The organism is Plantactinospora sonchi (assembly GCF_036422035.1).
Classification (GTDB): Bacteria; Actinomycetota; Actinomycetes; order Mycobacteriales; family Micromonosporaceae; genus Plantactinospora; species Plantactinospora sonchi.
The window spans coordinates 1-40,437 of the sequence record NZ_JAZGQK010000048.1 but is presented as its reverse complement, the minus strand read 5'-3'; the positions used below and the strand labels follow the sequence as shown (position 1 = coordinate 40,437).

At 73.0% G+C, this 40,437-nt stretch carries 28 protein-coding genes; 12 read left to right on the top strand and 16 right to left on the bottom strand.

Annotation, left to right across the window (positions count from 1 at the left end):
• From V1633_RS36630 to V1633_RS36600, 7 genes are all read right to left on the bottom strand, one after another.
• The coding region (locus V1633_RS36630; RefSeq protein ID WP_331218782.1) for a non-ribosomal peptide synthetase at positions 1–2,644 on the bottom strand (2,644 nt) is incomplete at its 3' end.
• 197 nt (positions 2,645–2,841) lie between these two features.
• Positions 2,842–7,872 carry an amino acid adenylation domain-containing protein gene (locus V1633_RS36625; RefSeq protein ID WP_331218781.1) on the bottom strand — a complete coding sequence of 1,677 codons (5,031 nt, stop codon included), beginning with the start codon at positions 7,870–7,872 and terminating at the stop codon, positions 2,842–2,844.
• 276 nt (positions 7,873–8,148) lie between these two features.
• Positions 8,149–10,644, bottom strand: a complete 2,496-nt coding sequence (locus V1633_RS36620; RefSeq protein ID WP_331218780.1) for an ABC transporter permease — start codon at positions 10,642–10,644, stop codon at positions 8,149–8,151.
• Between the two features lie 163 nt (positions 10,645–10,807).
• Entirely contained in the window at positions 10,808–11,539 is a 732-nt protein-coding gene (locus V1633_RS36615; protein WP_331218779.1) for an ABC transporter ATP-binding protein, read from the bottom strand.
• Positions 11,540–11,553: 14 nt separating this feature from the next.
• Positions 11,554–12,939, bottom strand: a complete 1,386-nt coding sequence (locus V1633_RS36610) for a condensation domain-containing protein (RefSeq protein WP_331218778.1) — start codon at positions 12,937–12,939, stop codon at positions 11,554–11,556.
• Positions 12,940–13,041: 102 nt separating this feature from the next.
• Positions 13,042–14,034, bottom strand: a complete 993-nt coding sequence (locus V1633_RS36605; protein ID WP_331218777.1) for a LysR family transcriptional regulator — start codon at positions 14,032–14,034, stop codon at positions 13,042–13,044.
• Positions 14,035–14,118: 84 nt separating this feature from the next.
• Positions 14,119–14,652 carry a DUF6817 domain-containing protein gene (locus V1633_RS36600; RefSeq protein WP_331218776.1) on the bottom strand — a complete coding sequence of 178 codons (534 nt, stop codon included), beginning with the start codon at positions 14,650–14,652 and terminating at the stop codon, positions 14,119–14,121.
• 217 nt (positions 14,653–14,869) lie between these two features.
• Here V1633_RS36600 and V1633_RS36595 point away from each other — a divergent pair, with 217 nt between their 5' ends.
• Complete coding sequence (locus V1633_RS36595; RefSeq protein WP_331218775.1) at positions 14,870–15,592, top strand: lytic polysaccharide monooxygenase auxiliary activity family 9 protein; 723 nt, start codon at positions 14,870–14,872, stop codon at positions 15,590–15,592.
• A 71-nt stretch (positions 15,593–15,663) separates the two neighbouring features.
• Here the strand turns inward: V1633_RS36595 and V1633_RS36590 are convergent, their stop codons facing one another.
• Complete coding sequence (locus tag V1633_RS36590; RefSeq protein ID WP_331218774.1) at positions 15,664–16,767, bottom strand: low temperature requirement protein A; 1,104 nt, start codon at positions 16,765–16,767, stop codon at positions 15,664–15,666.
• A gap of 126 nt (positions 16,768–16,893) precedes the next feature.
• Between V1633_RS36590 and V1633_RS36585 the strand changes: the two genes are divergently transcribed.
• Positions 16,894–17,295 (top strand): NUDIX hydrolase, encoded by a 402-nt coding sequence (locus V1633_RS36585; protein WP_331218773.1) that lies wholly within the window; start codon positions 16,894–16,896, stop codon positions 17,293–17,295.
• A 10-nt stretch (positions 17,296–17,305) separates the two neighbouring features.
• Here V1633_RS36585 and V1633_RS36580 read toward each other — a convergent pair whose 3' ends face one another.
• On the bottom strand, positions 17,306–18,376 hold the full coding sequence (locus V1633_RS36580; RefSeq protein WP_331218772.1) for a PIN domain-containing protein: 1,071 nt from the start codon (positions 18,374–18,376) through the stop codon (positions 17,306–17,308).
• 89 nt (positions 18,377–18,465) lie between these two features.
• Positions 18,466–19,377, bottom strand: coding sequence for a PDDEXK family nuclease (locus V1633_RS36575; RefSeq protein ID WP_331218771.1), 912 nt, complete (start codon positions 19,375–19,377; stop codon positions 18,466–18,468).
• A gap of 188 nt (positions 19,378–19,565) precedes the next feature.
• Between V1633_RS36575 and V1633_RS36570 the strand changes: the two genes are divergently transcribed.
• Complete coding sequence (locus tag V1633_RS36570) at positions 19,566–22,928, top strand: hypothetical protein (protein WP_331218770.1); 3,363 nt, start codon at positions 19,566–19,568, stop codon at positions 22,926–22,928.
• 70 nt (positions 22,929–22,998) lie between these two features.
• On the opposite strand, the gene V1633_RS36565 is transcribed toward V1633_RS36570, so the two are convergent.
• Positions 22,999–24,189, bottom strand: a complete 1,191-nt coding sequence (locus V1633_RS36565) for a monooxygenase (RefSeq protein ID WP_331218769.1) — start codon at positions 24,187–24,189, stop codon at positions 22,999–23,001.
• Between the two features lie 197 nt (positions 24,190–24,386).
• On the opposite strand from V1633_RS36565, the gene V1633_RS36560 reads away from it, so the two are divergent.
• The gene (locus tag V1633_RS36560; protein ID WP_331218768.1) at positions 24,387–25,313 is read left to right on the top strand and encodes a YcnI family copper-binding membrane protein; all 927 of its coding nucleotides are present in this window, start codon (positions 24,387–24,389) and stop codon (positions 25,311–25,313) included.
• 62 nt (positions 25,314–25,375) lie between these two features.
• Here V1633_RS36560 and V1633_RS36555 read toward each other — a convergent pair whose 3' ends face one another.
• Positions 25,376–25,873, bottom strand: coding sequence for a hypothetical protein (locus V1633_RS36555; protein ID WP_331218767.1), 498 nt, complete (start codon positions 25,871–25,873; stop codon positions 25,376–25,378).
• A 403-nt stretch (positions 25,874–26,276) separates the two neighbouring features.
• On the opposite strand from V1633_RS36555, the gene V1633_RS36550 reads away from it, so the two are divergent.
• Positions 26,277–27,854 (top strand): restriction endonuclease, encoded by a 1,578-nt coding sequence (locus V1633_RS36550; protein WP_331218766.1) that lies wholly within the window; start codon positions 26,277–26,279, stop codon positions 27,852–27,854.
• 81 nt (positions 27,855–27,935) lie between these two features.
• Here the strand turns inward: V1633_RS36550 and V1633_RS36545 are convergent, their stop codons facing one another.
• Complete coding sequence (locus V1633_RS36545; RefSeq protein ID WP_331218765.1) at positions 27,936–28,337, bottom strand: winged helix-turn-helix transcriptional regulator; 402 nt, start codon at positions 28,335–28,337, stop codon at positions 27,936–27,938.
• 184 nt (positions 28,338–28,521) lie between these two features.
• Here V1633_RS36545 and V1633_RS36540 point away from each other — a divergent pair, with 184 nt between their 5' ends.
• Positions 28,522–29,655 (top strand): acetate/propionate family kinase, encoded by a 1,134-nt coding sequence (locus V1633_RS36540; RefSeq protein ID WP_331218764.1) that lies wholly within the window; start codon positions 28,522–28,524, stop codon positions 29,653–29,655.
• 152 nt (positions 29,656–29,807) lie between these two features.
• On the opposite strand, the gene V1633_RS36535 is transcribed toward V1633_RS36540, so the two are convergent.
• On the bottom strand, positions 29,808–29,975 hold the full coding sequence (locus V1633_RS36535) for a hypothetical protein (RefSeq protein WP_331218763.1): 168 nt from the start codon (positions 29,973–29,975) through the stop codon (positions 29,808–29,810).
• A gap of 254 nt (positions 29,976–30,229) precedes the next feature.
• Between V1633_RS36535 and V1633_RS36530 the strand changes: the two genes are divergently transcribed.
• A complete protein-coding gene (locus V1633_RS36530) occupies positions 30,230–31,477 on the top strand; it encodes a low temperature requirement protein A (protein ID WP_331218762.1) in 1,248 nt (415 codons plus the stop codon).
• A gap of 108 nt (positions 31,478–31,585) precedes the next feature.
• Here the strand turns inward: V1633_RS36530 and V1633_RS36525 are convergent, their stop codons facing one another.
• Positions 31,586–32,632: a LacI family DNA-binding transcriptional regulator gene (locus tag V1633_RS36525; RefSeq protein ID WP_331218761.1), complete on the bottom strand. Its 1,047-nt coding sequence runs from the start codon at positions 32,630–32,632 to the stop codon at positions 31,586–31,588.
• Positions 32,633–32,830: 198 nt separating this feature from the next.
• Here V1633_RS36525 and V1633_RS36520 point away from each other — a divergent pair, with 198 nt between their 5' ends.
• From V1633_RS36520 to V1633_RS36500, 5 genes are all read left to right on the top strand, one after another.
• Positions 32,831–33,829, top strand: a complete 999-nt coding sequence (locus V1633_RS36520) for an LLM class flavin-dependent oxidoreductase (protein WP_331218760.1) — start codon at positions 32,831–32,833, stop codon at positions 33,827–33,829.
• A 49-nt stretch (positions 33,830–33,878) separates the two neighbouring features.
• Entirely contained in the window at positions 33,879–34,229 is a 351-nt protein-coding gene (locus V1633_RS36515) for a hypothetical protein (RefSeq protein WP_331218759.1), read from the top strand.
• A 202-nt stretch (positions 34,230–34,431) separates the two neighbouring features.
• Complete coding sequence (locus tag V1633_RS36510) at positions 34,432–35,877, top strand: M20/M25/M40 family metallo-hydrolase (RefSeq protein WP_331218758.1); 1,446 nt, start codon at positions 34,432–34,434, stop codon at positions 35,875–35,877.
• A 182-nt stretch (positions 35,878–36,059) separates the two neighbouring features.
• Positions 36,060–37,754, top strand: coding sequence for an ABC transporter ATP-binding protein (locus V1633_RS36505; RefSeq protein WP_331218757.1), 1,695 nt, complete (start codon positions 36,060–36,062; stop codon positions 37,752–37,754).
• Complete coding sequence (locus tag V1633_RS36500; protein ID WP_331218756.1) at positions 37,751–39,610, top strand: ABC transporter ATP-binding protein; 1,860 nt, start codon at positions 37,751–37,753, stop codon at positions 39,608–39,610. Before V1633_RS36505 ends, V1633_RS36500 begins: the two co-directional genes overlap by 4 nt.
• Before the next feature lie 14 nt (positions 39,611–39,624).
• Here V1633_RS36500 and V1633_RS36495 read toward each other — a convergent pair.
• Positions 39,625–40,437: IS5 family transposase (locus V1633_RS36495; RefSeq protein ID WP_331213790.1), on the bottom strand; the 813-nt coding region annotated here is incomplete at its 5' end.

Sequence of the window (40,437 nt, the reverse complement as noted above, 5' to 3'; positions counted from 1 at the left end):
CGTCGCGGAGGATGACGACGGCGTCCCGGACCCCCGGATGCCCCGCCAACACCGCCCCGATCTCCCCCAACTCCACCCGATAACCACGAATCTTCACCTGATCATCAGCACGACCCAAAAACTCCAACCCACCATCAGCCCGCCACCGCGCCACATCCCCCGACCGATACAACCGACCCGAACCACCAAACGGATCCGGCACAAACCGCTCCGCCGTCAACCCCGCACGATTCAAATAACCCCGAGCAACCCCCGCACCACCAACAAAAATCTCACCCGGAACCCCCACCGGCACCGGATGCCCCCAACCATCCAACAAATAAACAGCCAAATCATCCAACGGCACACCCACACGATTCGGCGCACCAGAAACAAAATCCTCCGCCGACAACTCGTAAAACGTCGAATGAACCGTCGTCTCAGTAATCCCATACATATTCACCAAACGAGGCCGACCAAGCCCGAACCGCTCCACCCACGGAACCAGCTCACCAACCTCCAACCGCTCACCCGCAAACACCACCACCCGCAGACACAACCCATCCAAACGCCGATCACCATCAGCCGCCAACCCCACCAACGACCGAAACGCCGACGGCGTCTGATTCAACACCGTCACCCGATGCTCAACCAACAAATCAACAAACTCATCAGGAGAACGCGCCACCGAACCCGGCACCACCACCAACCGGCCCCCATGCAACAACGCACCCCACAACTCCCACACCGACACATCAAACGCATACGAATGAAACAACGGCCACACATCATCAGCCGAAAACCCGTAATACCTGTCCGCCACCGACAACAACCGCACCACATTCGCGTGCGACAGACACACACCCTTCGGCCGACCCGTCGAACCAGACGTATAAATCACATAAATCAAATCACCAGACCCACCCGCAACCACCGGATTCGACACCGGCAACCCAGCCAACACCGACACATCCCGATCCACCACCAACGACGGACCCGACCACACCGAACCCAACACCGACACCAACAACGACGACGTCACCACCACCGACACCGACGCATCAGCCACCATGAAACCCAAACGCTCCACAGGCTGCGCCGGATCCAACGGCAAATAACCCGCCCCCGACTTCAACACACCCAACAACACCGGAACCAGATCAACACCACGCTCCAAACACACCCCCACCACAGACTCCGGCCCCACACCCACACCACGCAACCAATGAGCAACCCGATTCGCCCGCTCATTCACCTCCCCATACGACAACTCCACACCACCACACACCACCGCCACCGCACCCGGCGACCGCACCACCTGCGCCTCAAACAACTCATGCACCCGCGCCGTGACGGGTACGGTGCGGACCGGCGGGCGGGTCAGCAGCGCCAGCTCGTCCTCGCCCAGCAGCGCCAGCTCGGAGACCGGCGTCTCCGGACGCTCCGCCACCCCGGTCAGCAGCCGCGTCAGATGCCCGGCCAGTCGGGAGACGGTCGCCGGGTCGAACAGCGCGGTCGCGTACTCGAGGTGGCCGCGCAACGCTCCGCCGGGCAGCTCGTCGAAGAGCGCGGTGAGGTCGAACCGGGACACCGTCGAGGCCGCCGACAGCGGCTCCACCGCCAGCCCCGACAGCTCGAACGCCTGCGCCCGGGCCTCCTGCACGGTCAGCGCGACCTGGAACAGCGGCGTCCGGGACATGTCCCGCTCCGGCTGCAACTCGTCCACCAGCCGGGCGAACGGCACCTCCTGGTGGTCGAACGCGCCGAGCACCGCCTCCCGGGTCCGGCCGAGCAGGTCGACGAAGGTCGGGTCACCCGACCACGCGGTCCGCACCACCAGACTGTTGATCCCGTACCCGACCAGGTCCCGCAGTTCGGGGCGGGACCGACCGGAGACCATGGTGCCGACCGGCACGTCGGTCTGCCCGGTGTACCGGGACAGCAGCGCCTGGAAGGCGGTCATCAGCACCATGAACAGGGTGGCGTCATGCCGGGACGCCAGCTCGCGCAGCCGCCCGGCGAGACCCTCCGGCAGGTCGAACGAGTGCACCGCGCCACGCCAGTCCCGGACCGCCGGCCGGGCCCGGTCGGCCGGCACCTCCAGCGGAGTCAGCCCGGACAGCCGGGTACGCCAGTAGTCCAGGTGCCGGTCGTCCCGGGCCCGTTCCCAGGCCGCGTAGTCGGCGTACTGGATGGGCAGCGGCGGCAGCGACCCGCCGGCGTACAGCTGGGCCAGCTCCCGACCGACGACCCCGAGCGACCAGGCGTCGCAGGCGATGTGGTGGAAGACGAGGACCAGCACGTGGTCGTCGTCGGCCAGCCGCAGCAGACTGGCCCGCACCGGCCACTCGACGGCCAGGTCGAAGGCGGTGCCGCAGTCCCGCTCGACGAGCCGGTACGCCGCCTCCTCCCGCTGCTCGGCGGTGTCGCCCGGCACCTCGACCACCTCGAGGTCGACCGGCCGGAACTCGTCGATCACCTGGACCGGCGTCTCGTCGGCACCCCGGCCGCTGAGCGTGTACCGGGTACGCAGGATCTCGTGCCGGGCCAGCAGCGCCTGCCAGGCCGTGTCGAGCCGGTCGACAGCGAGCGGACCACGCAGCCGGAGGGCGAGCGGAACCAGGTACTCCGGGCTGCCCGTCTCCAGCCGGTTGAGGAACCACATCTGCTGCTGCCCGTACGACAGCGGCAGCGCGCCCGACCGGTCCGCCCGGCCGATCGTCGCCCGCCGGCCGCCGCCGGACCGACCGGCGAGTCGGGCCCTGAGCAGTTCCTCCCGGGCCGCCGCGAGTCCCGGGCCGTCCCCGGTGCGTGCGGCATCCGGCTCGTTCGCCGTGGTCACCGCGTCGATGTCCCCTGTGGTCATGCCTGCTTCCCCTCCTGCCGCGACGGGTGCTGCGCGGCCGACACCTCGGCGTCCGACAGCTCCGCGATCTGCGCTCTGATCAGCTCTTCGACCGCCGTGCCGAGCTGCGCCACGCTCGGCCGCTCGAACACCGTCCGCACGGTCAGCTCCACGTCGAACTCCTCCTGCAGCCAGGAGGCCAGCCGGACGGCGAGGATGGAGTCCCCGCCGCGGGCAAAGAAGTTGTCGTGCACACCCACCCCGGTGACCCGGAGCAGCTCGGTCCAGCCGGCGGCGATCCGCTCCTCCACCGGGTTGCGCGGTGGCACGTGGTCGGCGTCGGCGCCGACCGCGGCCCCGTCCGGGTCGGGCAACGCCCGCCGGTCGAGTTTGCCGTTCACGGTCAGCGGGATCCGGTCCAGCGGCACGAACGCCGCCGGCACCATGTAGTCCGGGAGTGCGGCGGCGAGCCGCTCACGCAACCCGCTCAGGGTCGGCAGGTCGCCGTCCGGGACGAAGTAGCCGACCAGTCGGGTGTCGTCGGTCAGCACCACGACCGCCTCGCGGACCGCCGGGTGCTCGGCGAGCGCCGCCTCGATCTCGCCCAGCTCCACCCGGTAGCCCCGGATCTTGACCTGGTGGTCGGCCCGGCCGACGAAGTCCAGCGTGCCGTCCGGGCGGCGTCGGGCCAGGTCGCCGCTGCGGTACAGCCGGCCCGCCCCGACCGGGTCCGGCGCGTCACCCGGGTAGGGATCCGCGACGAACCGTTGCGCGGTCAGCTCCGGGCGGCGCAGGTAGCCCCGGGCCACCCCCGCGCCGCCGACGTGGATCTCGCCGGGAACACCGACCGGGACCGGCCGGCCGGACTCGTCCAGCAGCACCACCCGCAGGTCGGGCAGCGGCACCCCGATCGGGCTGACCAGGGGCGTCTCCAGGTCCGCCGGGGTGAGCCGGTGGTAGGTGACGTGCACCGTGGTCTCCGTGATGCCGTACATGTTGACCAGTTCGGGGCGGTCCAGCCCGAACCGCCGCGCCCAGGGCAGCAGGTCGCCGACCTCCAGCCGCTCACCGCCGAAGACCACCGTCCGCACCGCCAGACGGTCCAACCGGGGGTCACCGTCGCGGGCCAGTCCGACCAGCGCCCGGAACGCCGACGGGGTCTGGTTCAACACCGTCACCCGCTGGTCCACGAGCAGGTCGACGAAGGCGGCCGGGTCGCGGGTCACCTCCCGGGGTACGACCACCAGCCGACCGCCGTAGATCAGCGCGCCCCAGAGCTCCCAGACCGAGAAGTCGAAGGCGTACGAGTGGAACAGCGTCCAGACGTCCCGGTGGTCGAAGCCGAACGCCGGCTCGGTCACGGTGAAGAGCCGCAGCACGTTGGCGTGGCTGAGACAGACGCCCTTCGGCCGGCCGGTCGAGCCGGAGGTGTAGATGACGTAGACCAGGTTGTCCGGGGTGACCCCGGTGTCGGGGTTCTGCTCCGAACAGCGGGCCAGCACCTCGGCGTCCCGGTCCAGCAGCACCAGCGTGTCCGGGGCCGCCACGGCCAACCGGTCCAGCTGGTCGCCGCGGCTGACCACCACCCGGGCCCCGGCGTCCTGGACCAGGTAGCCGGTCCGGTCCGCCGGTTGGGCCGGATCCAGCGGCAGGTAGCCGGCGCCCGCCTTGAGCACACCCAACAGGGTCGGCACCAGGTCGGGTCCCCGCTCCAGGCAGACCCCGACCAGGCTCTCCGGGCCCACCCCGAGCGACCGCAGGTGGTGGGCGAGGCGGTTGGCCCGGGCGTTCAGTTCGGCGTACGTCAGCGACTCCCCGTCGGCGACCACCGCGACCGCGTCCGGGGTCCGCGCCGCCCGCTCCGCGAACACCTCGTGCAGGCAGCGCTCCGGGGTCGTGGCGGGCCGCACCGGTGGGGCGAGCAGCACGGCCCGCTCCGCGTCGGTCAGCAGGTCCAGTTCGGTCAGCGGAGTGCCGGGGGCGGCGGTCACCCGTTCCAGCAGCCGGACGAAGTGGTCCGCGATCCGCTCGACCGTGGACCGGTCGAACAGCGCCTGCGAGTACTCGAACGCCCCGGTGAGCGAGTCGTCCGGGTGCCGCTTCAGGTACAGCGCGAGGTCGGTCTTGGCGATCCGCCAGGACGTCAGGAACGCGTCCAGGTCGCCGTCGGCGGTCCGGGTCGTGGTCAGCTCGTCGTCGTGCAGGTCGAAGGCGACCTGGTACAGCGGGGTGCGGGACAGGTCCCGGTCCGGCTGCAGCTCGTCGACCAGCCGCTCGAACGGCGCCTCCTGGTGCGCGAAGGCCGACCGGGCGGTCTGGCGTACCCGGGCCAGCGCCTCAAGGTACGTCGGGTCGCCCGCCAGCCGGCAGCGCAGCACCAGGTTGTTGAGGAAGAAGCCGACCACCTCGGCGACCTCCGGCCGGGTCCGGCCCGCCACCGGCGAGCCGACCGCGATGTCGTGCTGCCCGGTGTACCGCCGCAGCAGCGCGGCGAACGCGGTGAGCAGCGTGACGAACCGGGTCGCCCCGTGCGCCCGGCCCAGTTCGGTCAGTGCCTTCGCCAGTCGCGCCGGCACGGTGAACGGCACGAACGCGCCGGCCGGGTCGCGCCGGGACGGACGGGGCCGGTCGGTGGGCAGCTCCAGCGGCACGATGCCGGCCAGCTCGGTACGCCAGTACGCCAGCTCGTCGGCGAGTACCGGCCCGCTGAGCCGGGCGCGCTGCCAGGCCGCGAAGTCGGCGTACTGCACCGGCAGGTCGGGCAGTTCCGGTGGCCGGCCGGCGCGCAGTGCGTCGACGACCTCGCGCAGCTCCCGGTCCAGGATCACCGAGGACCAGCCGTCGCAGGCGATGTGGTGGATGGTGACCAACAGCGCCTGTTCGGTGTCGGACACCTTCGCCAGCAGTGCCCGCCACAGCGGCCCCCGGGCCAGGTCGAAGCCACGGCCGAACTGTCGGCCGAACCACTCGGCCAGGTCGCCGCCGGTCGCGTCGACCACGGTCAACTCGATCGGCGTCGGCTCGGCCACCACCTGGCGGGGTTGACCGCCCTCGTCCGGGTAGCGGGTGCGCAGCGCCTCGTGCCGGGCGCCGAGCACGTCCAGGGCGCGGCCGACCAGTTCCGGGTCCAGGTCCGCCGGCAGTCGGACGAAGAGCGGCGTCACCCACTCCGGGCTGCCCGGTTGCAGACGGTCCAGGAACCACTGCCGGTGCTGGCCGAACGAGAGCGGCAGTTCGCCGTCGCGGGACACCGGCACGACCGGTGGCCCGGCCGGCTCGGACCGGGTCAGCAGCAGTGCCTGTCGGTCCACCGTGGAGGCGGTGAACAGCTCCGGCAGCGGCAGGTCCAGCCCGGTGGCGGCGCGGAGCCGGGCCAGTAGCCGGGTCAGCAGCAGTGACGAGCCGCCGAGCTGGAAGAAGTCGTCGTGTGCGCCGATCCGGTCCACGTCCAGCAGCGACGACCAGGCCGCCGCCACGGTCCGTTCGGCGTCGTCCCGGGGCGCCAGGTACGGCGGACGCACGTCGGTGTCCCCGAGCACCGGGGGAAGCGCCGCCCGGTCCACCTTGCCGCTGGTGGTCAGCGGGAACTCGGCCAGCGGGACGAGGACACCCGGGATCATCGCCTCCGGCAGCCGCTCCCGCAGGAAGTCACGCAACCCCGCCGGTACGTCGCCGAGCAGGTAGCCGACGAGGCGGTAACCGCCGGAGGCGTCCGGCACGGCGGTGACCACCGCGCCCCGGACCGACGGGTGGCTGGCCAGTGCCGCCTCCACCTCGCCCGGCTCGACCCGTACCCCGTTGACCTTGATCTGGTGGTCGCGCCGGCCGACGTACTCCACGGTGCCGTCGGCACGCCAGCGGACCAGGTCGCCGGTGCGGTAGAGCCGGGATCCGGGCGGCCCGTACGGGTCGGGCACGAACCGTTCGGCGGTCAGGTCCGGCCGGCCGAGGTAACCGTGCCCGAGGCCGACGCCGCCGGCGTACAGCTCGCCGATCACCCCGATCGGCACCGGCTCACCGGCCTCGTCCAGCACCAGCACCCGCAGGTTGTCGATGGGGCGGCCGATCGGTACCGGACCGGTGGACTGTGCCGGGTCGAACTGCTGCGCGGTCACGTCGATCGCACACTCGGTCGGCCCGTAGGTGTTCCACACCTCCGGTTTGATCCGTTCCAGCAGCCGCTGGCAGAGCTCGGCGTGCAGCGGCTCGCCGGCCGAGAAGAGCAGCCGCAGTGCCCGGCAGCCGGCCAGCGCCGGCTCCTGCACCAGCAGCCGCAGCACCGACGGCACCACCTGCAGCACGGTCACCTCGCCGTCGGCGGCGGCCCGGGCGAGCAGCGCCGGATCACGTTCGGCCCCGGGCGGAGCCAGCACCACGGTGCCGCCGCTGACCAGCGGGGCGAAGATCTCCCAACCGGCGGCGTCGAAGCTCATCGCGGTCTTGTGCAACACCCGGTCGGCCGCGCCGAGTCCGTGCCGGCGGACCGTCCAGCCGACCCGGTTGGCGATACCGGCGTGACTGATCAGCACCCCCTTGGGGCGGCCGGTGGAGCCGGAGGTGTAGATCGCGTAGGCGACGTCGTCGCCGTGCGGATCCCTCTCCCCCGCCCCGGCCCGCGACGCGCTGTCCGCCGCCGGCCCGCCGCCCGCCGCGCTGTCGTCGACCGACCCGGCACCCACCGGCACCGGCCGTACGGTGCGTACGCCGTCGACCCCGGGACCGTCGGTGACCAGCAGCTCGGCACCGGTGTCGGCGAACACCCAGGCGGCCCGCTCGGGTGGATGCCCCGGGTCCAGCGGCACGTACGCCGCACCCGCCCGCCAGACGCCGAGGAGCGTGGTCACCAGTTCGACGCTGCGGGTGAGGCTGACGCCGACCAGTGCCCCCGGTCGGACCCCCTCGGTACGCAGCAGTTGCGCCAGCCGGTCCGCGCCCACGTCCACGTCGGCGTACGTCAGCTGGCGCGGACCGTCCACGACCGCCACGGCGTCCGGGGTGAGCCGTGCCTGGCGCGCGAACAGACGGGGAAGTGTGGCACCGGTCTGCATGGGCACAGCCTCGGCGCGCCCGCTATACCGCCCCTATATCCCCGACCCGGTGGCCGGCCGAGGCCGCCACCGGGTCGAGAGCGTCGCAACGACGGAGCGCGCGGGGTCGACGCTGCCGCACGGTCGGACGGCCGAGACGGTCGGACGGCCGAGACGGTCGGACGGCCGAGACGGTCGGACGGCCGAGACGGTCGGACCGCCGAGACGGTCGAAACGGCCCAGCGGTCGAGACGACCGAGCGGCGTGCATCGGCGCGGCGGGCAACCTCGGCCGGTGCTACTCCCGGGCGGCGACGAGTTGCACCGCCGGCCCGCGCAGCGTGTTCCGCACCGTGATCAACGCGCCGATCAGCACCAGCAGTGTGCTGGCCGCGAGCAGCGCCCCGGCCAACAGCCACGGCACCCGCGCCGGCGTCGCACCGACCAGAGTGGACAGCGCGGTGAGCAGGCCGGCCAGGTTGAGCGCGGTGGCGGCGGCGGCCAGCACCAGGCCGACCCCCACCACCAGCAACGACTCGGCGGCGACCACCCGGAGCACCTGGCGGGGCGTGGCGCCGGTCAGCCGTAGCACGGCGAACTCCCGTACCCGACCGGCCGCCGCCATGACCATGGTGTTGACGATGGCGATGCCGCTGTACAGCGCGGTGACCACCAGCATCACCGCGATACCGGCGGTGCTGCCCTGCGGTGTCCCGCCACCGCCCGCCCCGACGTAGGCACTCCGGTCGGCGACCCGGGCACCGAACTCGTCGGCGATCGCGGCGATCCGGGACCGCAGCTGTGCCGGGTCGCCGCCGGCGTCCGTCGGCACCAGCACCTCGTCGGCCAGTCCGCGGGCGGCGTGGTTCGCCGCGAGGTAGGCGTCCGGAGTGCCGATTCCGGTGGCGACCAGGCCCACCACCCGCAGCGTGGCGCGCCGCCCGTCCGGCAGCCAGAGGTCGACCGAGTCCCCGACCGGGATCTCCCAGTCGTCGGTCAACACCACCGTGCTGTCGGACAGCTCGCCGAACGTACCGTCGACCACGTCGAGCCGTACCGTGCGGGCCATCGCGGCGGGGTCGACCGCGATCGCGTCGTAGTCGCGCAGGCTCCCGCTGTCGAAGCCGTACACGGTCAGCGGCACCGGGGTGGCGGCGTCGACCCCGGTCGCCGCCGCGATCCGGTCGGCGACCACGGGACTGATCCCGGGCGTACCGTCGGGAAGCAGCACCAGGTCGGTGGCGAGCTGGCGGTCCCGCTCGCTGGTCCGGGCCTCGTCGATGGTGCCGAGCGCGCCGAGCAGCGACACCGCCAGACCGACGGTGAGCAGCACCGGCGCGGCGGTGCCGGCGGTACGGCGCACCGCGGCCAGGGTGTTCTCCCGGGCCAGCAGCCCGGTCGCGCCGGGCAGCCAGCCCAGCGGCAGGGTGACCAGCCGGGTGAACGGCGGGACGATCGCCGGGGCGAGCAACGCCACAGCGGTCACCGTGAGGATCAGGATCCAGAGGTAGATCACCGGTACCGTGGCGATCAGCGGCTGGACCCGCGCGACGAAGAGCATGCCGCCAACGGCGCAGCCGAGCAGCGCCAGCCCCCAGATCCACCGTCCCCGGGTCATCGGCCGGTCGTCCACCGCGGCCTGACGCAGCGCCTCGACCGGCGCCACCCGGCCGGCCCGACGGGACGCCGTCCACGCGGCGACGAGTGCCACCCCCAGCCCGACGACAATCGAGAAGGCCAGCGGCGCCGGCGCGGGCGAGGCCGAGAACCAGTCCGGGGCGATGCCGTCCGAGATCAGTCGGTCCGCCAGCACCGGCCCGGCCAGCGCCCCGAGCAGACAGCCGACCAGTGAACCGGCCAGACCGACCGCACCGGCCTCGGCGAGCACCATCCGGCGCACCTGGGCCGGGGTCGCACCCACGGTACGCAGCAACGCGAACTCGCCCCGCCGCTGGGCGACCACAAACGCGAACGTGGAGGCGACCACGAAGATCGCGACAAAGGCGGCGATCCCGCCGGAGACCCCCAGCAGGGTCCGGGTGTTCAGCAGCCGTTGCCGGTCCTCGGCAGCGGCCGGCTCGGCGGCCCACCGCTCGACACCGGTGAGCACCTCCGCGTCCGGCCCCACCGCACTCTCGATCGGATTCACCGGGCCGGTCGCGACGAGCGCGTCCACCGCCGGGGAGAGCCGCCGCGCCTCGGCGTCGGTGAAGAACACCGCCGACTCGAACGACACCGGTCGGGTGACCCCGGCGACCGTGTAGTCGCGGGGACCTTCGGCGGTCAGCACCCGTACCCGCTGACCGACCGTGCCGGTGCCCTCCGGAACGGCGACCTCGTCGTCGGTGCCCGGCGGGCGACCGGCGGCGAGCTGGTACGGCGCGAACGCCGCCGTCGCCCAGGGATGTCCGACCTGGTCGGCCGGGCCGCCGGCGAGCTGGGCGTAGAAGGTGCGGTCCTCGACGACCGGGCTCACCGCGGCGACCCGGGCGATCAACTCCGGCGACAGCGGGGCCGGCTCGTCCCGGCGTACCGACTGCGCGCCGCCCTCGTCGTCCTCCTCGTCGGCACCGCCGTTGCTGGCGGTGTCGCCCGACACGGTCAGCTCGGCGGGCCCGCGCACCACCACGGGAGCGGCGGCGAAACGCTGGGGTTCCCGCTGCGGCGCGGAGAGGGTGCCCGCCAGGACCAGCGCGATCGCCGAGATCATGCCGACGCCCAGGGCGATCGCGACAAAGGCACCCACCACACTGGTCCACGCGGTACGCAGCGTCGCCAGAGCCAGCCCGGTCACCGAGCCCCACCTTCCGGTCGCACGTACCGCCCACTCCCCACGCTCACCGAGCCCGTACCCGTTCGCGACTGCGGGGCTCGCAAAACCCGCTCACTCCTCGCGCTCACCGAGCCCGTACCCGTTCGCGACTGCGGGGCTCGCAAAACCCGCTCACTCCTCGCGCTCACCCGCTTCTCCCGACCTGGGACATCCGCGTCGCTATCGCCTCGGCGGTCGGCTGCGCCAACTCGCCGGCGAGCCGACCGTCGGCGAGAAAGACGACCCGGTCGGCGTACGCGGCCGCGACCGGGTCGTGGGTCACCATGATCACCGTCTGGCCGTGCCGCTGGACCGTCTCGCTGAGCAGCCGCATCACGTCCTGCCCGCTGGCGCTGTCCAACGCACCGGTCGGCTCGTCGGCGAAGACCACCGCCGGGCGGGTGATCAGCGCGCGGGCGATCGCCACCCGCTGCTGCTGCCCGCCGGAGAGTTCGGCCGGCCGGTGCCCGGCCCGCCCGTCCAGCCCCACCGCCGCCAACGCCTGCCGCACCTCGTCCCGCCCGGGTCGGCGGCCGGCGAGGCGCAGCGGCAGCGCCACGTTCTGCGCCGCGGTCAACGACGACACCAGATTGAACGACTGGAACACGAAGCCGATCAGCCGACGCCGCAGCAGTGTCAACTTCGTCTCGTCCAACCCGGTCAGGTCGGTGTCGCCGACGGTCACCCGACCGTCGGTGGGTTGGACCAGACCGGCGGCGCACTGCAGCAGGGTCGACTTGCCGGACCCGGAGGGACCCATCACGGCGGTGAAGCTTCCGCTGGGAAAGGTCCGGGTCACCCCGGCCAGGGCGACCACCTCGCTCTCCCCGCGCCCGTACGTCTTGCGCACCGCGTCCAGCCGTACCGCGTCAGCCATTGATCCGATCTCCCTCACGAATCCGCCCCGCTGGCGCCGAGTGCGAGCAGCGCGCGCAGTTCGGCGGGGTCGACAAGAGGTGCCCTGAGCACCGGTGTGTCCGGGTCGGCGGCGGCCAACCCGACAAAGCGGGTGTACGCGCCGGCGAACCGCTCGATGGTGGCCGGCTCGAACAGGTTGGCGTCGTACTTGACCACGGCGGAGAGCCCGCCGGTGCCGCTGGCGCGCAGCTCGATCAGCACGTCGAACTGGCCCTCCATCTGCGGTACGTCGAGCAGGGCGAGACGCAGGCCGGCGTACTCGATCTCGGCGCCCTCGATCTCGCCGGGCGGGACCATCGGCAGCGGTGGGTCGAGCCGGTCGGCGGCCAGCAGGGTCACCGCGACGGTGAAGACCGGTGCCGACCGGGTCGGACCGAGCAGCGCGGTGAGTGCCGGGTACGGGTAGCCGGCGTGCGCCATCCCCCGGGCGATCTCCCGGTACGCGGCCCGGGCGGTGGACCCGAAGGTGGCCTCCCGGTCGAAGCGGGCCCGCAGCACCGCCGAGTTGGCCAGGTAGCCGACGACGTCCCGCAGTTCGCGGCGGAACCGGACGCTGACCGGACAGCCGATCAGGAAGTCCGGCAGGCCGGTGTACCGGTGCAGTACCGCCTGCAGCGCCCCGAGCAGCAGCGCGAACGGGGTCACACCGCAGCCCCGGGCGGCGGCCCGCACCCGTTCGGCCAGCGCTTCGGGGAACCAGACGGTGTGCGAGGCGCCCCGGAACGCCGGCGTCGCCGGGCGGGGGTGGTCGGCGGGGAGTTCGGCGGCCGGAACGCCGGCACAGACGTCCCGCCAGTAGCGTTCCAGGACTGGTCGACGGTCGGAGTCCAGCAGGGCGCGTTCGGCGGCCACCGCCGCGTCGAAGCCGCCGCCCGGCAGCGGCGGGAGGCCGGCGTCGGATTCGTACGCCCGGAACAGGTCCCGGGCCAGCAGCCACTGTGACGTGGCGTCGCTGGCGATGTGGTGGGTGACCAGCACCAGCACCGCGTCGTCGGCCTCGGCCCGGAGCAGTACGGCGCGCAGCGGCACCTCCCGTTCCAACCGGAACGGCTCGGCGGCCACCGCGCGGGCCACGGCGACGAACTCCTCGGCCGGGGTGGACCGGACCGCCAGGCGTACCCGGTCGGCCGGGCCGATCCGCCGGACCGGCGGGCCGGCCTGGTCCACGATGGTCGAACGGAGCACGTCGTGCCGCTCGGCGACGGCGGTCAGCGCCCGGTCGAGCCGGGCCGGGTCGACGGCGGTACGGATCCGCACCGCCAGTACGACGTTGTAGGCCGCGCTCTCCGGCGCCATGCGGTAGAGGAACCAGAGCGCCTCCTGCCCCATCGACAGCCGCCGGTCACCGTCGCTGTTCATCCACTCCCCTTCGCTGGGCGCCACCGCGGCCTCGGGTGGGCGACCGTGGTCATGCGGAACCACGCGCACGGCAGGCGCGCCGGATCAGTCTGCCGGTGCCACCTATATTTCCGGTATAGGAGTGCTTTGGAGCGGTTTGTCGACAGGCGGACCCCCGACCGGTCGCTCCTGACCCGGACTGGCGGCGGCACCGGCGGTGACCAGTGCCCGCACCGCGGCGGTGACCTCCGGCCGCTGCTCCTGTCCGGCGGACCAGACCGCCCAGACCCGGCGTCGCGGCTGCTCCGGACCGGCCAGCCGGACCAGCGCCACCCCCGCCGGGCAGGGAGTGACGGCCAGCCACGGCACCGGCGCCACCCCCTGCCCGGCGGCGACCAGGGCGAGCAGCACCGAAAAATCGTCGCCGAGGTAGCGGACCCGGGCGGCGGCGCCGGAACCGACGGAGGGCATCGAGGCGTCCGGCGCGACGATCACCTCGGCCGGGTCGACGGCGGTCAGGTCGACCGCCGGCCCGGCTGCCAGCGGATGCCCGACCGGCACGGCCAGCACGACCGGCTCGTCGTAGAGCGGTGTGGCGGCCAGCTCACCGCCCATCTCCACCGGGCCGTAGCCGAAGACGACCGCGAGGTCCACGTCACCGTGCCGGAGCGCGGTCAGCGCCGGCCCGGTCTCCAACTGGGACAGCACCACCCGTACCCGGGGTGTCGCGCGGCGGAACGCGGTCAGCGCGGCCGGGACGAGCGTGCGGCAGGCGGACAGGAACGCGGCGATCCGGACCGTCCCCAGCAGGCCCTGCCGTAGGTCGACAAGGTCCTCACCGAGCCGGGCCACCCGTGCGCGCAGCGTCTGGTGGTGCGTCAGGACCAGCTGCCCGGCATCGGTGAGTGCCACCGGCCGGCGGTGCAGCAGCGGTGCGCCCGCCCACCGCTCCAGCGCGGCGACCTGCTGGGACACCGCCGACTGGGTCAGGTGCAGCCGCAGCCCGGCCTGGGTGAACGAGCCCGACTCGGCGACCACGGCGAGCGTGTCCAGCCAGGCGAGGTCGAAGGGCGCGGGCAGGGCCTGGTCGTCGCGCCAGGCGAAGGATATGGACACCCGTCGAGGTTATCCGGCCCCGCCGACGGCCCCGGACGAGCGCCCTGCCGCCGATCGCCGGAACGCCCGGCCGACCGGGGGTTCTCACCGCCCGGGCACATCTCGCACCTCGGCCGCTACCCGGGGCGAGGCGACCGGTCGCCAGGCGGCGAACAGTTCCCGGAAGTAGCCGCCGTACCGGTCGAGCAGTGACGGGTCCTGCTCCATCACGTCGAGCTCGTTGACCACGCTGAGATCGACGAAGGGACCGAGCTGGGACGGTCCCAGCACGGTGGACCGGCCGGTGAAGCGGTCGACGACCGTCGCGGTGCCGGCCAGCGTCCGCCAGGTGCGTCGGCGGTCGCAGGCGCCGTACAGGTAGACCAACGCCTCGGCGTCAGGTCCGATCAGGTCACGCAGTACGCCGCGGTCGGCCCGGTCCAGCAGGGTCGAGTCGAAACCGTCGGTGCCGTACGCGGCGTGTGTCAGGCCGGCCAACCGGAGGTCCGGGGTCGCCCCGAGCCCGGCCAGGCGGTCGCGTACCCGGCACAGGTGGGTGTAGAGGGTGCCGCCGGGATGGTCGATCGCTTCGGCACCACGCTCGCGGAGCCACGCCTGGACGTCACCGTCGCCACTCATGCGCCCGACCCTAGGCGGGGATGCCCCGGCGCGTCTCTGCCTGCTTCGTCACAGCCAGACCTTCCTGAGTCCTTTGTTGGCATACTAAACTATTGACAGCCAGGTCCGATTGATGTGAACCTCGGCGCAGGGCACCGCCGCCAGAGCCGGGCGGCCGTACGGGAGCACCGGGCAGCTCCCGCGTACTCGATCCTCAACCGACGTCTGGGGAGCACCCATGTCCGCATCCGCCCAACCCCTCAACCCCGTCCGGCGCGTCCCGACGACGCTGCTACGGATCCTCACGATCGCGGCGGCCGCGATCGTCCTGCTCGCCACCGCCCTGGTCGACACCGCCGAGGCACACGGCTCCACGATCAACCCGGCCTCCCGCAACTACGGATGTTGGAAGCGCTGGGGCAGCGACTTCCAGAACCCCCGGATGGCCACCGAGGACCCGATGTGCTGGCAGGCCTGGCAGGCCGACCCGAACGCGATGTGGAACTGGAACGGTCTCTACCGCGACGGCGTCGCCGGCAACCACCAGGCGGCGGTGCCGAACCAGCAGCTCTGCAGCGCGGGTCGGACCGGCGGCGTCCGGTACGCCGCGCTGGACAACCCGGGTGCCTGGCAGACCACCCGGGTCAGCAGCAGCTTCGGCGTCAAGGTGCACGACCAGGCCCTGCACGGCGCCGACTACTTCCGGATCTACGTCACCCGGCAGGGCTTCAACCCGCTGACCCAACGGCTGACCTGGAACGACATCGAGCTGGTCCGGGAAACCGGGCGGTACGCGCCGGGCGCCGGCACCCGGGAGAACGACCCGGTGCTCAACGGCGTCTCCAACACGATCAACGTCAGCGCGCCGGGACGGACCGGGCGGCACGTCGTCTACACGATCTGGAAGGCGAGCCACTCCGACCAGACGTACTACTGGTGCAGCGACGTGACCTTCTCCTGAGGCTCGGGCGGCAACCCGAGCCCGACCACCTCGCCGGCACCGTGGCCTGAGGTGCGGGGCAGGGGCCCTTCCTATCGGTTCCCGGACCGGAAGGACCCCTGCCCCACCTGGTCGAACACGACCATCACCGTGACCACGACGATCACCAGTCCGAGTTCGAGCACGGCGGAAACCAGGCTGCCCACCGGAACCGTGGCCAACACCACGGCGGCCGCGACCAGCGCGCTCCGGGGCGGCCGGATGCGCAGGGTATGCCGGAAGCCGGCAAGGCCGAGTAGGAAGAGCGCCACGCCGCAGGCCAGGGTGAGCGCCGCGGGCCGGCCGGCGGGTCCGCCCGGATGCCCGATCACCCCGTGGACGGCGGCCGCCGCGACGATGATGCCGAGCAGGATCGGGATGTGGGCGTAGAGGTACGCCCGCTCGGCGAGCCGGGTACGGCGGACCGGATCGGTCCCGGCCAGGGTGTGTTCGGCGGTCCTGAGTCCGGTGAAGTAGCTCCACCACAACGCGACCGGCAGCGCCAACGCCAGCACGACCATGCCGACGACCCCCGGGGTGAGGTGCGTGACCTCGACTCCCATCCCGATCGCCACGACCGACTCGCCGAGCGCCAGGATCAGCAGCAGGCCGTGCCGCTCGACGAAGTGCGGTGCCGAGATGTTGACCTGCCGGACGCCGCCGGCCCAGCTGTTCGTCGGAAAGACCTGCGACAGCACCGCCTGGACGACAAACGCCGCAGCCCAGAGCAGGTAGTTCCACGGCGGGTCGGTGAACGCGGCAGCGATGACCAACGACACCCCGCCGAGGCTGAACGGCGCCAGCCGGTAGATGGCCGCCCGGACCTCGGACCGCATGAACATCACCAGGTGCACGACGGTCGCCACCAGCAGGCCGACGGCGAAGACCAGCGAGGTGTCCCCGAAGGCACCCGGCACCCCCACCGCCGCGATCAGCGACCCGGCCATGCCGGCGAAGAGCAGCAACTTCTGGACGGTGCCGTGCGGCGGCACGTGGTTGGTCAGCCAGACGTACCCGTCGTAGAGCCACCACAGCACGCCGAAGAGCAGCAGGACCCGACCGGCGCCGTGCGGTGTCAGATCCGCCTCCAGCACCCGGGTGAGCTGGGTCAGGGTGAAGACGAAGACCAGGTCGAAGAAGATCTCCACCTGTGTCACCCGATCGGGCCTCAGGTCGCCCGAACCCTCTCGACCCCTGGCTACCATCGCAGGTCAGCCTAGTGATCCGGACACGACACAGGGGTGGAATGCTGTCTTCACGGGTACGACGGAAGGGGCGGAACCATGACCAGGGTGATCGACAAGGTGGCCTGGATCCGGATCGAGGACGGGCGGATCCTCAGCACCCGTTCCCGGGGCAAGGACGTCTACTACCTGCCCGGCGGCAAACGGGAACCGGGCGAGAGTGACGTCGAGACCCTGCTCCGTGAGGTCGAGGAGGAACTGACCGTCGCCATCGTCGCCGAGACGGCCCGGCCGGCCGGGGTCTTCGAGGCGTCGGCGCACGGTCACCCCGCCGGCGTACGGGTACGGATGACCTGCTACACCGGCGACTACCGGGGCACCCTGGCGCCGAGTTCCGAGATCGCGGAGGTGGTCTGGCTCGGGTACGCCGACCGGGACCGGGTCTCCCCCGTCGATCAGCTGATCTTCGACGAACTGCGGGCGGCCGACCGGTTGCGGTGAGCCGAGCCGGTCAGGAGGCGCGACTGGTAAGCAGGTAGTCGTCGGCCTCCGGGCTCCACTCCAACTGGACCGCGCCGCCGGTGGCGGCCGCCCGGCAGAACTGCAGGAAGCTGCGGTAGCCAAGCTTCTTCTCGCTGAACTCGGGCCGGGCCCGCCGGAGCTGGTTCTTCAACCCGGACAGGGCCACCGTGCCGTCGCCACCGGCGACGTCCAGCACCACGGTCCGCAGCAGCGCGAACGCCACCTCCCGGTCGCCGTGTTCGGGCAGGGTGACCTCGGGGTCGCCCTTGGCCGGGCCGCCCGCCAGCTCGATCACGTTGTGCTCGGCGAGATGCCGCAGAAGTTCGCCGAAGGCCCGGAAACCGTAGTCGGACTCGCTGAACGTCGGGTCCTTGCGCAGCAGGGTGCGCTTCAGGGTCGAGGCCGTCACCGCACCGCTGGAGCTGCCCTGGAGACCCGCCACGGTCTGGGCGACGAGGACGGCGAGCGCGTCGACGTCCCGGACCGGCTCCTCCGGCACCGGCTGCGGCTCCGGCTCCGCCGCCTGCCGGTCGGCACCGGCCGCCGCTCCGGCCCGGCCGCGACGGCCCCGCGCCGAGGGTACGTCCACCCCCTCCAGCCGGTCGTAGTAGAGGAACTCGTCGCAGGCCGGCGGAAGCAGGGCCGAGGTCGACTGCTCGACGCCGACCCCGATGACCCGCTTGTTGAGTTCCCGGAGCTTGTGGACCAGCGGCGTGAAGTCGCTGTCGCCGGTGCAGATCACGAACGTCGAGATGTACCCGCGCTCGAAGGCCAGTTCCACCGCGTCGACGGCCATCTTGATGTCGGCCGCGTTCTTCCGCGAGGCACCCATGCGTTGCGGTATCTCGATGAGTTCGACGTGCGAGCGGGTGAGCATCCGCCGGTCCTCGTCGAAGTACGACCAGTCGGCGTAGGCCCGGCGTACCACCACCCGCCCCCGCTCGGCGAGGGCGTCGGCGATGGGGCGGAAGTCGAAGGCCATGCCGCCGAGATGGTCACGTGCCCCCAACGCGAGGTTCTCGTAGTCGAGAAAAAGGGCGATCCGGTCTTCTTGCTCCACCGCGTCAGCCTACGCCCCGGCCGGGACGCGCCACGGCGCCCACTCGCGCCACCCGCCGGAAAGCGCCGGGGAGAGCTCCGGCCCCACCCCTACTCGAAGGAGACGTGGTCGAAGGCGTACGGGTTGGTCAGCTCGTCCCGACGCCGTCGCAGTACGTCGAGTTCGGCCGCCAACCGGTCCCGGGCCCGCAACGGAAGCGCGACGAGTTCGCGCAGCCGCAACCGCTCCCCCACCGTCATGGTGGCGAGGTCCTCGGCGAGCCGGCCCGGTTCGATGCCGCTGCTGAACCGGTGCTGCCAGATCCGGACCCGCTCGAAGAGGTACTCGCCGGGACGCACGTGCAACCAGGCCCAGCCCTCGGCCGGGCCGTCCTTCCAGTCGAGGTGCAGGCTGCGCAGGATCGGGTCGACGAGTTCCCGGTTGACGTACGCGTCGACCGCCGCCGTCTTCGCCACCGCGCCGAGGTCGTTGACGTGCCCGCTCCGGCCGTCCGGCAGCCGGCCGACGATGTCCCGGTAGTTCAACGGCGCGGCCGGGGCCAGATCGTCAGGATCGGCCGGATCCCCGGTCACCGCGTGGAAGGCGCACGCGTCGATGAGGTATTCCACGATGCGACGGGCCCGAGGTCCCGGCCGCAGCGTCGGCGACTCGATCCGCACCAGCTCCAGCCCGACCGCCTCGCAGACCGCGAGTTTCATCCGCTCGCCGCGCTGGGACTGGGCGGTCCGCGTGTCCGGGTCGACGAACTCGACCGCGAACGGCGCCACCCGGCCCCCGGGATCGGAGACCACGAAATCGAAGACGCCGCGGCTGGCCGAGTTCCACTGGTTGGCGGTGATCCCCTCCGGGCGGCGCGGCACCAGGTGGCCGAGCCGCTGGTGGGGTCGGGCGACCCGGCCGGCCCGCTCGATGACGGCGCCGTCCGTACCGCCGTCGGCCAGGTCACCCGGGAGCCCGCCGGGGTGCGTCGACGGCCTTCCGTCGCTGCCGGTCTTCGCCATCTGTCCCCTGGTCCGTCACGTCCGCCGCTCGCCGCCCGCCGCCACCGGTCGGGCGGAGGGCCTCCCCAATGTTAGGGATCGAGGGGGTACGACGTACCGCCGGTCCGGGTCCGACACCGGCGCGGACCGGGTGGGCCGACGGAAACCGGGAAGCGGTCGGGGCGGGGGTTGCCGCAGAATGATCAACCATGTCGACCCGTACCGATCAGCTGCTGGCCGAATGGGAACCGTTGCCGTACCCGGAACGGATGCGGCGGCTCGCGCCGGCCGTCGCCGCGCTGACCGCCGACGGTGTCCTCGCCACCACACTGGCCGGGTTGCGCGCCGGCGACCGTCAGCGGCGGCACCTGGCCCTGATGATGGCCCAGATCGCCCGGGACCCCGACGAGGTCGGCGCGGCGCTGGTCGACGACGACCCCGTGATCCGGGCGACGGCGCTCCGGGCGGCGCTGCGCGCCGGCTGGCTGGACGCCGCCGAGGTGACCGCGCTGCTGGCCGACGCACCGGTGCTGACCCGGCACCTGGTGTACCGGACGCTCAGCCGGCTGCCCCGGACCGGTCTCGCCGACCAGCTGGTCGACCCGGTCCGGTCCCGGTACGGCGATCCCGAGGCCGCCCGGCTGCTGCCCGGCTGTGGCGCCGAGACCGTCGAGCGGCTGCTGCCTGAACTCGAACACGCGGTCGCCAACTGGACCAACCTGGTCCGGCACCACCGCGACCCGGTGCTCCGGTACGCGATCCGTACCCTGCCGGGCCTCTCCCCCGCCGGCCGCCAGGAGTGGTGGCTGCGGTGCGGCGGCCCGCTGCTCCGGACCGCCGGCGGAACCGCGCCGCACGAGCTGCTGGACCTGCTGGACCGGTACGCCCCGGCGACGTACCTGCCGGGCGAACTCAGCTGGTACGGCGTACTCGCCGTCGCCGACCCGTACCGGGTGGTCCGGTTGCTGACCCGGCCCGAGCGGGCGCAGTGGCTGCGGCAGGTACGGCTGCCGTCCGCCCTCCTCGACCGGCTGGGCCGGCTCGACCCGGCGGACCTGACCGTGCTCGCCGACCGGCTGCGCGACAACGGCACCGCCTTCGCCCGGCTGCTGGACGCGGTGCCGCCGAGCCGGCGGGGCGCGCTGTACGACGCGGTGACGGCACCGGTGGTCAGCGACCACCAGGTCACCGACGAGGCGGTGCTGGCCGTGCTGCCGCGCCGGTGGCGGTACCGGGAGGCACGGCGGATCCTGGCCCTGCCCCGGATCAGCGACGACGAGGCCGCGACGCTGCGGTACACCGCGTTCCTGCCCTGGCCGGAGGCGGCGCCGGCGCTGACCGCCGCGACCCGGCGGGCCACCGCCGAGGACCGGGCCACCGGGTACGAACTGCTGCTGGCCGCCGCGTACCGCAGCGCCGACCCGGACGCCGTCGCCACCACGCTCGACCAGTTGCTCCGGCTGCGCAACGAGCAGGATCCGGTCCGGGCCCGGGTCCTGCTGGCCCTGGCCGGACTGGCCCGGCCGCTCACCGCCGCCTCGGTCGGGACCCTGGAGCGGATCGTCACCGACACCACCGAGGCCCGGGACGCCTCCGGCGCGAGCCTGACCGCGCTGAGCACGTTCGCGGTGGCCGTACTGCGGCACCACCCGGACCAGCCGGTGCTGGCGCAGTGGTCGTGGCGGACCTTCCAGCGGCTGTTCCACGGACAGCGGGTGCCTCCGCTCGGTGCGCTCGGCACCGGACTACGCCGTGGTCAGGCACGCGACTTCTTCGACACGGTACGACCGTGGCTCACCGAGTGCGTCAACCGGGCCGAGTTCCAGCCGCTGCTGGCCGTCGCCGAGACCCTGGGCCGGCGGGCCTGGGCCCTGCCGGACCTGCAACGCCTGCTGCGCCGGGCGATCGAACCCGACGTGGTGTCGACCGACGTCCGGCGGGCCGTACCGCTCTGGTTGGCGGATCCGGCCACCCGGGCGACACGGGTCGAGGAGGTGCTCCGCGTCGACCCGTCGGCGATCGCCCTCCACCCGGTGTGGGAGGCCGTCGCCGGCCACCGTACGGACCTGCTCGACCTGGTGCTGCCCGGTCCGGTGCCGGCCGGCAGGTTCCTCAGCACCGGCCACCGGTGGACACCACCGTCGACCCGGTACGTCGACCGGTGGCTGCCGCGCCAGCAGCGGGCCCTGGTGGACCTGTTGGACCGGGTCGCCGCCGACGCCGGCTTCCCGGTGCACGTACGGGTCTCGGCGATCGTCAACGCGGCCCGGGTGCCGGAACACGGTCGGGCGGTGGTCGAGCGTCACCTCGATTCGCCGAACGTCAACCTCGCCGAGGCGGCGCTCGGGGCGCTGCCCTGGACCGACCGGCCGGCCGAGGCGCTACCGGTCCTGCTCGCCCACGCCGACACCGAGCGCGCCCGGGTCGCCACGTACGCGGCCGGCCGGGCGGTGCGGTTCGTCGCCCCGTCGCGGCTGCCGGCGGTACTCGGCGGGATCGCGACCGGTCGCGGCAAGGTGACCAGCCGCAAGGAGGCGGTCCGGCTGCTCGGCCGGTTCGGTGGGCCGCAGGCGCGGGAACCGCTGCTCGCCGCCTGGTCCAGGCCGGACCAGCACCGGGACGTCCGGTCGGCCGTGGTCTCCGCCGCGCTGTGCCGGCTCGACCTGCCGTCGAGCTGGCAGATCCTGGACGAGGTCGTCGCCGCCGGCCGTCGGGAGGAACTGCTCGCGCTGCTCGACAATCCGGCCGCGACCACCGCGCCGTCGCACCGACACCGGTACGCGGCGCTGGTCGTACGGCTCTGCCGGCATCCCGACCGGCCGGTGGCCCGGTCCGCCTGGGCCGCCCTGCCGGCCTGGGCGCCCTGGGCCCCCGACCTGGTGGACGTTGTCGTCGGGGCGGTGTCCGAACTGGACGACGAGCAGACCTGGCCGGCCGTCGCCGCCGCGTTCACCCGGCTGCTCGCCGAACCGGCCCTGCGTCGGCCCGACGGCGGTTCCGCGCTGTTCGAGGCGGCGTTGGCGGCGCTGCTCCGACTCGACGCCGCCGACACCGAGCCGGGCGTGCCGACGGCGGACCGGCCGGCCCGGCGCCGGATCGACGCCCTGGTCGACCAGATGAGCTGGTTCGCGGGGAACGCCGACCCCGAACTGGACCGGACGCCGGCCCGGGACGCCGCCCGCGCCCTCGCCGGGCACCCGGAGTACGTGCCGTCGGCGGCCCGGCTGCTCGGCCTGCTGGCCCGGCTAAAAGTCGCCGACGGCCTGGTCACCGACCTCGAGGAGCTGGCGGAGCTGGCCGCCGGGCGGCCCGTGCTGGCCGGCCGGCTCGCCGAACGGCTCGGTCACCGGGTCACCGTCGAGTTGGCGGGCCGGGACGCCGGCGTCCTGGTCGAGGCGGGCGCCCGACTCGCCGACCGGGGTGACCTCGCCTCGGGCCTCTTCGCCGTCGCCCTGGTCGGCGTCGGTGGCCGGTACGGCTGGCGTACGCCGTGGCGGGAACTGCTGCACCGGCTGCGCCGGCACCCGGTGCCGGACGTACGGACCGCCGCCCTCGACCTCGTGATGAGTTGACCGCGCCCGCCGGAAGAACGGTTGACAGGGGGCCCTTCCCGTATTGGAAGCGACAGGAAGGGCCCCTTCCTCACCGCTGGGACCAGATGACCAGGCCGAGACACATCTCGTCGCTGGTGCCCTCGCCCCAGACGACGTACCGGGGTGGCGAGTCGCGCAACTGCGGCAGGCGGGCCCGCAGCGTCGCGTCGTGCGTGCAGGTGACCCGGTAGACGTCGCCGGTCCTGACCTCGACCGGTTCGGCCAGCGGACGGATCGCCTGGTTGTCGAAGTCGTACGCGGGCACGTCGAGCAGGGTCCGGGCGCCGGGTGTGCCGGGATTGAGTTCCACCCTGACCGCCCGGCCGAGCAGGTGCATGTGGCCGCCGAGGGCGTGCACCAGGCCGGGCCGGGTGACCTGGTGGTCGCAGTGCTGGGTGCTGCCCGGCACCGGCGCCTCGCCCCGGTTGCAGGCGGCGTTGAGTTGGTCAGCCCGTCGACCGGACTCGGTGCCGAACCGCCGGTGCACGTCGCGCAGCGCGGCCGTCCGGTCGCACAGTTCCCCGGACTCGCCGGCGGCGCAGGGCAGTTCGACCGGCGCGGCCAGCAGTTCGGTGGCGAGCGGGTCGACGTCGGCCCGGCCGTCGGCCAGCCGCAGCCGGATGCCGGACTGGTCGGTGCCGGCCGTCTCGCCCGGTGCGGTCAGCAGGTTGTAGTGCACCTGCATGGCCAGTTGGCTGCCGGGCGGCATCGGGTAGCCGAGGCCCGGCGCGAGCAGCGTCTCGTTGGCGCCCGGTGCCCAGTGGGCCACCCAGGCCGCCTGGCCGACGCCGGTGTCGCCGAAGCAGGTCCAGCCCGGTCCCGGGGACTCCGCGTCGAACCGCCGTACCGACTCGACCTCGGCGGGCTCGATCCGGAAGAAGATCGCGTGGTGCACGATCTCCGCGTTCTGCGGCAGGAACTGGCTGCCGGTCAGGTACGCCGGATCGGTCAGGGCCGGGTCGACCAGGAAGCAGCGGTACTCGTCGGTACCGCCGTTCGGGGCCGCCGGGCGGTACGGCTCCGGCATGGACAGGTTGACGAAGCGCTCGCCGTCCCGCAACGGTGCGGCCGGCGGCACCTCGAACGGCTGGCCGTGACCGCCGTGCGGGCTGCTCGGGACGGGTGGGCTGGGGTCCGCCCCGGTCTGCCGGCCGGTGCCGCAGGAAGCGCTCAGGACGAGGGCGGTCAGCAGGGCCGCCGCGGTGGAGAGTCGCCGTACGCGTCGATGCACGTCTCGCATAACTGTCAGCCTCCGGTTCGAGATCCGGGCTCAACCGAATTATCCGAAGAATCTGTCGGAATGGCGACGGTGCGGGCCAGAGTTGGCACTCGCGGCGGAGCGGATAGGTTCCCGGTTGAACCTTTTCCGCGTCCCGGCCGAACTATCTGGAGTGTCGAGGTTGGTCGGCGGCGCCGGTCGGACGGAGGGGCTTTCGCGTGGGTCGCAGGGCGGTGTGGTGGACGGTCGGCATGGTCGCGGCGACCGTCGTCGGTACGGCGTTCGGGGCGACGCCCGCCTCGGCGGACGTGACGGTGACCCCGGGCCGGGCGGTGCGCGGCGAGGCGGTGAAGCTGACCTTCCGGGTGACCGAGGACCGGGCGAAGGTTCACACCACTCGGATCGAGGTACGACTGCCGGAGTCGACGCCGATCGCGGAGACGACCCCGATGTCGGTGCCGGGCTGGGCGCCCCGGGTGGCCATGCGGACCCTGGACCAGCCCCTCGACGGCGGGCATCACGGCGGGCGGACCACCGAGGTCGTCGCCGGGATCACCTGGTTCCGGGCCGAGGATGCCGCGAAGGGCGCCCCGGTCGAGTTGAGCATGTCCCTCGGTCCGCTGCCGGAGGTCGGACAGCTGGTGTTCACGGTGCTGCAGACGTACTCGGACGGTGTCGTCACCAGGTGGGACCAACCGCCGTCGGCCGACGGCGGCCGGCCGGCCCACGCCGCGCCGGTCCTCACCCTGCTGCCGGCCGACGCCGGGGCGGACCCCGGACCGCAGACCCAGGGCGCGGCACCGGCCGCCGACGAGTCGAACGGATTCGGTCCGCTGGCGGTCGGGACCGCCGCCGGACTGCTCGGCGGCGTGGCGATCACCGCCTGGGTGTTCCTGCGCCGCCGGCGGACCGACCCGGGCGGCGGGCCGTCGCCGGCCACCGCCGGCACCGGGGCGGCGCCTCCGGTCGACGCCGACAGCGGCGACCCGGCGGCGGTCGCCGGCCCGGGTCGGGCAGCCGACCCCGGCACGGTCCGCCCGGTGGCCGCCGATTACGCGACGGAACTGCCGGTCGACGCCGGCACCGGGCCGGCGTCGAGCGGGCAGGGCGGTCGGCCGTCCCGGGCGTGGCGGCTACGCGAGTGAACCGGCGGTCGGGCGCCGCCCACCGACGACGGTCGGCGGCGTCCACCCCGGCACGGCGGTGGTCACTCCTCGGTGTCCACCGCCTCGGCCTCGGCGGTCTCGCCCCGGCGCAGCACCGCCTCGGGCGGGCACAGCACGGTCACCCGGTAGGAGACGCCCAGGTTGGAGAAGATCCGACCCCGCAGGCCGAGGCAGAGCCCGACCCCCGGCTCCCCCTCGGGGTGCTCGAAGAACTCGACGACCGGTTCGGCGAGGGCACCCACCAGCCCCTGGGACCGCAGCGCGGTGTTGGCCACCTGGAGCAGGCCCACGCTGACCTGCACCTCGATGTCGTCGAGCGCGTCCAGGTCGTACCAGTGGGTGTCGGGCAGGAAGAGCTGCGAGTCCACGTCCCGCTGCTGGTAGTCCGGGCCCAACAGGCCGGTGTCGGAATCCGGCTGGTCGCCGATCCAGGCCATCCCGGCGTAGTCGCTCCGGAGCCGGCGCGCGTCGGACTGGAACTCCGTCACGACGGTGTCGAGGCGCGGCTGGGCGGCGAGGTACACGTCTGCGTCGGTCACCCGCGGGACACTAGCACCGCCCGCACCGCGCCGACCGCGGCCACCCCGGCCCCGACCTGGGTGTTCCCGACCTGGGAGCGGACCGCCCCGGGATCGGGCCGGGCGAGGGCCACCGACCCGGACGCCCGAGCGGTCACGGGGCGCCGGTGTCGCCCCCGACGGCTACCCTGGGTTCCCGCTGGACGGACCGGTGGCCGTCGAACCAGAATGTGCAGGCATCGGATGCGGCGGACACCGGATGGACACGTACCGGGCGGGGCGGGCACCGGGTGAGTAGGACACCGGGTGGGCACGGATCGGGTGACGGCGGTGGACGTCGCGTCGGGGGGAAGGTCACACGGGTCACCTCAGGTGACCGCTGATCGAGCGCTGATCGGGGACGCACATGGGCATGATGGGGCAGATGCAGCGGGCGCACGCGCAGCAGGTGCACGCCGCGCAACGCGCCCAGGCCACCACGTACCAGCAGCATCAGCAGATGCTCTGGGAGGCCGAGAACGCCCGGCGGGCCGCGGAACGCGCGGCCGAGGCCGACGAGCGCGAGCGCAAACGGCTCTACGCCGAGGCCCGGTCGAAGCGGGTGGCGGCGGCGAACGCCAACCTCCAGTCCCAACTGGACGAACTCGACAACCTCCTGCGCACCACACTGGCCATCGACGACCACATCGAGCTGGAACGCCTCAAGAAGCAGTCGACCTATCCGCCGTTCGACCCGGGTGACCTCGGGGTCCCGGTGAAGGCCCCGGACTGGCGCCGGTTCGCGCCACCGACGCCGAACACCCTGGACAAGATGTTCGGCGGCGAGTCGCGTTACCAGCGACTGCTGGCCGAGGCGGAGCAGGCGTTCGAGAAGGCGAAGGCGAAACACGCGGCCGTCGAGTCGACCAGGCAGCAGCGGCTCGCCCAGGCCCGGCGCACGTACGAGCAGCGCTGCCAGCAGCTCGACGCGCAGGTCGCCAGCCACAACAGCGAGATCGACGAGTTCGGCGCGGCACTCGCCGCCGCCGAGCCGAACGCCGTGGTCAAGTACTTCGGCCTGGTCCTCGGCAACTCGGTCTATCCGGAGGACTTCCCGCAGCGGTACCGGCTCGCCTACGTGCCCGACTCCCGGCTCATCGTGGTGGAGTACCTGCTCCCGACGGTCACCGTCATCCCTCGGATCCGGGAGTACCGGTACGTCAAGGCGCGGGACGAGGTGCTCAGCGTCGTCCGGTCGGCCGAGGAGATCCACCAGCGGTACGTCGAGGTGATCACCCAGGTCGCGCTGCGTACGGTGCACGAACTCTTCGAGGCCGACCGGACCCGGCTGGTGGAGACGATCGTCTTCAACGGCATCGTCGAGACGGTCCACCCCGGCACCGGCCGGTCGGTGCGCCCCTGCCTGGTGACGCTGCGCACCGACCGGGAGGGGTTCACCTCGATCAACCTGGCCAAGGTGGATCCGGGCGCCTGCCTACGGCATCTGCGGGCGGCCATCTCGAGCCGTCCCGAGGATCTGGTCCCGGTCCGGCCGGTGCTCGAGTTCGACGTGGTCGACAAGCGTTTTGTCGACGAGGTCGACGTCCTGGCCGACCTGGACCAGCGGCCCAACCTGCTCGCGCTCAACACGGCCGAGTTCGAGGGCGTGATCCGGGACCTCTTCGCCAAACTGGGTCTGGAGACCAAGACGACCCGGGCAGCTCCGGACGGCGGCGTCGACTGCGTGGCGTTCGACCCCCGGCCCATCTTCGGCGGCAAGGTGGTCATCCAGGCCCGGCGCCACCGGGGCACGATGGACGTCTCCGCGGTACGGGACCTGTTCGGCACCGTCCTCGACGAGGGTGCGACCAAGGGGATCCTGGTCACCACCAGCAGCTACGGCCCGGATTCGGTCGAGTTCGCCTCCGGCAAGCCGCTGGAACTGATCGACGGCTCGAATCTGCTGCACCTGCTCGCCGAGCACGCCGACGTACGGGCCCGGATCGATCCGGGTCAGGGCTGACCGCCGCCGGCCCGTCCGGTCATCCGGCGGGCCGGACGGTGGACCACCCGGGCCGACGAAGGTCAGCGGGCCCGTCCCCGGTCAGCACCTGCGGTCACCCTGCCGGCGGTCGTACGCCTCACGGGCGGCGGCGACCGCGGCCCGGTGCCGCTCGGCCCAGCCGGTGAGGGTCACCAGCGCCTCGTAGAGCTCCCGGGCGATCTCGGTGGCGGTGTACTCGACCCGGGGCGGCACGGTGGGATGGACCGTACGGGTCAGCAGGCCGTCCCGTTCCAGGTTGCGCAGGGTGAGGGCGAGCATCCGGCGGCTGATCCCCTCGACGGTCCGCTCCAGTTCGGTGAAGCGGACCGGTCGCCGACTGGCCTCGATGATGATGGCGATGCTCCACTTGCCGCCGACCCGGTCGAGCACCTCGCGGGCCGTGCAGGTGTGGCCGATCCCGGACGACGCCGGCGACGGCGGTTCGCCGTGCCGCTGGGACATCCCGGGTGCCTCCTCCTCGCGCCGCCGCTGGTCAGGGCTAGACCGGTAACAGATCGTAGCCCATGGAGAGGGTTCCGGCCGGTGCCGGCGGACCCCGGAACCGGGCGACCGACCCGTCGAGGACTGATCCGGGCCCGTCCGGGTAAGGCGGTCCACCGGGGGAAGAATGCGCTGAGGGGGCCGGATGTCTGCCGCGACGACCAGTGACCCGGCACGGCGACCCGACTCCCGGACCGTGCTGACCGTCAACGCCGGCTCGTCGAGTCTGCGACTGAACTACGTCCGGGACGGCCGTCTCGTCGACGGCCTGGAGCGGGCGGAACCACCGGGTTCCGGGGCGGCGGACAGACTCGTCCGGGAGTTCGTCGCCGCCCACGACCGCCCCGACGCCGTCGGCCACCGGCTGGTGCACGGCGGCGATCTGGTCCGGGCCCCGACCCGGCTCGACGACTCGATCCGCGCCGAACTGGACGGGCTGGCCACCCTCGCCCCGCTGCATCTACCGCCGGCGCTGCATCTGCTCGACCGGATCCGGGAGCAGTTGCCCGACGTACCCCAGGTGCTCTGCCCGGACACCGCCTTCCACGCGCGGCTGCCGGAGGCGGCGGCGACCTATCCGCTGCCGGCCGACTGGCGGCGCCGGTGGGGGCTGCGCCGGTACGGCTTCCACGGCCTCTCCTACGCCTACGCCCTGCGCCGGACCGCCGAACTGCTCGACCGACCGGTCGGCGACCTGCAGGTGCTGCTGGCGCACCTCGGCGGCGGTGCCTCGGTCTGCGCGGTCCGCGACGGGCACAGCGTCGACACCTCGATGGGCTTCACCCCGCTGGACGGGGTACCGATGTCGAAGCGTTCCGGTGCCGTCGATCCGGGGATGCTGCTCTGGCTGCTCGACGACAACCGACTCAGCCTGGCCGAGTTGACCGACGGGCTCAACCACCGGGCCGGCCTGCTCGGACTCTCCGACAACCGGTCCGGGGACACCCGTGACCTGGTCGCCGCCGCCCCGGACGATCCGGCCGCGGCCCTCGCGCTCGCCGTCTTCGCCCATCGGGTACGCCGGGAGCTGGCCGCCGCCGCCACCGGTCTGGACCGGCTGGACGCCCTCGTCTTCACCGGTGAGATCGGTTGGGACCAGCCGGAGGTGCGACGCGACGTCTGTGCGGGACTCCGGCTGCTCGGCGTCGGGCCACCCGTGGGGGGAAACCGGGAGACCGACTCGATCGTCTCCGCACCGGGTGCCGCCGTGCCGGTGCTGGTCGTCGAGCCCCGGGAGGATCTGCAGGTCGCGGCGGAGACCATCGCGGCGCTGGACTGACCGCCGGCCGGCCTTCGCCGGACCGGCGGGCGGTCCGCGACGGACGGCCGTGAGCCCGACGGGACCGCCCTGCCGCCGGTGGGTGGCTGTGCCGGCGACGGATCGACCTGCCGCCCACGCGCGGCCGTGCCGGCTACGGATGGCGGCTCGGCTCAGGCCATCAGCCGGGTGAGGAAGTCGCCGATCCCCTGGGCGATGGCCATCAGGACCGCGCCGATGGTCTCGACCAGGTCGGCGGCGCCATCCGGTCGGAAGGCGATGAAGAAGATCAGAAACCCGACGAACAGCCAGGTCAGGACCTTCTTGGCAAGAACCGGCATCTCTCCTCCGCTGGGCATTTCCCCATGCTCGTCCGCCCCGGGCGGCTTCGGTGTGTCACGAGAGCTGGCGTACGGATCGACGATCGGATGCTCGCTTCCCCCTCCTGCCCGGCCCGCAAACAGCGGCGGCAGCCGGACCCGGCACGTGTCGGCGAGCGTGCCCGGTGGGAGGTGGTGCCGCCCCTTGACCTGCCCGGTTGAACGGTAACGGTAGTTCTGGGGGTTAGGCGTAGGTATGGTGGCTTCAATCCCCGATGCCCGGCTACCGCGAGCGTCCGACCCCGGCGGATACCAGCGCGACGATCCCGGTGGAGGTCAGGTTGACCCGGCACGGTGTCCGGTCCGACCCGCTACGGCGGGAACAGGACCGGCCGGTCACCTCGATCGAACTGTTCTTCGACGTGGTGTACGTCCTCGCGGTGACCCAGCTGACCGAACTGCTGCTGGGCCGGCTGACCCCAGTCGGTACGGCGCAGGCCGGCCTGCTGCTGCTCGCCGTCTGGTGGGCCTGGGTCGACACCGCGTGGATCACCAACTGGTTCGACCCGGACCGGAACCGGATCCGGCTGATGTTGATCGTGTTGGCCGGGGTCAGCCTGGTGATGTCCTCGGCCATCCCCGAGGCGTACGGCGACCGGGGGCTCTGGTTCGCCGGCGCGTACGTGGTGCTCGAGGTCGGGCGCTCGCTGTTCGTGGTGTCGACGCTCCCCGGGCAGCCGGCCCTCCGTCGCAACCTCCAGCGCCTGCTGACCTGGCGCGCCGTGTCGGCACCACTCTGGCTGGCCGGCGGCGTCGTCTCCGGTTCGACCCGGACCGCCCTGTGGGCCGCGGCGGTGTTCCTCGACACGACGTCGGCGGCGTGCGGCTTCTACGTACCGGGCTGGGGACGGTCCCTGGCGAGCGAATGGGCGATCAGCGGAGCCCACCTCGCCGAACGGGCCCGACTGTTCATCATCATCGCCCTGGGCGAGTCCATCCTGGTCACCGGTTCTACCCTGCAACACGCCCGGCCGGACCCGGCCACCCTGATCGCGCTCGCCGCCAACTTCCTGGGCACGGTCGGGTTGTGGTGGATCTACTTCGACCGGAGCGCCGGCGCGGCGCAGGCGGCGATCGCGGCCTCCGAGGAGCCGGGGCGGCTGGGCCGTTCCGCCTACACCTACCTGCACATCCCGATGGTCGCCGGGATCATCCTGACCGCGGTCGGCGACGAACTCACCATCACCCACCCCACCGGTACGACACACTCGCCGGTCGTCTTCGGCGTACTCGCCGGTCCGGCGCTCTTCCTGGTCGGGTTCTTCCTGTTCAAGAGGTTGGTCCTGGAGGTACGCGCGCTGCCGTACCTCGTCGCGGTTGTCGTGCTGGTCGGGCTCGCCCCGCTCGGCCCGCTGCTCGAACCGGTGGTCCTCTCCGTCCTCGCCTCCCTGGTGGTGGTGGCGACCGCGGCCGTCAGCTCGGTCGTCGCGGCCCGCGCCGCCGGTTCGCACGCCCAGGGATGACCGCCGGCCGGCTCGGCCGGCAACACCGTCCCGCCGCACGGTCCCGACCCGGGCGGCCCGTCCGCCCTCAGCCACCGGAGCCCCGCCGGTCAGGCCGATCCGCGCCGGTCAGGCCGATCCGCGCCGGACCAGGTGGGTCGCCAGGAACACCGCCGGTGAGGGAATCTCGTCGCCCCGGATCTGGGCGGCGAGCAACCGGGCCATCTCCCGGCCCATCGTGATCACCGGCTGGTGCACGGAGGTGAGCGGTGGATGGGAGTGCAGGGCGAGCGAGGAGTTCTCGTAACCGACAACCGCGACGTCCTCCGGGATGCGCCGGCCCGCCTCGTGCAGCACCTGCATCGCGCCGAGCGCCATCAGGTCCGAGGCGGCGAAGACCGCGTCCAGGTCACCGCGGACCAGCAACAGCCGGCGCATCGCGGCGATCCCGCTCTCCGCGCTGAAGTCGCCGTACGCGATCAGGTCCTCCCGGACCGGGTGGCCGTACGCGGCGAGTGCCGCCCGGTATCCCTCGAGCCGGTTCACCCCGACGCCCATGTCCTGCGGTCCGGCGATGGTCGCGATGGCCTGGTGCCCGGTCGCCGCCAGGTACTCGACCGCCTGCCGGGCCCCACCGACGTTGTCCACGTCCACGAAGTACGCCGGCTGCGCTGCCGGGTCGAGCATCCGGGCGGGGCGCCCACCGAGTACGACCGGCAGTCCCCGCTCCACCAGCAGTCCCGGCAGCGGGTCGGCGTCGTGCAGGGAGATCAGCATCACGCCGTCGACGTGCTGGTCGGTGAGCTGGTGCTCCATCTTCTCCCGACCGCCCGGGGACTGGATCCAGGACAGCCACAGTTGCAGCGGTGTCTCGGCCAGGCCGGCGCTGACGCCGCGCGCGATGTCGGCGAAGAACGGTTCGCCGAAGGCCCGGTCGCCTGATTCCGAGATGACCAGCGCCACCGAGTCGGTCCGCTGGGTGACCAGGGTCCGGGCGGCCCGGTTCGGCACGTACCCGAGTTCCCGGACGGCCTCCCAGACCGCGGCCCGGAGCATCGGGCTGACCTGGGACGAGTTGTTGACCACCCGGGACGCCGTACCCCGCCCGACTCCGGCACGGGCCGCGACCTCACTCAGGGTGGGGCGACCGGCGACCCGGCCGCGCTGGGTTCTCATGTCTGCTCCCGGTGACAGCGGCGATCGGCACGTACGGGGTGCGGGCGGCCGGGACGGGCCCGTAAGTCCTCGCGGACCACGTCGATGCGTCGCCCTGCATGCTTGTTACATCGACGATGATATGGCTCCGCGGCGTGTTCCGGTCCTGACCGTCCGGTCCGATCGCGGCATTCGACCCCTGTGGACGAAGGGAGACCGGTGACCCGCTACGGCTGGTTTCTCGGCCACGAGGAGTGGCAGCCGGAACTGCTCGTCGAGCAGGCCCGGCACGCCGAGCGCAGCGGCTTCGACGTGTTGCTCGTCTCCGACCACCTGCAGCCCTGGGTCGACGACGCCGGGGCCGCCGGCTTCAGCTGGGCCACCCTGGGCGCGCTGGCGGTCGCGACCGGGCGCGCCGGCCTGCTGTCGGCCGTGGCCTGCCCCCTGTTCCGGCAGCATCCGGTGCTGGTCGCGCAGGCCGCGGCCACCGTCGACCGGCTGTCCGGGGGGCGGTTCACCCTCGGGGTCGGCACCGGCGAGGCGGTCAACGAGGCGGTCCTGGGGCGGTTTCCGCCGCACGACGGTTTTCCCCGGTACGCCGAGCGGCTGGCCCGGATGACGGAGGCGCTCGGCCTGCTCCGGCCGTTGCTCGACGGCGACACGGTGGACCGGCCGGACGGGGCGTACTACCCGGTCTCGGCGGCCCGGCTGTTCAGTCCGCCGACGACCCCGGTGCCGATCCACCTGGCCGCGGCCGGGCCGCGCTCGGCGGCCACCGCCGGACGACTCGCGGACGGGGTGCTCACCTCGGTGAAGGACCCCGAGGACACCGGCCGGCGGGTCGTCGACGTGGCGCGGGCCGCCGCCGAGGCGGCCGGTCGTACGCCGCCGGCGGTCGTGCTGACCACGTTTGTCGTACTCGCCGACAGTGACGAGGAGGCGTTGCGGGCGCTGCGGCCGTGGCGTGGCCTGCGTACGCCCGGACGACTGCAGGTCACGGATCCGTCCCGGCTACGCCGGACGGCCGACCGGCTCGGTCCCGGGTGGATCCTCTCCCGCTACCGGCGGGTGGGCAGCCCTCGCGACCTCCTCGACTTCTGCGCACGACTGCGGGACCGGCTCCACCCCGACCTGCTGGCGTTCCAGGTGGCGGCGGTGGACGGCGCCGCGGCGGTGGACCGGTTCGGCGAACTGGTGGAGGTGTTGCGTACGCGCTGACCAGCGCGGCGAGTTACCGTTTCGAACACGTGTTCGATAGAATGTCGAGGTGTTCGACAGCCGAGACCCGATCAGCGACCCGGACGTGTCCACCCCCGTCCACCGCCCCGTCGACCGACACCTCCTGCTCTCCCGGGCGCACCGCATCGCCACCGACCATGCCGGCGGCTACCGGGAAGGGCTGACCCGGAGCGACGCCCTCGCCGAGCTGGCCGACCTGGCCGCCGGACCCGACGTGCTCGCCGAGGCCGCGGCCCGGCACGCCCTCGCCGACACCTGGTACGCGATCATCGCGGTCGACCTGCTGCTCGAGGCCGGCGCCCCGCAGCCGCTCGTCGACCGCCACCTCGACACCGGGATGTCGCCGGACGAGCCGCCCGAACCGTCGACGGAGGACTGAGTCCCGTCGCCGGGGCGGGAAGGTCGCGCGGACCGTCCCGAAAGGTCACCCACACCGGCCGACACACCTGGATTCGATCTTGAATCGGCCGATCGGCGGGGCTACATTCCTTGCACTGTTGATCACGGGACACCGTGGTGCGCAGCCCCCGTGGGACCGGGCCGGTACCACCGGCCCAGGCCAGCGCAGCCAGGAGGTCACATTGGACAACCGATTCGAACCCTCCCCCGCCGCCGATCAATCCGTCGCCTCCCCTCGAAACCCACTGACCCGCCGTCGTGCCCTCGCACTCGGCCTCGGCGGCGCCGCCGCGATCGCCACGGTCACACCGGCCTGGGCGGCAACCGACCAACGGCCGGGCGCCGTCCGGCCGCCCGCACTCACCCCGTACGACCGGGTCATCGTCAACCGGGTGTCGGCGAAGCGGGCGCTCGCCGATCTGCGGCACCTCGCCGAAGGGATCGGCCCGCGGATCGGCGGCACCCCCTCGGAACGCGCCGCCGCCGACTACCTGGCCCGGGCTCTGGACAAACTGGGATACGACACGACACTGCAGCCGTTCGGGGTGGCGGACAAGTTCCTGGCCCGGCTCAGCGCCTGCCCGGACCTGCCGGACGACCTGAACTGGCAGGTCGGGGCGTCACCGCAGGCCGCCCTCGACACCCGGGTGACCGGCCGGGTGGTGGACGTCGGCGCGGGCACACCGGAGGCCTACCCGGCCGACGTGGCAGGCGCGATCGTGCTGGTCGACTACGTCTCCTCGCGACGCGAGCAGCTCGTCGCCACCGCGCTGGAACGACAGGCGGCGGCGGTGGTCTTCCTCCCTGCCGACCTGGTGGAACCGCGCCGGGCCCAGGCCTTCGCACCGACCCTGCCCGGTTCGGCCAACCAACCGGTGCCGGTACCGGTGGTCGGGGTGGCCCAGGCCCAGAAGCACCGGCTGCGGGAACTGCTCGCCCACCGGCCGCTCACGCTGACCGTGGCCACCACCGCCCACCGTGGCCTCACCTCGCACAACGTGCTGGCCGAGCGGAGACCGCGACGGTCCGGCAACACCGGGCCGGTGGTCATGGTGAGCGCCCACTACGACACCGTGATCGGCGCACCGGGTGCCAACGACGACGGTTCGGGCACCGTGCTCTGCCTGGAGGTGGCCCGCGCGCTGCGCGGACTGCCGGTCGACGCGACCGTCCGCTTCGCGCTCTGGGGTTCGGAGGAACAGGGTCTGCTCGGCTCCCGGCACTACGTCGCCCAACTCTCCCAGGCCGAACGTGACCGCATCGTCGCCGTCTACCAGAACGACATGGTCGCCACCAGCTGGGATCCGGCGACCCGCTACTGGCTGCTCTCGTTCACCGGGCAGGCGAACCGGGCGACCGAGGAGGTGGCCGCCGCCGCGACCCGGCTCGGCTACCAGCCACGGATCTCCGCGGTGACCCAGCGCGGGTCGAGCGACCACCAGTCCTTCCAGGAGGTCGGCATCGCCAGCGCCAACTTCTCCTGGCGGGGCGAGGAGTCGCCGGCGATTCTGGAGCCGCCGTACCACAGCCCCGAGGACACCATCGCGAAGAACATCAGCCTGGACCGGCTCCAGGTGTCGCTGGAACTGATCGGTTCGGCCGCGTACGCGACCGCCCGCCGGCCCTGACCGGAGGGCGTCCCGCCCGTCGTGTCCCGGCGGCCGGGGTGACCGGGTCAACCGCCCGGTTCCCCGGCCGCCGCGCGCGTTCCGGGGGACCCGATCGGTCCGCCGACCGCCACGGCCCCCGGGCGCCTCGGGCACCCGCTGGTGTAGGTTAGCCTAACCTCACCACGAACGGACAAACAGACGTGCGGACCGGACCACCCACGGCACGTACCGTCCTGACCGGTGCCGTCACCGGCCAGGCGCGGCACGTCGTCACCAGCGCGGTGCTCAACGCCGCCCACCAGGGCGGCGAGGCGCTCATCCCGGTACTGATCGGGGTGGTCATCGACCGCGCGGTCGGTCGGGGCGGCATCGTCGACCTGTTGCTCTGGATCGGCGTCCTGGCCGTCATGTTCGCGGCCCTGTCCACCGGTTTCCGGTACGGGGCCCGCGCCGGGGAACGTGCCGCCGAACAGGCCGCGCACCAGCTGCGGATCGCCGTCACCGGCCGGGTCCTGGACCACCGGGGCGGCGCCGAGCACCGCCACCTGCCCGGTGCGCTGGCGTCGATCGCCACCAGCGACGCGGAACGGGTCGGCATGGTCAACCTGGCGCTCGGCGCCGGCACCGGCGCACTGGCCGGACTCCTGGTCGGCGGGGTGGCCCTGCTCGTCGTCTCCGTACCCCTGGGGCTGCTGGTCCTGGTCGGCGCGCCCCTGCTGCTCTGGCTGGCACAGCTCCTCGGCCGGCCGTTGGAGCACCGCAGCTCCGCCGAGCAGGAGCGGGCGGCGTACGCCTCGGGGCTGGCCGCCGACCTGGTCGCCGGCCTGCGGGTGCTCAAGGGCCTCGGCGCCGCACCGGCGGCGGCGGACCGGTACCGACTCGCCAGCCAGCACTCCCTCGCCGCCACCGTCCGGGCCGCCCGGGCCCGGGCCTGGCACGACGGCATCCTGCTGGTGGCCACCGGAGTCTTCGTCGCGGCGGTCGGTCTGCTCGGCGGACGGCTCGCCACCCAGGACGAGATCAGTGTCGGGCAGCTCGTCGCCGCCGTCGGCCTGGCCCTCTTCCTGCTCGGCCCGCTCTCCACCCTCAGCTGGGTCAACGCGGAGTTCGCCCAGGGCCGGGCCTCCGCCGCGCGGATCGCCACGGTGCTCGGCGCGCCGCCCGCGACCGCCGGCGGCGACGACCGCCCGGCGGAGCCGGTACGCGGCCGGCTCCGCCTGCACGACGTCCGGTACGGCGCGCTGCGCGGTGTCAACCTCCACACCGAACCCGGGGAACTGCTCGGCGTCGTGGCGACCGACCCGGTGGCCGCCACCGACCTGCTCCGCTGTCTGGCCCGGGAGGTCGACCCGGAGACCGGCCGGATCGAGCTGGACGACGTGCCGCTACCCACCCTCGATCCGGGGCGGTTGCGCGCCGCCGTCCTGGTCGCACCGCACGAGGCGGACCTGTTCGAGGGCAGCCTGCTCGACAACGTCACCGCCGCCGCGTCCGCTCCGGAAGACGTGACACCCGCCCTCGCCGCCGCCGACGTCGACGAGGTCGCCCGGGCCCTGCCCGACGGCGTGCGGACCAGGCTCGCCGAAGGCGGCCGCTCACTGTCCGGCGGCCAACGTCAGCGGGTGGCACTGGCCCGGGCGCTCGCCGCCGGAACACCCGTCCTGGTCCTGCACGACCCGACAACCGCCGTCGACGCGGCCACCGAGGCCCGGATCGCCGACGGCGTACGCGCGCTGCGGCGCGGCAGCACCACCCTGCTGGTGACCACGAGTCCGGCCCTGCTCGCCGTCACCGACCGGGTCGTCCTGCTCGACGCCGGGGCGGTACGCGCCGACGGCCGCCACCCGGACCTGCTCCGGGACGACGCCGACTACCGGGCGGCGGTGCTGACGTGACCGCCGCCGAACCCGGTGACGGAACGACGACGGGCGCCGCCGAAGCCGGCACCCTGCTGCCGACCGCGACCGGTCCACAGGTCCGCGACGCCCTGCGCGAACTGCTCCGACCCCGCCGGCTGCTCGTCGTACGCGCGTTCGGGCTGCTCCTCGCCGCCACCGCGGTCGGCCTGCTCACCGCCCCGCTGCTCGGCCGGATCGTGGACCTCGCCGTCGACCGCCGGCCCCCCGGTACGGTCACCGGCCCGGCGCTGCTGCTCGTCGCGATCGCGGTCGGGCAGGGTGTGCTGCTGGCCCTCGGCCTGGCGCTGGTCGCCCGGCTCGGCGAGGGCATGCTCGCCGAACTGCGCGAACGGTTCGTCGACCGGGTCCTGGCACTACCGCTGGAGCAGGTGGAACGGGCCGGCTCCGGCGACCTGACCGCCCGGGTCACCGGGGACGTCACGGTCATCGCCGACGCGGTCCGGACCGCACTGCCGCAGCTGGCCCGCTCGCTGCTGACCATCGTCCTGACCCTGGTCGGGCTCGCCGTGCTGGACTGGCGTTTCCTGCTGGCCGCCCTGCTCGCCGTACCGGTGCAACTGCACACCGTCCGCTGGTACGGCCGGCGGGCGCTGCCGCTCTACGCCCGCCAACGGGTCGCGCTCGGCGTACAGCAGCAGCAACTGCTCGACACCATCGGCGGGGCGCGTACGGTACGCGCGTTCCGGCTCACCGAGCCGCACCTGGCCCGGGTCGCCGAACGCTCCGGTGCCGCCGTCGACCTCACCCTGCGCGGGATCGGGCTGGTGACCCGGTTCTACGGGCGGCTCAACCTCGCCGAGTTCATCGGGCTGACCACCGTACTGGTCGCCGGGTTCCTGCTGGTCCGGGCGGACGCGGTGAGCGTCGGTACGGCGGCGGCCGCCGCGCTCTACTTCCACAACCTGTTCAACCCGCTCAACGCCGCGCTCAGCCTGATCGACGACGCGCAGTCGGCGGCGGCCAGCCTGTTCCGACTGGTCGGCGTCAGCCGGCTGGCGCCACCGGCCCGCTCCGCCGCCCGGGTGCCGGGCCCGGCCCAGGTGAGCGACAGGCTCGGTCCGGTCGACCCGGCCCGTACGACCGAGCCCGGCCCGATCGGAATCCAGATCGAGGTCAAGGGGCTGCGGTACGCCTACACCCCCGGTCACGACGTGCTCCGGGACGTCAGCTTCAGCGTGGCGCCGAACGAACGGGTCGCCCTGGTCGGCACCAGCGGCGCGGGCAAGACGACCCTGGCCAAGCTGATCGCCGGGATCCACCGGCCGGACGGCGGCGTCATCCGACTCGGCGGAGTGCCGATCGACGAACTCGACACCGAGGTGGCCGGCCGCACCGTGGCGCTGATCAGCCAGGAGGTGCACGTCTTCGCCGGACCGCTGGTCGAGGACCTCCGGCTGGCCCGACCGGGTGCCACCGACGACGAGATGCGTACCGCCCTCGACCGGGTCGACGCCCTGGACTGGGTACGGGCTCTGCCCGACGGCCTGGCCACCGTCGTCGGGGACGGCGGGTACCGGCTCACACCGGCCCAGGAGCAGCAGCTCGCGCTGGCCCGGCTCGTCCTGGCCGCCCCACCGGTCGCCATCCTCGACGAGGCCACCGCCGAGGCCGGCAGTGTCGGCGCCCGCCTGCTGGAGACCGCCGCGACCCGGGCCCTGCGTGGGCGTACCGGGCTCGTCGTCGCGCACCGGCTCACCCAGGCAGCGGAGGCGGACCGGGTGATCGTGCTCGACGCCGGCCGGGTGGCCGAGGTCGGGACCCACCGGGAGCTCGTCGCCGCGCGGGGCCGGTACGCCGCCCTCTGGTCCGCCTGGACCGGCACCCGGGTGTGAGGAAGGGGCCCTTCCTATAGAGCCTGTTTCTGAACCTGGTGTTGGGGTTTGTGGTAGGTCATGTGGGCTTGTCGTCGGCTCATCTGGATGATGGCGGCCCAGTAGACGATGGCTTCGTGGTGGTCGGGTAGGCGTTCGTAGTCGCGGGCGCAGCGGCGTCGGCGGCTGATCCAGGCGAACGTCCGCTCGACCACCCATCGTCGGGGCACGACCTGGAAGCCCTTGCCTTTGCTGGGTTCGGTGGCGATCTCGATGGTGATGCCGAGGTTGTCTCGTGTCCGGGTGACGAGGTCGCCTCGGTAGGCCTTGTCGGCCCAGAGGTGGCGGACACCCACTGCGGCGGCGGTGTGCAGCAGGGGTGACGCCCCGTCGCGGTCGTGGGTGTCGGCGGCGGTGACGTGGACGGCGATGAGTAGGCCGAGGGTGTCGACGAGGATGTGTCGTTTCCGTCCGTTGACCCGTTTGTGGGGGTCGAAGCCGCTGGTCGTCTTCGGCACGGTGGCCTCGGCGGTCTCGGACACGGACTGGGCGTCGATACAACCCGCGGTGGGGTCGGGTTGGCGGCCATGAGCCACCCGTAGGGCGGCGCGCAGACGGCCCGTCAGTTCGATCACCGTCAGGTTGTCACTCCATCGGGCGTGGAAGCCGTAGACCGTGGCCCAGGGTGGGAAGTCCACCGGCAGGGCCCGCCACTTCACCCCGTTGTCGACGAGGTAGAAGATCGCGTCGATGATCGCCCGGCGGTGGTGACGTTCCGGCCGGCCGCCGCTGGGCCGTCGACACGCGGGCTCGGGTAGCAGCCCGGCGAGGATCTCCCACTGGGCGTC

Bases quoted from the DNA above. Each gene is read 5' to 3' on its own strand.
- V1633_RS36565 (WP_331218769.1), bottom strand. From the start codon at position 24,189: ATGCGAGACGTGCATCGACGCGTACGGCGACTCTCCACCGCGGCGGCC.
- V1633_RS36575 (WP_331218771.1), bottom strand. From the start codon at position 19,377: ATGGCGAAGACCGGCAGCGACGGAAGGCCGTCGACGCACCCCGGCGGG.
- V1633_RS36550 (WP_331218766.1), top strand. From the start codon at position 26,277: ATGCAGCGGGCGCACGCGCAGCAGGTGCACGCCGCGCAACGCGCCCAG.
- V1633_RS36545 (WP_331218765.1), bottom strand. From the start codon at position 28,337: ATGTCCCAGCGGCACGGCGAACCGCCGTCGCCGGCGTCGTCCGGGATC.
- V1633_RS36595 (WP_331218775.1), top strand. From the start codon at position 14,870: ATGTCCGCATCCGCCCAACCCCTCAACCCCGTCCGGCGCGTCCCGACG.
- V1633_RS36525 (WP_331218761.1), bottom strand. From the start codon at position 32,632: ATGAGAACCCAGCGCGGCCGGGTCGCCGGTCGCCCCACCCTGAGTGAG.
- V1633_RS36540 (WP_331218764.1), top strand. From the start codon at position 28,522: ATGTCTGCCGCGACGACCAGTGACCCGGCACGGCGACCCGACTCCCGG.
- V1633_RS36585 (WP_331218773.1), top strand. From the start codon at position 16,894: ATGACCAGGGTGATCGACAAGGTGGCCTGGATCCGGATCGAGGACGGG.
- V1633_RS36600 (WP_331218776.1), bottom strand. From the start codon at position 14,652: ATGAGTGGCGACGGTGACGTCCAGGCGTGGCTCCGCGAGCGTGGTGCC.
- V1633_RS36615 (WP_331218779.1), bottom strand. From the start codon at position 11,539: ATGGCTGACGCGGTACGGCTGGACGCGGTGCGCAAGACGTACGGGCGC.
- V1633_RS36610 (WP_331218778.1), bottom strand. From the start codon at position 12,939: ATGAACAGCGACGGTGACCGGCGGCTGTCGATGGGGCAGGAGGCGCTC.
- V1633_RS36530 (WP_331218762.1), top strand. From the start codon at position 30,230: ATGCCCGGCTACCGCGAGCGTCCGACCCCGGCGGATACCAGCGCGACG.
- V1633_RS36625 (WP_331218781.1), bottom strand. From the start codon at position 7,872: ATGCAGACCGGTGCCACACTTCCCCGTCTGTTCGCGCGCCAGGCACGG.
- V1633_RS36535 (WP_331218763.1), bottom strand. From the start codon at position 29,975: ATGCCGGTTCTTGCCAAGAAGGTCCTGACCTGGCTGTTCGTCGGGTTT.
- V1633_RS36570 (WP_331218770.1), top strand. From the start codon at position 19,566: ATGTCGACCCGTACCGATCAGCTGCTGGCCGAATGGGAACCGTTGCCG.